Raw genomic sequence first — 48,065 nt, 5'->3', positions numbered from 1 at the left:
ATAGAAAATGGTAAACCAACCGTTACGGACAGCAGTCCCGAAATTAAAATTGTCTGAAGAATGATGCACAATGTGTGCTGCCCATAAAAACCGAATCATATGATTTTGTCGATGAAACCAGTAATAAGAGAAATCATCCAAAAGCATACAAATCACCCAAATGTACCAAATATATCCAAAAGATTCCCAACCCATAATATTGGTGCGAACTCCATCTACAATTGGATTGAAAAGGTCGTAAGCAAAATTAAAAACCAATATTACGGCTACTGTTTTTACGAGTGCAGCAACCACAGCAGATCCTAGACCAAGTGATAAACTTGATAATAAATCTTTCCATTTATATAGTTGTTTGTTATCAAAAGCTTTGCTGTAGGTAAGCTCTATCGCGATAAAGCCTAAAAAACAGGGAACCCCATAAACTAAAGGGTTTGTAAAATCCATATAGTAATAGTTTTAAAAAAGAATTTGTGTAACAGTAATTACGTTAATTACTTTGAAAATTATGTTATTTGCAAGATACTTTATTTATCCTGATTTAAGCACCGTGCTATAACTTTTCCTCTTTGTAATATGTTAAAATTTATAATAAAGAAACTTCACAGTACTGATAATATTGGGCTATTTTATTGCGGCTCAGAATACAGCGTTGCATGATTTGTTAAAATCGGTAGCTTTGTTAGCTCAGCAAAAATTACAAACTGTAAGCTATGCTATATAAGATTCACCCATAAAAGACTCAATGGCAAAATGGGATTTTGAGTGTATTATCTTAGTAACGAAATACGTTGAGCAATCTTTGACAATTACTATAAAATTATATTTAAAGTAGGGAAGAGAATATCCAGACCTGAAATAATTATTAAACCAATTTTAATAAGCAAATGTGTAGTTGTAAGGAAAGCATGCCAATAGCTACCGCTTTAAGTGCTAGCTATAGTTCTATTATTGAAGAACTTTACCCCTATAAAGTTGAGGCAGTGATAAATTTTTCTACCATTGAAATAGCGAAGCTAAACAATGAATTTTAAAATAATAATTGCATAGTAATGATTAATTAGACCGGTTTAATTAGTTATCGAATAGGCAAGGAGCGTCAAAAATAAAGTTTTATAATAGTATACATTCGACTTTCAGGTAGTAATTCACTAACATGATGTACATTATTAGTCAAGTCTTCTATTGGTATTATAAATTATAATTAAATATATGAATATGAGGTAATTACTATTAAATATAATAGTGTGATTATTATTATTATAATCAATTAAATCAAAATTTAACTCAGTATTTGTAGGATTTATGGGATTATTTTTGTATCTTGAAAAAGACAAATTAAATATTACTAGTTTATCATACTTTTTATTAAAAAAACCAATCCTCTTTTTAATTCAAACTAAAACTTTATTTGCAGCCAAACCAGTGAGTAAAAGATGCTTTAAAAAAAGGAATAAATTCACTATTTTCATGTTAAAATTAAATTTATTAGAATACGATACCAAAGGGTATTATGACGAAATGTTTGATGAAAATAATAACGTTAGACCTAACTACAAATTATTTTTAGAACGGCTCCAAAAAGTGAGTCATAAAAAACTAAATAGCCTTCAACATGCCACAGATAGAGCACAGCTATCATTGGGAATGACCTTTAATGTCTATGACGACAATCAAGGCGTGGAGCGAATTCTCCATTTAGATATTATCCCTAGGATCATCGATAATACGGAATGGACGTACTTAGAAAAAGGACTACAGCAACGAATTAAAGCACTAAATTTATTTATTCAGGATATTTATAATGACCAAAAAGTCATAAAAGATAAAATTATTCCAAAAGAACTAATTTTTTCTAGTGCTTCTTACCTGAAGCAATTAGAAGGATTCACACCCCCAAAAGATATTTGGTGTCACATTACAGGGTCTGACTTAATCAAAGGTGGAGATGGACAATACTGCGTTCTTGAAGATAATTTAAGGTGTCCTTCAGGTGTTTCTTACATGCTTGAAAATAGAGAAATTCTTAAAAGAACATTTCCTGAACTATTCAAAAAGCTAGGAGTAAAACCAGTTTACAATTACACACATATATTAAGAGATACATTAGAATCGCTTACAGAAGTAGAAAAGCCTACTATTGTTGTGTTAACTCCAGGTATTTTTAATTCAGCCTATTTTGAACATTCTTATTTAGCACAGCAAATGGGCGCAGAATTAGTAGAAGGCAGAGATTTGATTGTAAAAGATGATATTGTTTTTATGATTACTACCACTGGGCTTCAGCGCGTCGATGTTATTTACCGTCGTGTAGATGATGAATTTATTGACCCATTAGTCTTTAATAAACATTCTTTATTAGGAACTCCTGGATTATTTAAAGCTTATCTTAAAGGCAATGTTGTATTAGTTAATGCGCCAGGAACTGGTGTTGTAGATGATAAAGCAGTGTATGCTTATATACCAAGAATCATAAAATACTACTTAGGAGAAGATATGATTTTGCCTAATGTAAAAACCTATATTTGTAATGAAGAGAAAGATCGTAAATATGTTATTGAAAATATTCATAATTTAGTAGTTAAGCAAACCGATGCTTCCGGGGGTTATGGGATGCTTATTGGCCCAAAATCTACAAAAAAAGAGCAACAAGAATTCATTGCAAAAATAAAACACAATCCTAGAAATTACATTGCACAACCGATGATTAATCTTTCAAGGGTACCCACTTTGACAGAAGACACAATTGAGGGACGGCATGTTGACCTGAGACCCTATGCGCTATACGGGGATAGCATAAAAATTATTCCAGGAGCTCTAACCCGAGTGGCTTTGAAAAAAGGATCAATCGTTGTCAATTCTTCTCAAGGTGGAGGAAGTAAAGATACTTGGATATTAAACAATTAAAATAAAAATTATGCTTGGAAGAGTAGCAAACACAATATATTGGATGAATAGACATTTAGAACGTGCAGAGAATTATGCTCGTTTTATGGATGTAAACTTTAACCTCTCATTGGAATTACCTCCTAATGAAATACAGCAATGGAAACCACTTGTAATTATTACAGGAGATTGGGACTTATATCAGTCGCTTAATTCGAAGGTAGAAAAAAATAAAGTCATCTATTTTTTAGCTTTCGAAGAACACAATCCAAACTCAATTTACAATTGTATTTTAAATGCAAGAGAAAATGCACGTGCCGTAAGAACTGAAATCACAAAAGAAGTTTGGGAGCAAATTAATGCACTTTATTTTTTAGTAAAAGAAGGGCAAGAAAAGAAACAATATGACGATAAAAACATAAGAGACTTTTTTACAGAAATAAAAAATGGATGCCAATTGGTTTATGGTATGTATGATTCTACAATATCAAGAAACGAAGGTTGGAACTTTGGTAAACTAGGCCAAGCTTTAGAACGTGCTGATAAAACGTCTAGAGTGTTAGACGCTAAATACCATCATTTGCTTGAGTCGCCTAAGCAAGTAGGCTCCTCTTTAGATTTAATACAATGGGCAGCACTTTTAAAGTCGGTCAGTGCATACGATATGTATAGAAAGAAATACGGAAAGTTATCACCTTCGTGCATTGCAGAATTCTTGATACTAGATAGAGAATTCCCAAGGTCTATATTAGCTTGTCTAATAAGCGCTGAGCAATCTCTAATTACCTTGTCTGGTAGTTCAGTTGGTTTTACTAATGCCGCACAGAAACAATTAGGCGCTTTAAAGTCGCAACTGGAATATATTGAGATAGATGAAATAATAAGTAAAGGAATGCATGAATATCTGGACGAGATTCAGCGTAAATTAAATGATATATCTTCAGCTATCTACAACTCTTTCTTTGTTGTTCAAGATAATTATTCAGAAGTCAAATAGAACCAAACAATGAAATTCAATATTATTCATAATACAGTCTATGTATTTAATTCCGAAGTATTTCTAGAGCCACATTATTTGAGATTCCGTCCAAGGCAAACGCCCTATATGGATGTAGTCGATTTTTCAATAGCAATTCTATCAGAACCAGCAGGACATAAAGTAATACAAGATGAAGAAAATAATGTACTAGACTTTTGCTGGTTTGAAGGGATGACTACTAAGTTAACAATGACGGCCACAAGTACTCTAGAAACAAAAAACTATAATCCCTTTGATTTTCTCATATATCCAATACACTATAATCGGCTCCCATTACAATACGACGGGTTACAGAAAAAATTACTTTTCGCTGCATTAGAAGGACAACTTCTCTCACAATCGTTACTTGATTATGGAACATCAATTTTAAAAGCTTCTAATTTTAGTACGATTCCATTTTTAACAAACCTGACGAAACAATTACATGATGATTTTAATGTTGAATACAGAGAAGAAGGAGCACCACTAAATCCAGACGATACATTTACTCTTAAAAAAGGGTCTTGTCGTGATCTATCGTGGATGCAAATTAACTTATTAAGACAATTTGGGATTGCAGCTCGTTTCGTCAGTGGATACTATTATTTTGATATGGATATTCCCGCTTATGAATTGCATGCGTGGGTAGACGTTTTTTTACCTGGAATTGGCTGGTTAGGTTTAGATCCCAGTCATGGTATTTTTACGGGTAATACTCATTTTCCGCTTGCTTCAAGTGCGCACTACACAAACACAATGCCCGTTTCGGGCGGTATTCGAGGTAATGCAACCTCCAAATTATTAACCCAACTTTCAATAGAAAAACAGAAGTAAGTAGCAATTCCTTGCTTATTTATACAATACGATTAAATTTATGAAAATATTTCAATGTGGGCATTGTGCTCAATCCTTATTTTTTGAAAGCTATACTTGTGAAAATTGTGGCCATTTATCGGGTTTTAGAGATGAAGATCGTAAAATGCTTACTTTCGATCCGGGTGGTGCGACCTTGATTTCTGATCGGGAGCAAATCGAGTATCGGTATTGTAAAAACAAAGAATATAACGTCTGTAATTGGCTGGTGGAGAAAGACTCCCCAGAGGAATTTTGTCAAGCTTGCCAACTAAATCGAACGATACCCAATCTTTCTGACGAAGAAAACTTTGAAAAATGGCAAAATCTTGAAATTGCAAAGCATCGATTGATTTACCAACTTCAAAAGATCGGTTTGGATTTGCCAAGTAAGATGAGTAATAATAAAGAAGGGTTATGTTTTGACTTTGTTGTACAAAAAAATAATCCTAAACTCATGACGGGCCATGCAAATGGCGTAATAACTATCCTTTTAAGAGAGGCTGATTCTGCACTTAGAGAACAAATGCGAAAGCAATTTTTAGAGCCTTATCGTACATTGATTGGGCACCTTAGACATGAGGTAGGACACTATTTTTGGGATCGATTAATCTATAGCAACAAAAAGGCATTAAAAGAGTATCGATCCATTTTTGGAAATGAACGAGCGAACTATGGCGATTCTTTACAGAGCTACTACAAAAAAGGAGCTCCCGCGGATTGGCAAAAGTCATTTATTAGTAAATATGCGACATCACATCCCTGGGAAGACTGGGCCGAGACTTGGGCACATTATCTGCATATTATGGATATGTTAGAAACAGCCTATTTTTTTGGTTTGAATGTTAAGCCCATCGATACCACTAATACGATGAAGGCTAACGTTTCTTTCGATCCTTATACTGAAATAGATTTTGATGTGATCATTGAAACCTGTATTCCTTTGTCATTTGCTGTCAATAGCATTAACAGAGCGATGGGCGTTCCTGATGTTTATCCATTTATCGTTACAAAAGAGATGATTAAAAAAATGAAATTCATTCATCAATTACTATTGACAAAACGAGCATAGAAAGAGCTAAAATAAGGTCCTTTTGGAGATTTATTATTTTTTCAAAAATAAAGCAAGTAGTAAATCTTATAGCAAACGAATGTATGGCTAGTACAAATCGTTATTGTATAATGGCGATTTAATATGAAAATTGTAAAATATAATTGGAATATATGGAAGATACAATTGGTATTAATGAGAGCGGTAGAAAATATATATAAAATCAATTATCAAAGCAAGATGGTTGTATGCAACAAGTAGTGTTTGCTAATGACAATGTATAATATACTAAATTATAGCTCTTTAATAAACCAATAACTCTATTTTAAGCGTAATATTATCTGCACTATAATTTATATTATGTAAAATAGAAATTGTAATTAATTGTAGGCTCTCTTTGAATTACCTTATTAAAAAGGTATTTTATGATGCTCTACCAATACTACAAAAAATAATCCTCACTATTTAGTTAAAACTATGATTTAAGCTTCGATCTGCACGCATATAAAAAATTAATTTTATTATTTTTACTACCAAGACATTATCACGAAACTATGAACACAATTGTAGAACACATTGCTGATTTTTTAAAGGAATACGCGCCATTTGAACAATTAACTTTTCAAGAGTTATCTGAAATTGCTGCGAGTATTCGCGTAGTAAATTTGGAAAAAAATAAAACACTTTTCCAATTTAATGATGTTTTGCACGATAGCTTTTATGTTGTTGCCTCAGGAGTGATACACTTATCTGTTGTAGCGGATGCGGAAGAAACGATTTTAAATAAATGTCATGAAGGGGCTATTTTTGGTTTGCGTCCTTTTTTTGCTAAAAACAATTATCGGATGACGGCAAAAGCGCGCGAAGAAAGCATTGTTTATGCTATTCCTATCGCTATTTTTAGACCGTTTGTAGCAAATAATAATGCTGTTTTAAATTACTTACTGGAGAATTTTGCCACCAATAAACCCAGTTCAAAAGACAATGAAAACTCACGAGGAAGTCTCATTTCCGATACCGTATTTTATACAGACCAACAATCTGAAATGCAATATTTTCAAACGTTATCATACAATAATACGCCACTAATAACAACTGCCAACAGCATTGTCAGGGACATAGCGCAACTTATGGCTGAAATGCGAATTAATAGCGCTGTCGTTTGCGATGCTACTATTCCTATCGGAATTGTTACCGATACCGATATGAGTTCTAAAATTGCAACGGGCCGATTTCCAATCAGCGTTTCAGTAGACAAAATCATGTCGTCCCCGGTGGTAACAGTGCTCGAAAATGTTTCGCTCGCAGAAGCTCAATTACTGATGCTAAAAAACAATGTCACTCATTTATGCGTAACCGCAGATGGGACGAATAAATCAATTGTAAAAGGAGTTATTTCTCAACACGATTTGATTGTTGCACAAGCGAGTAATCCCGGTGTTTTGATTAAAGAAATTAAACGCGCTCAAACTTCGAAAGAACTAAAACAAATTAGGATCCGACTCACAGATCTTATCCAGACGTCCATTTACAAAAATATTCCCCTTACTCATATTTTCAACATAACAAGCGAAATCAATTTTGCCCTTTTAAAGCGTGCAATTGAACTCTCTATTTTGGAATTAGGCTCCCCTCCCGCTCGCTTTGCCTGGTTAAGTATTGGTAGCCAAGGAAGGAAAGAACAAATACTGCTTACAGATCAAGACAGCTTTTTAGTTTTTGAAGATGTAGCTACGGAAAAATACAGAGAGGTAAAAGATTATTTTCTTAAATTAGGTAAAAAAACTAGTTTGACACTTGAAAAAGTAGGCTATGAATTATGTCCTAACGGACATATGGCAAGTAATATGTTATGGTGTAAGTCATTGACAGATTGGATAAAACAGTATGATAGCTGGATGAACACTCCAGGTGAAAATAGTAATAATTTAAGTAGCATATTCTTTGATTATGAACTTGTTTTTGGCGAATCAAAAATTGAAGATGCAATAAGTAATGTAGTGTTCAAAAATGCAAATAATAATACTTTATTCTTTGACTTTTTAGGAAACGACGCTTTAAGAAAGAATTCTCCTTTAAGTTTTTTCAAAAAGTTTATTGTTGAAGAAACCGGTCCTAATAAAGATAAATTCGACATTAAGACGCGTGCTTTGATGCCACTTATTGATGGCGCCCGATTATTTACCCTAAGTCTTGGTATCAAGGGGATTAACAACACGTATACCCGTTTTAAACAATTGGCCATTAACGATCCAAAATATTCGGAAATATACCTTAATTGTGCTGAAGCTTTCTTAACTTTATCAAAACTAAGAACAGTGGAAGGCCTTAAAAATGAGAGTTCTGGTCAATTTATAAATTTGGAGGAGTTGTCAAAAATTGATAAAGAAAAGCTAAAAAATGCGCTGGCCCCAATGAGAGAATTGGAAGAATTAATTAAAAATAAGTTTCAACTGACTCAATTTTCATAATTATGTTAGAATGGATTAAAAATATCAATAAAGAACTTCCTGAATTCTGGAAAACATACCTTTCTAAATTCGATAAAAAATCGAACCGTTATGTTGTAATTTCTACTGATACTACAGGGCTAAACTCACATAAGGACGTTATATTGTCTATCGGTGCGTTTGCCGTTGTGGATGACAGTATATTTGTCGGCGACAGCTTTGAAACCATTTTATTGCAATACAAATTCCTGCATGACAATAAACTTTCCAACGAATTTATTATTGAAAGTAAGATGAATAAATTAACGGAAATGGATGCCATAAAGTCCTTAATCGAATTTATTGGAAATTCCGTTTTAGTAGGACATCACGTCGATTTTGATGTTGAAATGATCAATGCGGCTTTAGAAAAATTAGAGTGTGGCCGATTGAAAAATGAAGCCTTGGATATTGACATGATGCATAGGAAATTAAACGATATTAATGATAAGCAGTTTTCCCTGAACCAACTATCCGAAATTTATAAAATCCCAAACAGCGAGAGAAATTCGTCAACTGAAGACGCGTACAAAACGGCTTTATTATTTCTAAAATTAAAGTCTAGATTAGGTATTAAGTAAGCTATTATATACCGAAGTGGCTAATTTAGATTAGTCCACTGGTTACAATACACAACACGATCCTTGACACAGATTACACAAATCAGCACCGATTAATTACTAGTACTTTTATTAATCTCAAACCAGGTAAATATTTAGAAGTTTGACCCACTAATCTAGTAACGAATCCTTGTTTTTGTGATTGATAAGGAGTTTGCTTTATTTTTGTAATGTTACCAAAGACTTATAGCGCCCATGGTGGCTCAACGAAACAGGTTGTATTTTATCACTTTTATCCTCAATTAGAAATGGAATTCCCTCCTTTTTTATTATTTTTGTTTCAGGTCCCAGCACCTTAACTAGTTCAAAATCAATTTTGTAGGCAACTGCCACGGTATGTAATTTATCCTTTATTATTTCAGTTTTTGTATAAAATTTGTAGCCGTTACAGATTACGGAACCTTTATGCATGTCTTCGTAAATACATTCTAATTTTAGAGGAAAGTATCCACGTATTCCCGTTACCCTATTGTAGATTTTGTAGGCTGCTTCCTTTCTGCTCCAAAGGTTCCATACCATGATATCTGGATTTTCAACATTTGAAATCAGTAGTTGTTCCTGTAGCGTAAATATTTTATCTAAATAGCCCGGTCGTCTCCAATTGCTTTCCGTTCGGGCTAAAGCCAGATCTACAATGTCGTTCCCAATCACTTTTCAGATAACTTAGATTCTATTATTTCTAATGTTGATTTGACATCAACCATTTTTTCCATGGATTCATTATCGATATGGATTTTAAAATAGTCTTCAACATCTAAAATTATATCCACCAGATTAGCCGAATTGATATCCAAATCTGCTATAAAATCCGTTTTTTCTGTGAAATTTTCAAAACCTTTCTCATTATTGATATAGGGCTTTATGATATCTCTTAATTGTGCTAAAGTTTCTTCTTTGTTCATGTCTAATTTTTTAAACGGTATATTTCTTTAAAATTACGCAGCCGTTAACGTCGCCAAAACCAAAACTGGCTTTTGCTATTATATTTAATTCTGTTTCGATTAATTCTTGTGGAATTCTTGAGGTGTCGATTCTTTTTGCGATTTCAGGATTCATATCTTCACAATTAATATTGGGGAAAATAAACCCTTGGTGCAATTGCAATACAGCTGCGACACTTTCTATGCTTCCGGCTGCTGACAAACAATGACCAATCATTGATTTCAGTGAGTTAATATACGGGAAGTCGATGCCACTTCTACCTAAAGCTACACTCCAATTCTCTATTTCTAAACTGTCTTTTGACGTGGCAGTTAGATGTCCATTAATGGTGTCAATGTCATCCGCGTGAATTCTGGCATTGGCAATCGCATCTTTTATACACTTCTGAACCGCAATGGGATTTGGCGCTGTCATTGTTCCCAGACCACGTTGTCCACCCGAATTTACATTCCCGCCTAAGACTTCTGCATAAATACGTACTCCACGCGAAAGTGCCGTTTCTAGCTCTTCTAATACGAAGGCTCCCGCTCCACTTCCAGGTACAAATCCAGATGCACTCGCACTCATGGGTCTGCAGCCCTGCTTCGGAGTTTCATTGTGCTTAAAAGTACAAACGCGTAATGCATCAAAACCTCCCCAAATATAAGGTCCGCTATCACTAGTGCTTCCAGCTAGCATTCGATTAGCCAGTCCTGACTTGATGCGTTCATAAGCCATTAATATACTTTCGGCCCCTGTTGTACAGGCAGAAGAATTAGTATTCACCTGGTTTCCTAAGCCTAATTTACCACCTAAGTAAGCACTAATGCCACTACTCATTGTCTGCGCTACTGCTGTGCTACCTAATCTCCGGGTTTGCAGATCATCAATTTTATAGATGCTTTCACGAAATTTATCTATGCCCGAGGTTCCTGTTCCAAAAATAGTTCCACTATTCCAATCTGGCTCCTCACCATTCACAATGGGTAATTCAGCATCCTTCCATGCATCCATTCCCGCGATTACACCATATAAAATACCGGAGGAGTTAAAGTTACGTAGTTCTAATTCTGTGAAATATTGCAACGACAATTCTTCAGAAATTTCTGGTTTTCCAGAGATTTGACATGAAAATTGCAGACGTTCCAAGTCTGGGTCTTTCCTGATACCAGAAATTCCATTTTTAATCGAATGAGTAAAAGCGTCAAGCCCTACTCCATTTGGAGCTACTACGCCAAGTCCCGTTATCACCACTCTCCTACTCATTGAACTATTTTTTAAATCATTAAAATTGCATCAAAACTTCTAGTAACATTTTTGGCTTAACTCTTATTTTTTAATTCAAATTTCGACAAAGATACAAGCCTTCGAAGAGACGATTGAAGAATTAAAAGAAATATTATACTATCATCCCGGCAATTTCACCGGTACAAACGACAATGCCAACCTCATTTTTCATGCTCACTTTGCATTTTAATTTGCCAAATCTGAAGTATATTTTTTCAGAAAAAACCGTAACTTTCTCCTTAGGGAATACCGGTTTAATAAATTCTACATTTGTTGATGTTAAAGCTATTGAAGTTTCTTTGTTAAAGTTATCATCTAATATAAATACACCAAGACAAACCAATCCAATCTGAGCCATTGTCTCCGTTAAAATCACGCCGGGTGTCACGGGATGGTCTTTAAAATGCCCTTTATAAAAATCTAAGTTCTCATCAAATGTAAAGTGGCCTTCTACTGCGTTTTCATTGATTTGTGTGATTTCGTCAACAAATAAAAACGGCTTCGAATACGGTAATTTTGATATGATTTCTTGACTTTTCATTAATTTTCTATCTTTTTTGACTAAAACTGTAATAGTACTCTCTGTGCTGAAAATCCTGGGCCAAAACTCAACATTAATCCCTTATCGCCTTTAGGAGGTCTATTGTCCATGAATCGCTCTAAAACATACAATACGGTCGCACTCGACATATTGCCGTACAAACGTAAAACTTCTTTTGTATCATCTATATTTTTTCCTATATCTGAAAATAATTCTTCGACCGTTTGGACTATTTTTTTTCCGCCGGGATGAAATATGAGATGATCCATGTCATCAATTTTTAGATTATTTTTTTCTAAAAAAGGATAAATAATGGCTGGAAAATGGGACGCGATTGTATTGGGCACTTCTATGTCCAAAATCATCTGTAAACCATCATTGGTTAGCTTAAAACCCATCATGTGTTCATTTTCATAAAAATGATACATTTCTTCCGCCAGAATTTCAGGACCATCATCGTCTTCGTGAGACGAAAGTAAGACACAGGCAGCTCCATCACCAAAGATGGCAGCGCTAACAATATTAGACATAGAAAAATCATTCAGCTGAAATGTTGCAGTCGGACTTTCCACCGCGATTACTGCTGCACGCTTTCCAGGATTGGACTTTAGGAAGTTTTTAGCATAGATGATACCGGAAATTCCGGCAGCACATCCCATTTCAGTTACAGGGAGACGGACGATATCTTGACGTAATTTTAACTTATTTATTAAGTAAGCGTCTAATGAAGGAATCATTATTCCAGTACAACTCACGGTAATAATATAGTCTAGATCTTCTGGTTTCCATCCTGATTTTTTTAGTGCTTTGTCGAGTACTTTTTCGCCTAAATCAATAACTTCGCGACAGTAAATATCATTTCGTTCTTCAAATGATGTTTTTGTAAAAACTTCAATCGGATCCATTATAGAGTAGCGTTTATCGACTGCCGCCCCCTCAAATATTTTTTTTACTTTTCTGATGAAACGTTCGTCTTGACCCGTAAGCCACGCGTCCAGAAACGGAATAATTTCTTCGGTGGTTCTGCAATATTTCGGTAGTTGTTTTGTAACTGTATTTATTTTTACACTCATATCTTTGAAATTACCCATTGGTAGCGGAAAGCCCATTTCCATTGGATTTTATACTTTTTAAAATTTAATTTTTCTGAAAAACGAAGCAATTCCTCTTTTTTAAATCCTCTTAATATTGAAACTAAACCATCCTCTCTTGACATATTATTCAGTTGAAAAGCAAAACACAAGGATTGAAATAAACGATAAGCAACGGCACTTCGATGCAAATCATTGATAACAACTCCAATTCTGGAATTTGCATAAAACGAAGTCATTATTTTAATAATTTCCTCCTCTTTAAAATGATGTAGTGTCAGCGTGCACAGCACGATATCATATTTTAATTCTTCAAAAGGTTTGTCAAATATATCTTCACAACGGTAGCTTATATTTGGATATTTCTTTGATAGATTAGTGGCATGATTGACTGTAAAATTATTCGCATCAACCCCAATAAGATTGAATATTAAATTATGCTGCAAACCATAATCAGCAAGAGTTCTCAACATATCTCCGTTACCGCAACCCACATCAACAATCGTGATTTTAGTTGTTTTGGGTTTGTTGACAATTAATTCCTTCACACCAAGTAAAGTTAACTTGTTTCCACCCAATAGCTGATTTATTTTAGCGATTTTATCTAAGGCATCTCTTAATTCATCCCCTTCGAGCTGAAAGTCATCCATTATTTCGGATTCGTTGGTTCTATGGGTAGTATTTATAGCCATCTATATAGGTTTACCATGCGTTTTTTTTATTATTAAAGGTAATATAAAAGGAAAAAGAATTAAAATTTTCAAGACAACTTGTGCTGTTTTCTCCTGTTGCAATAGTTTTCCTAAAAGACGACCTACTTGCAATCTTTTTTTAAAATTTTTGTTCCAATCGTTTAAATAATTCTTTTCTAAAGTGGTTCTATCTGTTCTCTTTTCTAGAAAATGTATTGTGTTTTCTGCAGCCAATTTTGCACTATGAATGGCCATGGCCATTCCGTTACCGCACAAAGGATGAATTAATCCAGCAGTATCACCGATCATAATTATATGATTTTCTATACATTTTTTTTCTTCGAAAGAAACTTGACTAATCGTCAAAGGCTTTTCAAATTGAATTACAGCATTTTTAAAAATTTCTTTTAAATGTGGATTTTCACAAACCACATTTTTTTGATAATCCTCGATAGACTTGTATTGTTTAAATGTTTCGTAATTTGCTAAATAACATATGTTTACAAAATTGGTTTCTATTTTAGAAACACCACAATATCCTCCTTTAAAATGATGTAAACCAACACAATCTTCTGGGAAATCTATTTGGTAATGCGCCTTAACACCGAGCCAATGCGATTGCTTCTGAATAAAGTTGCGTTTTAATTTAATATCTAAATTCGATCTTTTACCAAAAGCTCCAAGTACAATTGAAGCATAATACGTATTCAAATTTGTCGCAATTGTGAATTTTCCATCTGAAAATTCCACATCTGAAACAGTCTCTTGAACAATTGTACAACCTCTGCTTTTTGCTTCATTATATAAATACTTGTCTAATTCATATCTACTTACTCCAAATCCGCCCAAAGGCAAAGGGGCGGTTATAGATTTTCCAGAAACTAATGAAAAGGAAAGTTTATCAATGTGCTTAGGGTGTAGCGAATTAATGTCAAGACCAAGTGACTTTAAATAAGGTAAAACTTCATTTGAAATATATTCACCACAAACCTTGTGTTTAGGAAATTCGTTTTTTTCGATTACTAAAACATTGTAATTATTATTTTTAAGATGTACAGCGGCAACAAGTCCTGCCAAACCGCCACCAACAACAACTATAGAATTTTGTATCATATGTTGTAAATTTAATAATTTAGTTCTACAAATTTTTTTTAAATGCTATAAAATTTCACAAAATTTTTGTAATAAAAATATTAAAGTGCTAGATTTGTTTTATCTATGGATGCAATCAATTTTAAGACATCATTATTATTTATACCTATTATTCTAATAGTCTATTTTATTTTTGTGCTGGGATTTTTTTTGATCCCGCTCTTGTTATTTATATAAAACCTTTTATTATTCCAACTTTTATAATTTATGTGGTGAATAATAATTACAAAAAACTTACTCTAAATTATCTTCTCTATGTTATTTTCTTTTATATCAATGAGTTTTTAATTTTGTTTTGGGAAGATTCAGTACAATTGTCAAGAATTGCACTAGTAGCATCTTTTTTTTGTTATTTAGCATTAGTGATTTTAGGATATAACTCAATGAAAGCAAAAAAAATTTACACTGTACCAAAAGGTTTTTCACTTTTTATATTGGCAATTAATTGCGTGTTTTTAATAGCAATATTATATATTATAATGTCTGTTATTAGTGATAGTTATCTTAATATTATTTTAATTTTTAATGCAATAGTTGCTGTATTTCTTGGTATTACAGCCGTTTTATATTTCGGAAAATTTGGTGATAAAAAAGCATATTATTACTTTTTTGGTGCTTTTGCTTTAATTTTCAACGATGTTTTTGGAGCTATTGGTACTTATTTTATTCAAGATGTAGTTTTGAATACCTTCGATAGAGTTTTGCATCTTACTTCTTTTTATCTCATTTATCTGTTCCTTGTAAATGATAGAAAAAAGGTTGAAAATCTTTCGATAGATTCTCAACCTTAAATTTATTAAACTTTATCATCTTTTATCTCGTCCACAATTTCAGGATTCAGTAAAGTAGAGGTATCTCCAAAATTAGAAAAATCACCTTCTGCAATTTTTCTGAGGATTCTACGCATAATTTTACCGGAACGTGTTTTTGGTAAACCAGAAACAAATTGTATTTTATCCAGTTTAGCTATCGGCCCTACGTGATCTGAAATGTATTGATTAATTTCTTTAAAAAGATTTTCTTTATTCCTGATTGCGCCACTTTCTTTTAATATGACATAACCATAGAGTGCATTCCCTTTTATATCATGAGGAAAACCAACAATAGCGCTTTCTGCAACTGCAGGATGTTCATTTATGGCATCCTCAATTGGAGCGGTACCTAGATTGTGTCCTGATACAATAACTACATCGTCAACGCGCCCCGTTATTCTATAATACCCCACTTCATCCCGTAAAGCACCGTCTCCAGTGAAATAAGTTCCTGGAAATGCCGAAAAATAAGTATCCTTATACCGTTGATGATCACCCCAAATTGTTCTTGCAATCCCAGGCCAAGGGAATTTAATACACAAACTTCCCACGACTTGATTTCCTTCTATTTCATTGCGGTTTTCGTCCATTAATACCGGCTGAATTCCCGGTAACGGTAAAGTCGCATAAGTAGGCTTGGTCGGAGTTACGAATGCAATTGGCGAAATCATAATTCCTCCGGTTTCAGTTTGCCACCACGTGTCAACCACGGGACATTTTTTTTGTCCCACATGGTCATTATACCAGTGCCATGCTTCTTCGTTAATAGGTTCACCTACGGAACCGATTACTTTTAAGGTTTTTAAATGATGTTTTTGAACATATTCCACATTCTCTTTGGCTAAAGCGCGAATGGCTGTTGGTGCAGTATAGAATTGCGTCACTTTATGCTTTTCAATAATTTCCCAAAAACGACTGAAGTCCGGATAAGATGGAACTCCCTCAAAAATTACTGTTGTCGCTCCATTCAATAAGGGGCCATACAAAATATAAGAATGACCTGTTATCCATCCAATATCAGCCGTGCACCAAAAGATGTCGTTTTCTTCATAATTGAATACGTTTTTAAAAGTATAAGCCGTATAAACCATATAGCCGGCGGTTGTATGAACCATTCCCTTCGGTTTTCCTGTCGAACCGGAGGTGTAGAGAATAAATAGAGGATCTTCAGAATCCATTATTTCGGCAACACTATTGTCTGATGCTTCATCTAATAAGGGTTGTAACCAAATGTCTCTACCTTCTATCATCGTTATCGCTGTATTGGTTCTTTTAACAACTAATACCTTTTCTATCGATGGGCATTTTTCTAACGCTTCATCTATTATTTCCTTTAGCGCTATTGTTTTATTGCCACGATAACCACCATCTGATGTAATGACCATTTTACATTCACTGTCTATTATTCTGGAAGCTACTGCAGAGGCGGAGAACCCAGCAAAAACAACAGAATGTATGGCTCCTATTCTGGCGCAAGCTAAAATGGAAACAGCTAATTCCGGGATCATCGGTAAATAAATACAAACTCGATCTCCTTTGGTAATACCTTTTTCCTTTAAAACATTCGCCATTTTGCAAACTCGTTGATGCAGTTCGTTATAAGAGATATGCAACGCTTCCTCAGAGGGGTTATTAGGTTCAAAAATAATCGCCGTTTTATCTCCTCTTTTGTTAAGATGTCTGTCGATACAGTTTTTTGCTATGTTCACTTTTGCTTCAGTAAACCATTTTATCTCTCCTTCAGCCATATCAAATTCCACAACTTTATCCCATTGTTGATACCACGTAAAATTCTCTTCTGCTATTTTACCCCAAAATTTCCGGGGTTCACGAACAGATTTGTTGTAATGTTTGAAGTATTGTTCGAAGTTTTGAATCTTATAGTAGCTCATCCTTATTTATTTTTTATAAAAGTATTAAAATTCATTTGATTCCAAAAACAAATAAATTTATTAATTGCATCGATAAATTAAATACTTCATAATAATGCATTGCATAAATAGTCATTCGGTAATAACAAAGTATTTTTGAACAAAATAATGAAAAATAAAAAAAGGCGAAATAGATTTTCTACGTCACCCTATTTTAAATTAACAATAATCATATTTAATATTTAGCCTTGAATACGTCTTGATTAACTAAAAGCCAAAGTACATGATATAAAAAATATTCAATAGCCTTCTTTTAGAATACGCCTTTCAATATTAAACCATCTTTGCAATCTATTAAAAGTTATAAGACATGTAAGGAACTACTTCACTTAACTTTTAGCTTTATAAAAGCTAAGTGAATGTAATGCGCTTCCATATCCATTATCACTGTTTTACTATCTTAGGTACTAATCCAAAACCGCAGAAAAACAAATGATATAGAGCAAATTCCGGCACACCCTCGTATGAAGCAATTCCCATATTTTTAATTATCCAATTTTTTTCATCGCAGTCATGGAGGCTCTCAACCACGTTCCTGTTTCTTCAATAGGGTGTTGACGGATACTTTTATTAACAGCAATAAGTACCGTATTTTCTGTACTATTTGAAGTAGAAAATGATTTTCCGATAACATTCGTTTCAATAGTTTTCATAAAATCAGTCAATAGCGGTTTACACGCATGATCAAATAAATAACAGCCATATTCTGCTGTATCAGAAATGATTCTATTCATTTCATATAATTTTTTTCTAGCTACTGTATTGGCAATTAAAGGCAATTCATGAAGAGACTCATAATAAGCTGATTCTTCAATAATACCGGTTTGTGTCATTGTCTCAAAAGCTAGTTCTACTCCTGCTTTTACCATGGCAATCATTAAAACCCCATTATCAAAGTATTCCTGTTCAGAAATACTGTCTGTAGTAGCAACCGTTTTCTCAAAGTTAGTTTCAGCAGTTGCCGCTCTCCAAGTCAATAAATTAACGTCATCATTATTCCAGTCAATCATCATGTTTTTTGAAAACTCGCCTGAAATGATATCATCCATATGTTTTTGAAATAATGGACGCATGATTTCTTTTAATTCATCCGCTAGTCGATAGGCTTCAATTTTAGAAGGATTATTCAAACGATCCATCATATTGGTAATTCCACCGTGCTTCAAGGCTTCAGTTACTGTTTCCCAACCGTATTGAATCAACTTTGAAGCATAACCAGGCTCAATTCCTTTTTCGACCATTTTATCGAAACATAAAATAGACCCTGTTTGTAACATTCCACAAAGAATAGTTTGTTCTCCCATCAAATCTGATTTTACTTCGGCAACAAAAGAAGAGTTCAATACTCCCGCTTTATGCCCTCCTGTAGCTACAGCATAGGCTTTAACCTGTTCAAAACCTTCTCCGTTTGGATCATTTTCAGGATGTACTGCGATTAAAGTCGGTACTCCAAATCCTCTTTTATATTCTTCACGCACTTCAGATCCCGGACATTTTGGAGCACACATAATAACAGTAATGTCTTTACGAATTTGCATTCCTTCTTCTACAATATTAAAACCATGTGAATAAGATAATGTAGATCCTTTCTTCATCAAGGGCATGATAGCAGTAACAACCGCGGTATGCTGTTTGTCTGGCGTCAGGTTACAAACCAAGTCAGCCGTTGGAATTAAGTCTTCATAAGTTCCAACGGTAAAACCATTATCAGCAGCGTTCATAAAAGAAGCTCTTTTTTGAGATATTGCTTCGGCTCTAAGTGCGTAAGAAATAGCTAAACCTGAATCTCTCATGTTCAATCCTTGATTCAAACCCTGGGCTCCACAACCTACAATAACTACTTTTTTTCCTTTTAAAGCTTTGATACCATCCGCAAATTCTGATTGGTCCATGAATTCGCAAACGCCTAATTGTTCTAATTGTAATCTAAGTGGTAATGAATTGAAATAATTTGCCATTGTGTAATTTTTATTTATTTTTTAATTCTTCTAATAATAATGATATTTGCATCTTTTCTTTTGAAACTGAGATTCTTCCTGAACGCACAAACTGCATGATTCCGAAAGGTTTTAACTTGTTATATAAGTCATTGATTTCTGAACGTTTTCCCGACTTTGAAATCACAAAAAAGTCCCTGGATACCGTAACTATTTCCGAGTTACTTTCTTTTATTATATTTTGAATTTGCTTTTCATCGAATAATAAGGCTGAGTCTATTTTGAATATTGCGTTTTCTAAAAAGATAGTTTCTTCATCAGTATGATAAAAAGTCTTAATAACTTCGATCTGTTTTTCGATTTGACCTACAATATTTTGAACCCATTTTTCTGTAGTGTGAACCACAATAATGAATTTAGAAACATTTTCAATCTCTGATTCTGAAACATTTAAACTAATTATATTAATGTGTCTTTTTAAGAATATACCTGATATTCTATTCAATAGACCAAGGTTGTTTTCTGAATAAACAGAAATAGTGAATGTTTTATTTTCCATAATATTAACTTAATCTGATTTCAGAAACAGAAGCCCCTGTAGGAATCATTGGGAATACATTATTTTCTTTCTCTACCATAACTTCGAGTAGATAAGAATCTTTTGAGGCCATCATTTCAGCGACAGCAGTGTCTAAATCTTCCCGTTTAATCACTTTTTTTGCTTTGATATAGTAACCCTCTGCGATGGCGACAAAATTAGGATTAGTCATCTCAGTAGATGCATATCGCTTATCAAAAAATAACTGCTGCCACTGACGCACCATTCCTAAAAACTCATTATTGAGGATAACAATTTTAACAGGTACTTTTGTTTGAAAAATAGTTCCTAGTTCCTGAATTGTCATTTGGAATCCACCATCTCCAATAACTGCAACCACTTCCCTGTTTGGCATACCCATCTTAGCACCAATAGCCGCCGGCAATGCAAATCCCATTGTTCCCAATCCTCCAGAAGTAACATTACTTTTAGTAGAATTGAATTTGGCATACCTGCAGGTAAACATTTGGTGCTGTCCCACATCAGAAACCATGATCGCATCTCCTTTAGAGTGCTTATTGATCATTTCAATGGTTTCACCCATAGAAATTCCTTCTTTCTTAGGTTTCAATTCCTCGTTAATTACGGCCTCTAATTCAATTTCATACAATTCTTTGAACTTGTTATGCCAAGATTCATGTGTCTTATCTTTAATAAAGGGAAGTAAAGCGGTTAATGATTCTTTTACATCAGCTAAAACAGCTACTTCTGTTTTTACATTTTTATCCACTTCAGACGGATCAATTTCAAAATGAATTACTTTAGCCTGCTTTGCATATCCATCTAAATTTCCCGTAACGCGATCATCAAAACGCATTCCAATTGCAATTAAAACATCGCATTCATTGGTCAATACGTTGGGTCCGTAGTTTCCGTGCATTCCTAACATACCTACATTCAAAGGATGCTCTGTTGGTAATGCGGAAAGCCCTAAAATAGTCCAAGCAGCTGGTATACCTGATTTTTCGACAAACGATTTAAATTCTTCTTCGGCTTGCCCTAAAATAACACCTTGACCAAAAAGAATAAAGGGTTTTTTAGCATTATTGATTAATTCTGCAGCCGCCTTTACTTTTTCAATATTTAAAGCTGGTTTTGGATTATAACTTCTAATGCTTGTACATTTTTTATAGCTGTATTCAAATTTATCAAATTGTGCATTTTTAGTAATATCCACTAAAACTGGTCCTGGACGTCCTGATCGAGCAATGTAAAAAGCTTTAGCCATGATTTCAGGTATCTCAGAAGCTTCCGTAATTTGATAATTCCATTTGGTAACCGGAGTGGAAATCCCAATGATATCCGTTTCCTGAAAAGCATCAGATCCTAATAAATGTTTACCAACTTGCCCGGTGATACAAACCATTGGTGTAGAGTCAATTTGTGCATCAGCAATTCCTGTAACCAAGTTTGTGGCTCCGGGACCTGAAGTTGCTATAGCTACACCTACCTTTCCAGTAGCTCTCGCATATCCTTGTGCTGCATGTGTTGCTCCTTGCTCATGGCGTACCAAAACGTGCTGCATTTGATCTTTAAATTTATATAACTCGTCATAAACTGGCATTATAGCTCCACCAGGGTAGCCATAAATTAAATCCACGCCTTCTTCCAACAAGCATCTAATAACAGCTTCTGCACCAGATATTTTATTTGTTTCCATTTTGTCTTTTATTTTTAGCAATTCTTTTTCAAAAAAGTAAAAATCAATAGCAATATCAAAAATTAATTCAAGCTCTTAACTATTGCTATTGATTTTTATAATTCTAATTGCCTTTACTTATCTGTTACGCATCCAGTTGATGCACTTGAAACTGATCTTATATATTTCAGTAAGACTCCTTTGTTCACTTTTAGATCGGGTTGTACCCAATTTGCTTTTCTCGCTGCAAACTCTTCATCAGAAATTTTCAGATTAATCGTGTTCTTTACCGCATCGATAGTAATAGTATCTCCATTCTTAACTAGTGCAATACCGCCACCGTCAAAAGCTTCTGGTGTGACATGCCCCACAACAAAGCCATGCGAACCTCCAGAAAAACGACCATCTGTAATCAGAGCTACACTTTTACCAAGTCCGGCACCCATAATCGCTGAAGTAGGTTTGAGCATTTCAGGCATTCCAGGACCGCCTTTAGGGCCGCAGTATCTTATTACAACTACGTTTCCAGGCTTTACTTCTCCACCACGAACTCCAGTGATTACATCATGCTCGTTTTCATAAACAATTGCGTCTCCTTCAAAATATTCTCCTTCATTTCCGCTAATTTTTGCAACACAACCTTCTTCTGCTAGATTTCCAAATAAAATTTGAATATTTCCTGTAGCTTTTAACGCTTTTTGAATTTCGTGGATCACTTCCTGACCGTCATTCAAATCTGGTACAACAGCTAAATTTTCAGCCATTGTTTTTCCAGTAACTGTTAAACAGTCTCCATGCAATAAGCCTTGTTTCAATAAATATTTCATTACTGCAGGAACGCCTCCCGCTTCATGTAGGTCTTCCATCAGGTATTTACCACTTGGTTTCAAATCTGCAAGTAATGGTGTTTTATCACTAATATCCTGGAAATCTTTTAGTGTAATTTCAATATCAACAGAGTGAGCCATGGCGATTAAATGCATTACGGCATTGGTAGAACCACCTAAAACCGATACCATAGTAATTGCGTTTTCAAAGGCTTCACGCGTCATGATATCCCTTGGTTTGATATCTTTTTCTAACAAGATCTTAATTGCTTTTCCTGCATCAAGACATTCTTGTTTTTTTTCATCGCTTAATGCTGGATTAGACGAACTGTAAGGCAAACTCATCCCTAATGCCTCTATAGCCGATGACATAGTGTTAGCTGTATACATACCTCCACACGCTCCTGCTCCAGGACATGCATTTTGAATCACTCCCTTAAAGTCCTCTGGAGTAATCGTATTGTTGAATTTTTTTCCTAGGGCTTCAAATGCCGAAACGATATTTAAGGACTCTCCTTTCCATTTGCCGGAATGAATACTGCCTCCGTAAACCATAATTGCTGGGCGATTTAACCTCCCCATAGCCATTACAGAGCCTGGCATATTTTTATCACAACCCGGAATCGCGATTAAACCATCATACCACTGCGCCCCTACTACTGTTTCTATAGAGTCTGCAATGACATCTCTAGAAACTAAAGAAAAACGCATTCCGTCAGTACCATTTGACATACCGTCGCTTACACCAATCGTGTTAAAAATCAGACCTACTAAATCTTCTTTCCACACCCCGGTTTTAATATCTTTTGCCAAGTCATTTAAATGCATGTTACAAGGATTGCCTTCGTAACCCATACTAACAATTCCTACTTGTGCCTTCTTTAAATCTTCTTCAGTTAGACCAATTCCGTACAACATCGCTTGCGCTGCAGGTTGCGTTTCGTCTTGAGTTATGGTCTTGCTATATTTATTTAATTCCATTTATAGTACTGTATCTCTATTTTTTTATTCAATTCGAAAAATTAAAAAGTATAATCTATTTCTGTTTTTTATTTAAAATATGGTTGATTGCCCGATAGTGACATTACTGCTATTAAAGTACATTAGGTCATCTTTACTCAAAATAAAATTAGAAATAAACTCCCCAATTTCATTTGTTCCATATTTAGAATCCGCTTTCAAATCCGTAGCTACCACACCATACCCGATAGCAATTTCAACTCCGTCATATATTTTTTTAGCTTCTTCATAAAGTCCAAAATGCTCTAATAACATAGCAGCAGACAAGATGCAAGCGACCGGATTTGCAATATTTTTTCCTTTAGCTTGTGGATAAGATCCATGTATTGGTTCAAATAAGGCATTGGTAGCCCCTAATGATGCTGAGGCCAATAATCCTATAGAACCAGTTATTACGCTGGCTTCATCCGACAAAATATCACCGAAAAGGTTCTCTGTCAAAAGAACATCGAATTGTCTTGGATTCAATATGATTTGCATGGCTGCATTATCAACAAACAAGAAGTCTAACATAACATCCGGGTAACTTTCGCTAACCTTTTTAACCACTCTTCTCCATAAACGGGAAGTTTCAAGGACGTTGGCTTTATCAACCATTGTCACTTTTTTTCTTCTATTTTGTGCCGACTTAAAAGCCAGATGTGTAATTCTTGCAATTTCATCTTCTGAATACTCACATAAATCAGAAGCTCTTGTTCCAGATTCGTCTACTTTTTTCTCCCCAAAATAAGAGCCGCCAGTCAATTCTCTAAAAATGATAAAATCAGCACCTTCAATTATTTCTTTTTTCAAAGGAGAAGCATCTAACAATGCCGCGTATGGTTTTATAGGTCGGATATTTGCAAAAAGACCTAATTCCTTTCTCAATCTCAACAATCCTTGTTCTGGACGTACTTTTGCATCTGGGTTATTGTCATACTTTGGGTCACCGATAGCACCAAATAATACCGCATCTGTATTAATACAAAGATTTAATGTTTGCTCCGGTAACGGGCTTCCGGTTTTATCTATTGCAACAGCGCCAATTAGTGCGTCTTCAAAAACAAATTCATGTTTATAAACGACCCCAATAGCATATAATGCTTTTTTTGCCTGTAAGATGACCTCAGGCCCAATTCCATCTCCTGATAATACTGCTATTTTTAAATTCATGGGGTACTATTATTAATTTCTTACTAAATCACTTTCTATTTTACAAGCCTCGATGATCTGGTGTATATCATCATCAACTACTTCTTTTTTTATATCTGCAAATTTCAAAAACTCAATGTAAACGGTGTCTAATTGTATTTTTGTAAGTTCATATCCTACTTTTTTTGCTCTGTACGCTAATGCCGCTCTTCCACTTCTGGCCGTAAGAACGATTAAGGATTCATTAACACCTACGTCTAAAGGATCCATAATTTCATAAGTAGCCCTGTTTTTTATTACGCCGTCCTGATGAATACCGGAACTGTGTGCAAAAGCATTTGCTCCTACGATTGCTTTATTTGGCTGTACGACCATTCCCATACTATCAGAAACTAAACGACTCATTTCATTCAATTGTTTGGTATCAATATTAGTATCTAAATTTAGATAAGGATGCTGTTTGAAAATCATTACTACTTCTTCAAGTGCAGTGTTTCCAGCTCTTTCTCCTATCCCATTGATTGTACATTCAATTTGTCTAGCGCCGTTTACCACTCCCGCAATAGAATTGGCTGTTGCCATTCCTAAATCATTATGACAATGACAAGAAAGAATAACATTTTCAATACCTTTCACATTTTCGCGTAAATATTTAATTTTAGCGCCATATTCTTCTGGCAGGCAATACCCAGTTGTATCTGGTATATTTAATACTGTTGCTCCTGATTTTATCGCTTCTTCACAGACTCGTGCTAAAAAATCATTATCTGTTCTTCCTGCATCTTCAGCATAAAACTCTACATCCTCCACATAGGATTTAGCATGAGCAACTGCAAACTTTGCTCTGACAATAATATCAGCTCTTGTCGTATTTAATTTATAAACAATATGTGATTCTGAAGTACCTATTCCCGTATGGATACGAGGTCTTTTTGCATGTTTTAAGGCCGCTGCTGCAACATCAATGTCATTTTTTAATGCTCTCGTTAATCCACAAACAGTTGCGTTTTTTACAATTTTACTAATTTCAGAAACGGATAAAAAATCTCCCGGACTAGAAACAGGAAATCCAGCTTCAATTATATCTACTCCCATTTCATCCAATCGATTTGCTATAACGAGTTTTTGTTTGGTATCTAATTTGCATCCAGGAACCTGTTCTCCATCTCTTAAAGTAGTATCAAATATTTGGACTTTCTCTCTATTCATTTTCATTTATTTAATGTAATTTCACCTTTCAATAACAAAGTTAGATTTCATTAGAGTAATCTAAAACTCACTTTACTGAAATATACTGTTTATAAAGCTGATAAATTCTTTGTAAACTATTGATTTATATACGTTTAAGATCCAATATTATACAATGGCTAACCATACAAAAAGATTTTTTATTCGTACTGATAAAATCCTTATCTAAGTCTGAAAAAAGACAGTTTAAGATTTTTGCAAGCCGACTTGAGGCAAGTTCGAATACAAAATTTATCGAATTATTCAACATTTTAGACAAATCTGAGTTCTATGATGAAAAACTTATATTAAAAAGTGGAATCATCAAAAAAGTACAGTTATCAAACCTGAAGTCCTATTTATACAAACAGATTTTAGTGAGTATTCGATTGAATATTCCGAGCCAAAATATTAGATATCAAATAAGAGAACAAATTGATTTTGCAGCCATCTTATACAATAAGGGCCTATACAAGCAGAGTTTAAAAATTTTAGACAAGACCAAGAGCATCGCTTTAGAAAACGACGAAAAATATATGGCTTTTGAAATTGTAGAGTTTGAAAAGTTGATAGAATCGCAATACATTACTCGAAGTATTAAAGGACGTGCAGATGAATTGACAATTCAGGCCAAAGAATTAAATTACCAAAACACGATTTCCAGTAAGTTATCAAACCTGTCTCTGCAACTCTATGGCATCATGCTGAAGACCGGTTATGTAAAAAGCGATGAAGAGCAACAATATATCGATGATTATTTTCACAAGCATATTACTAAATTCGATGAAAATAAGTTTGGTTTTCGTGAGAAATATTGGTTTTACAATGCTAACCTTTGGCATAGTTTTTTAGCTCAGAATTTTTTAGCAAGTTATAAATACGCCTACAAATGGGTTACTTTATTTTATGACAATCCCAACATGATTTATTTAAATCCGGTATTTTTCATCAAAGGAAATCACTATTTGCTGGAATCTTTATTTATGTTGAAATACAAATCTAAATTCAAAAAATACCTACTTAAATTAGAAGAAACCATAAACGATCCTCGTTTTCCAGTTAATGACAATACTGCTTCTCTGTGTTTCCTGTATCTCTATAACAACAAATTAAATTACCACATACTAGAAGGTACCTTTGAAGAAAGCGAATATTTGATTCCTGAAGTTCTGGACAAAATTAAGCTGCATAGTGAGCATCTTGATGAACATCACGAAATGATGTTTTACTATAAAATTGCCTGTATTTATTTTGGTACTGAAAAGTATACCGAATCCATTTTCTATTTGGAGAAGATTATAAATAATAAAAACCTGACGATGCGCGAGGATTTGATGTGCTTTGCCCGACTACTTTATCTAATAGAACATTATGAAATGGGTAAAGATTTTAATTTGGAATCTCAATTAAAAAGTACCTACAAATTCTTATTAAAAATGAATGATATGCAGGAAGTGCAGAAAGAAATCATTCGATTCATGAAAAACTTAAATTCGTTCTATCCAAGTGACATCAAAAAGGAGTTTATAAAAATGAGAGGACGATTTATTGAATTGGAAAAAAACACGTATGAAAAAAGGGCTTTTCTTTATTTGGACATCATTTCCTGGTTAGAAAGTAAAATTGAAAACAAAAAGATTGCTGATATAATAAGAGAGAAAGCGAGATTGAATAATCGCTGACGAATTTAGGATCAAATAATAATACATAAAGAGCCTTTCTAAAATCTAATTTTAGAAGGGCTCTTTATTTTTATCTGCGCTATGTGAATTCTATTCTGCCTCTATAGATGTCTTCAAAAGAACTGCACTTCACAAACTCTTCCTCTCCATCAATTGTGAAAGGTAAAAAGATAAAATCAACTTGTGATAAATCTTCTTTTAAATAAAACGCTATATCCTCCAATTTATAAAACCATTCTGTATCAAATTGCACTTTATTTATTGTGGCGTCTTTTAGTATTAATTTTTCATTTAAAGGCTTCATTTTTCAAATCAAATTTAAGTGTCTAATTTTTTTCCAAAACTACGCTATCAGAGTATAGTTTCCAAAATATAATATGACGAGAATTTAAAAATTTTATTTGTTTAAGAAATTATTCTTCGAAGGAGAATAAAACCGGGGTCCGAGATTCATTTCTAATAGATCCACTATTTTCTTTCAAAATTCACAGTTCCACTTTTAGCATTAATTAAATCATTAATTTTAACAAGATACTAAAATCAGAAATATAGGAACGGATTTTTTAAAACATTGATCGCGGGTTACGGCGCAAAAAAAATGGGTTGTGGTTGCGTAGGAACAGTTATTATGTTTGTAACCATCTACTACATATTGGGTTATTTTTAAAATTTCGAAAATAACCCAATGCGATATTTAATTTATTCCTTTAAGTCTTTTAACATCAATTCTTTGATATATTTTACCGGCGCACTACCATAGCTTAAGAATTTCTCATGGAATTGTTTTAGATTAAATTTGGCGTCCTCCGTCTTTTTAAGTCTTTCCCTAAAATCATAAATTTCAGTATAACCTGTAAAATAGGAAGACAGTTGAACCTGCGACAAATTAACACGGGTCCACTTTCCCTCTGCTTCCGCTTGCTGTTGAAAAGCTTCCATAACCAATAAATTCATGGCTTCTTCCTTAGTCATATTTTTAGTATGCACGCTATAATCTAAGATTGTATTACATGTCGTTCTTAGGTTCCACTTATAATACATCAACCACATTTCGTCTGAGTTTTTATATCCGCTTTCCAGCATCATTCTTTCGGCATATACTGCCCAACCTTCGATCATTGCTCCATTTCCAAAAATGGCTTTAATGAGACTCGGTGATTGATTGCTATAGACTAATTGTGTATAATGTCCCGGTATAGCCTCATGAATATTTAGGATTTGCAAAATATAATCGTTGTATTCCCTTAAGTAGCTTTCTGATTTTTCTGCACTCCAGCCTGACATACTGCCTACGTTATAATAGGTATTGGCATTTTTATCATAAGGACCGGGTGCCGAAATAGATGCTCCTGCTACTCCAGCCATGTAAGCTGGCTCCTTGCGCACAACCAACGGTTTTGACGGGTCGATATACAGTAAATCTTTGGCTTTTATATAGTCCACTAATTCAGGTATTTGTTTCTCGATCTCCGATTGAAATTTAGCGGGTTTAGTATGTTGCAGCGAAATCTTATCTACAACCATTTTGATCAACTGCAAGGTATCGGTCGGCTTGGCTGTCGATTTCATGTATTTTGGCCACAAGTTATCTGCCAATACTAACATTTTTCCGTGTAAATCCTTTTTATGATATACAGCCTTTTTAAAAATAGTATCAGCACTATAGCTAGACTGAATATCTAAATCAAATTTTTCAGTGTACAATTTTTTACCTAATCTAAACGAACGTGGCATTTTATTATCCAAATCCTTCAACCAATTGGTATAAACTACAATGGCATGCACTGCTGTTTTTGCTTTTTCTTTAATCTCTTTTTTCTCAATATTAGATAATTTACTTTTGCCTAAAGCGGAAATTAAATCTTTTTCAAAAACAGATATGCCCCCTAAATTCTGAGAAATAGCAAGTGCAGTATGCTCTAATGTTGGATTTTTTATATTTGCTTTTGCTGCTTCATAATAGGCTGGAATCGCATTCATTTTGATATTAAAACTATGCAGTCGGACTTCTAAAGTATCATATTTCCCATTTAATATTTCTGCGAAAGCACCGCAAACATTATATTCCGCTGGATTCCATTCGAATGATTTTAATTTATCAATAGTAAAAATGGAGCTTTTTAATTGATTTTGGATCATGTAAAAATCAATGATATTATGGTCTGCAAGATTTTCCAATGGGTAATTTTGCAAAGAGTCTAAGTGCGCATGAGCAAAGTCCAATTGCTTTTTTTTATAAATGGAATCTGGAACCACCAAAATGCTATCCAGCTTATGATATCCTTTACTTGCCGCCCAATCTGGATACAATTCCCAGAGCGAGATAACAAAGCCTTCTTTATATTTTTCGAAGTTTTTGTTTGAATTAATGAGAACTGTCTTTTCCTCTTTTTTCTGACATGAAAATAGTAAAATAAGGAACAGAATGGAGGCGCTATATTTTTTCATGATTGCAATTTAACAAAAATAAAGGTAAAAAAAACGCTATTTATTGAACAGGCTTTTAAAAGGTATAGCTAATAGGCTAAAAGCGCCAATAAATCAGTTTCAAATCGACCTTTAGGCAAATACTGGTCTTCTAATGCTTTTGCAAATGGAATTGGGGTGTCTAAACTAGCCACTCTTTTTACGGGAGCATCTAGATATTTAAAACACTCCTCCATAATCAACGCCGATATATCGCTGGCAATACCACCAAACATGCTGTCTTCCTGATAAATAATCGCTTTTCCAGTCTTCTTAACGGACGTAAAAATAGCTTCCTTATCCAGAGGTTGCAATGTTCTTAAATCCAACAAATCTGCTGAAATTTCAGAATTATTTGTCAATGTATCCAAAGCCCAATGCACCGTTGCTCCAAAAGCAATTATAGTGACTGCATTTCCTTCTTTTACTAAAGCAGCCTTTCCTAATGGTAAGGTATAATAGTCTTTCGGTACCTCTTGATATACGCTACGATACAATTGTTTGTGTTCAAAGAAAAGTACTGGATTTGGGTCGTTAATAGAGGCGTTTAATAATCCTTTTGCATCATAAGGAAATGCAGGATATACCACTTTTAGACCGGGTGTTTTTGTGAACCAAGCTTCATTCGTCTGAGAATGAAAAGGCCCCGCTTGCGTTCCGCCGCCGCAAGGCATTCGAATCACAACATCTGCATTTTCTAACCAACGGTAATAGGACTTAGCCAATAAGTTTACAATCGGGTTGAATCCCGTCGAAACAAAATCGGCAAACTGCATTTCTACAATCGTTTTGTACCCGTTTATGGACAATCCCATTCCCGCAGATACTACGGCACTTTCACAAATTGGTGTGTTGATTACACGTTCTTTTCCAAATTGAGTCACAAATCCATCGGTGATTTTAAAAGCACCACCGTATTCAGCAACATCCTGACCCATAATAACCAAGTTGTCATGACGTTCCATGGATTGCTTCAATCCAATAGAAATAGCATCTATGAATCTTATTTTTTCTATATCCTCTGAAGGATTAAACACCTCAGGATTAAATGGTTTAAAAACATCATTTAACTCTTCACTTAATGTTGGTTCAATTTCAGGTTCTGCATTGGCAATAGCCAGATTCTCATCGATTTCTTTTTTGATTTCGCTTATTAGCCTGTTGTCTAAGGCATCAGAAAGGATTCCGTTTTCTTTTAAAAAGCTGCGGTAATTCTCTACGGGATCTTTTGCAGCCCATAAATCCATTAACTCTTGCGGAACATATTTAGTACCGCTAGCCTCTTCATGTCCCCGCATTCTGAAAGTTTTAAACTCCAATAAAACAGGCCGCGGCTTTTCAATCATGGATGTTTTTAATTCTGAAAGTAAATTAAATACCTCTAGAATATTATTTCCGTTAATAATATGACTTTCCATGCCGTATCCCTTTCCTTTATCAGCTAAGTTTTTACAACGGTATTGTTCGTTTGTGGGTGTAGAAAGGCCATATCCATTATTCTCTATGACGAACATAACAGGCAATTCCCATACCGAAGCGATATTCAAAGCCTCATGAAAGTCTCCTTCACTAGTAGCGCCTTCACCAGTGAACACTGCGGTAACTTTTCCGTTTTTCTTTAATTTGTTAGCTAATGCGATTCCATCAGCAACGCCTAATTGTGGACCAAGATGCGAAATCATTCCGATAATCTTATAGTGTTGGGTACCAAAATGAAAGCTTCTATCCCTACCTTTCGTAAAACCATTGGCTTTGCCTTGCCATTGGGAGAACAAACGATACAATGGAATGTTACGACCAGTGAATACTCCTAAATTTCGATGCATCGGCAATATATACTCCTCATTATCCAATACTGCGGTCACTCCTACCGAGATGGCTTCTTGACCGATTCCTGAAAACCATTTCGATACCTTTCCTTGGCGAATAAGAATAAGCATTTTTTCTTCGATCAGCCGTGGCTTTAATATTCTTTTATATAAATCTAATAAGGTGTCGTCAGTAAGGTTTTTTCTATCAAAATTCATTCTGTTGGCTTTATTACGTGACTCAAAGATAGAAAAATATAACAGTTTAGTTTAAATTTGTTATATTTTTAACCCTTGTTTTTTCCATTTAAAATTCTATTCAAAAATTATTTAATATATTTGTGGATGAATGGTTTTTAACACCATCTAAGTTATTAAAAAATAAGTAGTATATGCAAAACATTCCTAGTGTGGACTTGCGTGATTTCCTTTCGGACGACCCGGAACGTAAACAAAAATTTGTAAATGAAATCGGAAGTGCATTTGAAGATATTGGCTTCGTAGCACTAAAAGGTCACTTTTTAAATGATCAATTAGTAGAAGAACTGTATGGTGAAATAAGAAATTTTTTCGCTTTGCCATTAGAAACTAAGCACAGTTATGAAATTGCTGGAATCGGCGGACAAAGAGGCTATGTTTCTTTTGGAACAGAACATGCCAAAGGGAGAAAAGAGGGAGATTTGAAAGAGTTTTGGCATTTTGGTCAGTATGTTGGAGAAAATTCAAAATACGCTTCAGAATACCCAGAAAATGTCGAAGTTGAAGAATTACCCCGTTTCAATGCTGTAGGTAAAGAAGCGTACCAAATGTTAGAAAAAACCGGTGTTTACGTGTTAAGAGCATTAGCATTGCGCTTGGGTTTAGACGAATTTTACTTTGATAATTATGCCAAAGACGGAAATTCAATTTTAAGACCGATTCACTACCCACCGATTACCTCAGAACCAGCAAATGCAATTCGTGCAGCTGCTCATGGTGATATCAACTTGATAACTCTGTTAATGGGAGCTCAAGGAAAAGGATTACAGGTTCAAAACCGCAAAGGCGAATGGATAGATGCCATTGCTATGCCGGATGAATTAGTAATTAATGTGGGTGATATGTTGTCTCGCCACACTAATAATAAATTGAAGTCTACCATTCACCAAGTGGTCAACCCACCAAGGGAATTATGGGGAACTTCAAGATATTCTGTCCCGTTTTTCATGCATCCTGTTAGTGATATGCCATTAAATTGTTTAGAAAACTGCATTGATGAAAATAACCCTAAACAGTTTGAAGACATTACCGCCGGTGATTATTTATATGAACGATTGGTAGATTTAGGATTGATAAAAAAGTAAAATCCCCAATCCCACCAAGGCGGGAATGAGAAAAATAAAATTCCAAATTCCAAAAAATGAAATTGTGTTTTAAATTCACAATTATTGGAAATTGGAATTTATTTTTTGGAATCTAAATTAAAAATTATGGACTTACAAGACCAATTAAAAAATCTTTTTCCAGATCACAAACCGTTGCCCGCGGAGGCAAAGGAAGAGGAGCCTCATGAGTTATACGTTCAGAAAGAACCTATGATTTGCAAATTCGAAAAAAGAAAAGGAAAAGTTACTACCGTAATCGAGGGCTATGAAGGTTCAGACGCAGATTTTAAAATTCTTGCTAAAGAGATTAAAACAAAGTTAAGCGTTGGCGGGACTTTTAAAGATGATTCCATTATCATTCAAGGAGACTACCGCGATAAAATCATGGAAATATTAAAAGTGAAAGGCTTCAAAATAAAACGTGTGGGAGGTTAATTTAGTAATCAGTGTTCAGTTATGTGGAGTTTACAAGACCGATAACCTTAAACTTTTAAACCTCAAACTTTAAACAAAAAATCAAATGATACAATCATCAGAATTAATATTAAATCCGGATGGAAGTGTGTACCACTTGAATCTAAAACCGGAACATATTGCTCACGACATCATCTTTGTGGGAGATCAAAATCGTGTCGAAAAAATCACACAATTTTTTGACAGCATCGAATTTTCGACTCAAAAAAGAGAATTCAAAACCCAAACGGGACTATTCAAAGGCAAGAGAATTACTGTAATGTCAACAGGAATAGGTCCTGACAATATTGATATCGTAATAAATGAATTAGATGCCTTAGTAAATATTGATTTAGAAACTCGCAAACCAAAAGAAAAACTGACTTCGCTAAATATCATTCGCATAGGAACCTCAGGATCTTTACAGGCTGACATTCCCGTGGATAGTTTTGTGATGGCTAAGTTCGGCTTAGGTCTGGATAACATGCTTCGCTCCTATCTTATAGAAGAGGTGTCAAACTTAGAGATGGAAGATGCTTTTGTTAAACACACCAATTGGGATGTGCGCAAAGGAAAGCCCTGCGTAATTGCCTGTGCAGAAAAATTGGAAAAAATAATTGAAAGTGACAAGATACACAAAGGAATCACAGCAACTGCAGGCGGTTTTTACGGACCTCAAGGCCGTGTATTGCGCTTAAATATCCAAGATGAGAGTTTGAATTCTAAAATGGATAATTTTAAGTTTGAAGATAACATAATTACCAATTTAGAAATGGAAACTGCAGCAATATATGGTCTTTCAGCGCTTTTAGGCCACAATGCCTTATCACTGAATGCCATTATCGCCAATCGTGCCTCAGGAACTTTTAGCGCTGATCCGTACAAGGCGGTAGACGAGCTGATTGCTTATACCTTGGGTAAATTAGCTGAAAATTAGCTGAATTTGCTTTTCAAAATGGTCCTATTTGTAGTTTTAAAAGGTTCTTTTTTAATTTTTTAAAACTACATTTATTTTTAGAATATAACAATTATGAAAATAATACTTACAGGTGCTACAGGAGTTTTAGGTTCTCATGTGATGTATGAAATTTTAGAATTTTTCATCAATAGTAAAATAGAGGGAAAACTCTTTCTAATTGCCAGAAGTAAAGGAAAAAGCTCTGCTTTAGATAGAATAAACGAACTCTTATCCAGTAGTTACACTCCTAAAATATTGCGAGACAAAGGAATAACAAAACTGCACGAATATTTAGAGGTTATTGATACGGATTTGGCTTCCATTAATGCGGATTTTTCAAATAAAATTAAAGGAGCGTATTTCATTCATTCTGCAGGTTATGTTAATTTATCTACTGATGAAGCGCAAAGTGAGAAAATATTTGATGAAAATACCACCATCACAAAAAATATTTTCACTCTATTCTACCCCTTCATAAAAAAATTTATTTACATCGGCACCGCTTTTTCTTCAGGTGAAAGAAAAGGGCTTATTGATAATGATTTTCATAATCTTGATTTTGTTCCGGAGCATCGAAATGCGTATGAAAACGCCAAATTTCACTCAGAAAATTTTATTGCCCGTCAATCGAAAGCTATAGGACTCCCATATCAAATCTTGCGTCCAAGCGTTATTGGCGGAAAAATGCTTGGAAAAGAAAACAACTATTTCATTTCTAAGTACATGGTTTTTTATCTTTTGGCAAAATTCTTTCATTTTACCGCACAAAGAAGAAATAAGCAGGATAATGTGCGTTTTATAATCAATGAACAAACGGGGTTAAACATCATTCCTGTGGATTATGTTGCTAAAGTTATTGTGAGTGTTTTTCAACAAGATGCTATTCAACAACTTAATATTGTAAACAATAAAAGTCTTAATCTCGTTAAAGGATTGGAATTAATCATGAAAGAAGTGGGATACACTAACTATACTTTAATTAAAAACACCCCTGATTTTGAATATAAAAATACAATCGAAAAATTATATTATGAAAGTATTGGGAAACATTTGCAACCTTATTTCATAACGCATCCAAATGAATATAACACAACTTTATTAAACTCGATTCTACAAATACCAAAAGTTGATACTGAAGCCTTTACTAATATGATTCTTTATGCTAGGTCAAATAATTTTAAAGATATTAATGTGTAATTTTAGGTGTTAATTCTCGCCTCTTGTAATAAAACCAGATGGCGGTTTATTGTGCCGAACCTAATACAAATAATTTCTCCTTAAGCAATAGAATATCGGGATAAAAGCAGCAATCCTTGTACTATGAATAGAACAATAGAAACCGAACGTTTACTCCTGAGAGAGATTCTACCTTCCGATGCCGAAGGAATGTTTCTCTTGGATTCAAATCCAAATGTGCATGAGTTTCTGGGTAAACAACCTGTTATTTCAATAGAAGAAAGCAGAAAATATATCACCAATATCAGAAAGCAATACCTTGAAAACGGAATAGGCAGATATGCGGTTATTCTGAAAGAAACAAATGCTTTTATAGGTTGGTGCGGAATAAAATTCATTACTGAACCTGAAAATGGTCATGTTAACTTCTATGAAATAGGTTATCGATTTATTGAAAATTATTGGGGAAAAGGTTATGGTTACGAAGCGGCAAAAGCTTGGCTAAACTATGGATTCAATACCATGAATATTACCACAATGTATGCTTCGGCAAATATTGAAAATGTTGGTTCCAGAAGAATTTTGGAAAAAATAGGATTACGATTGGTTTCCGAGTATTATCATGATGGTATTCCATACGTTTGGTATGAATTAAACAAAATAGACTATTTAAAATGAGAACATTAAAAATTGCCGGAGTACCGGAACATTTCAATTTGCCTTGGCACTTAGCCATAGAAAACAAAGAATTTGAATCTCATGATATTAATTTAGAATGGACGAATATTCCTGAAGGAACAGGAAAAATGTGTCAGATGCTACGGGACGGAGATACTGATATTGCGGTAATATTAACGGAAGGTATTGTGAAAGATATCGTTGCCGGCAATCCGAGTAAAATTGTGCAGATTTATGTAGAATCTCCATTAATATGGGGAATTCACGTGGCAGCCAAGTCTAAATATAAAACACTTTCTGATTTAGAAAACACCAAAGTGGCTATTTCTCGTCAAGGATCGGGTTCTCAATTAATGGCTTATGTAAATGCAAATAATCAAGGTTGGAAAACAGACAGCCTCCAATTTGAAATTGTAAATACCATAGACGGGGCTGTTGAAGCCTTAACAAATGGACGTGCCGATTATTTCATGTGGGAACGTTTCATGACTAAACCATTGGTAGACAAGGGAATATTTAGAAGAATTGACGACTGCCCTACCCCTTGGCCTTGCTTTGTAATTGCTGTACGTGACGAGATATTGGAAAAATATCCTGAAGCGATAAAAAAAATAGTAGACACTATAAATAAAACTACTACAAGCTTTAAAGAGATTCCAAATATAGATAAAATGCTGGCAGCAAATTATAACCAAAAAAAAGAAGATATTCAAGAATGGTTAACATTAACAGAATGGTCAGAAAAACCATTAACAATCGAAATGTTAAACAATGTTCAAAATCAGTTATTTCGACTGAAAATCATTGATAAAATGGGTACTTTTGAGGAAGTTGTAAAACTAATTTAGTTTTTGATTTTGGGGGCACTATGGTAAACATAAAAAATATTTCTTTTAATAAAAGCATACAAAAACTTCGGGTTCAGAAACCTTGGGATGACGTTATTATTTTTGTACTGAATATTTTAATTGCTATTCCTCTTTTCATAATAGCCCATCAGAATCTAATCGAACTGAATTGGTTTTTTAATATTGACCGAATCTTTCTGTTCTTATTTATAATTGTAGCGATACAAGTGATATTAAGACTTTTAAGGACCATAATCATTATTTGTATCTTCTTATATGTTTTAGTTTTATTTTTTGGAACAGCATCTGGAAATTATGGTTTCAACAGTGTTTATGAGGATTACGACTCTATGTTATACACCATGTCCGATAGTCCAAATCCACAAGATATCATCATAGCTAAACTGCTGCCGTTTCCCAATAAATCTAAAATTATTAATGCCATTGAATATCAAAATCCCAGAGTCAGGAATTTTGCTGTTATGGCTACTTCAAAACATTTCAAAAATATAAAAGGCTATTCTGACTATCGAACCATAATTCAATGTTTTGCCGTATTTAAAGAAATAAACAGTCGTTGGAATTATGTCAGCGACCCAAAAGACGGGGATTATATTGCAACTGCAAGTGAGTCATTGGATTATTTTTCGGGAGATTGTGACGACCATTCTATTTTGATGGCGGCAAGTGTGCGAGCCATAGGGGGAACTCCCCGACTGATTCATACTAAAGGACATATTTATCCTGAAATTCTGGTAGGCAACTTAAATGATCTCGAGACCGTAAATTACTTAATTAAAAATGTGCTTTTTGAAAAGGAGAGCTATCAAAAGCAGCTTCACTATCATATCGATGAGCGTGGTCAAGTTTGGCTTAACCTAGATTATACTGCTAAATACCCTGGAGGGCCTTTCTTGTCAGAAGAAATCCTGGGTGCCTTAACACTTTATTAAATACAATTAGATTTTCAATTGTCCTAAAATTTCATAAGAATGAACTCTGGCTGTATGCTCATAAATAGCAGTGGCCACCATCAATTCATCGACTTTCGTTTTTTCAAGAAAATACTCCAATTCTTTTTTTACTTTTTCGGGACCTCCTATAAAGGTATAAACAATCATCTGTTGCAAGGCGGCTTCTTCCATTGGGTCCATAAAACCTTCCCCAGGATCAACCGCTTCTTTAAGTTGTTGTCTATTTCCAGTTATAATTCCCAGAAACAATCTCTTAAAAGAAGTCGATAATCGCTCCGCCTCTTGATCAGAATCGGCTACAATTGCATTGATGCAAGCAATCACATAAGGTTTTTTTAATTGTTCGGAAGGCCTGAAATTAGTACGGTATATCGATATGGCGGTCAGCAATTGTGCAGGTGCAAAATGACTTGCAAAAGCATAAGGCAACCCTTTTGAAGCTGCTAAGTAGGCACTATCTGTACTAGAACCTAAAATCCAGATTGGGACGTTTACCCCTTCTCCGGGAATTGCGCGAACACGTCCTTTTTTATTCCCCTCTGAAAAATACAATTGTAATTCTTCTACATTGGCTGGAAATTCCATCGCTGCATGTTGATCTCTTTTTAAGGCCGCTGCCGTAAATTGATCCGTTCCCGGCGCACGACCCAATCCTAAATCAATTCGGTTAGGAAAAAGAGTAGCGAGTGTTCCAAATTGTTCTGCTACGATTAACGGTGCGTGATTAGGCAGCATAATCCCACCGGAACCCACTTTTAATGTACTCGTTCCAGATGCAATATGTCCAATTAAAATAGAAGTTGCACTACTTGCAAGTCCTGGCATATTGTGATGCTCTGCTAACCAAAATCGACTATAGCCCCATTTTTCAACTTGCTGTGCAAGATCAAGACTGTTTTTGAAAGTTTCAGCTACATGATCCCCATCTCTAACTATTGCTAGGTCGAGAACTGATATTTTTGTTTGAGATAACCTATTTATATTCATTGATTGCGTTTCTTTTCTATCTTAACAAAAGTAAGGATTGTAATATTTCTTTTGGCACAAGCATATACTAATATCTAGTTAAAAAGGGTATATCGAACTTTTTGATTTTATAGATCTTAGCTTACACTTTTTGAAGAGTTTGCATTTTCCTTTTAGTTTTCTATTTCTACAGTTAAATTTCGCTATCTTGAAGAAGTTTAAAACGTTATCGAAATTCATTATGGAAAATTCTAAACTAAAAGCCTTTATTCCTCTTTTTTATCTTGTTTGGTCTGATGATCTTTTGAGTCAAAAAGAATTCTTGACATTACAACAATTTATCGTTTCCCAGAACTGGATTTCTAAAGAAGAACAGGAATATCTTGTTTCTAAAATTGCAGTGTCATCCCCACCATCGAGGGAAGTGGTAGCAGATTGGAAGTCGGAAATTGAACGTGTTCTTCAAAAAAGCCCTGAAATCAAATCCCTTTTTGATATCTCGGTCTTACTGTCTGAAAATGATGAAATCATCAACGATCTTAGAACTGCTTTCACAGTACTCGAAAACGATTTAGGGATTTCAGGAAAAGAAGCAATCTTAGAGTTTAAAACAACTGCAATTTCCTTTACTTCAAATCATCAAACGAACAAAAGATTTGAAATAGAAAAACTAACTCAAATTCTGGATGGGAAACAAGCTGAAATCATTAAGAAAGTAAAATCTGTCATCAGCCGACCTGAATTTGCCTACGAAACTTCGACAGACACTGCTGTTTATCGTGAAAAAGTCTATGATTGGTGTAAAATCCTTGCAAAAGAAAACTTAGGTAATATGGGGTTTCCAAAACGATATGGCGGTGGTGCAAACATAGCAGCTTATTTTGCAATAATGGAAACATTGAGCTACCACGATTTAAGCTTGGTAATCAAGTTTGGTGTACAATTTGGACTTTGGGGAATGAGTATTCAATCCCTTGGTACAGAAAAACATTATAGCAAGTACTTAAAAGATATTGGCTCACTTCAACTCCCAGGCTGCTTTGCTATGACAGAAACGAATCACGGTTCGAATGTGAAAGGAATAGAAACAACGGCGACCTATAATCATGAAAAACAAATATTTACCATTCACACACCACATGAAAAAGCGCAAAAAGAATACATTGGTAATGCAGCTGTACACGGACAAATGGCTACAGTTTTTGCTAAATTAATCATTGGTGAAACTGATTACGGTGTTAATGCGTTTGTTGTTCCACTTCGCGACACCAACAGCAAAATTCTAAACGGAATTACTATCGGTGATTGTGGCCTTAAAATGGGACTTAATGGCGTTGATAATGGAACAATCCGGTTTGAAAATGTGATTATTCCAAAAGAAAATATGTTAGATCGTTTTTCTTCGGTAAATGAGAAAGGGAAATTTGAAAGCCCAATACCAAGTGATAATCGACGATTTTTTACGATGTTGGGAACCTTAATAGGGGGCAGAATCGGGATTCCGAGATCAGCATTGGCTGCAGCTAAATCTGGCTTAACAATTGCAATTAAATATAGTGACCAGCGCAGACAATTTGGCCCAGCAGGAGGCGCAGAAGTGCCAATATTAAATTACCGTATCCATCAACGCCGACTTCTTCCCTTATTGGCAAAAACATATGCAATCCATTTTGCATTGCAATACGTTACAAGTCGTTTCCTTAATAAAAAGGAATCTGAAATGCAGGAAATTGAAGCTCTAGCTGCGGGTATGAAGGCCTACTCTACGTGGAGCACCACTGCTGTTTTACAGGAATGTCGCGAGGCCTGTGGTGGCAAAGGTTATTTATCCGAAAATCGTATTGATGCTTTAAAAAATGATACCGAAATCTATACCACTTTTGAAGGTGACAATACTGTATTAATGCAATTGGTTGCCAAAAACCGTTTATCAGAATTCCGAAAATCATTTGGCAAAATGGATGCAATGGGAATGATTAATTATGTTTATGAAAATGCCAAAACGGCTATTTCTGAAAAGAATCCAATAGTAACCAGAAAAACGGATGATTCCCACTTAATTGATGAGGAGTTTCATTTAGATGCTTTTCAGTACAGAGAAAAAACGACTTTGGCGTCTGCAGCGAAGCGAATAAAAAAACTAATTGATAGCGGACTTGATCCTTATGATGCGTTTAATATTGTGCAGCATCAAATGATTGATGTCGCTCAGGCCTACCTGGAACGAGTTGTATTGGAGCAGTTTCAAGAGGCCGTACAAAATATTGAAGACAAAAATAGCAAGGAAGTTATGTTGAAATTATATCAATTGTATGCACTTTCGCAGATTGAAAAAAATAAAGGATGGTATCTTGAGGATGGTTATATGGAAGCTGTAAAAACAAAAGCCATACGCAAGATGGTCAATCAGTTGTGCTGGGAAATTAGACCGGACGCTGTTTCTTTGGTAAAAGCATTTGATATTCCTGACAGTTGCCTTGCTGCGCCTATTGCGTTCTAAAAGATATGACGTTAAATTATTGTCATTTATAAATTGATCTACTACTTCTATTTTTATGCTATGAAACCTAAGTGATATAGTAGTATTTAGATTTTTCAATAGGTTCAATATGTTTGTTATCAATCTCTGACAAGGTATTTTCAATCATAGCAGACATAGCATCTAACGCTCAATCATTAGGCTGAATACCAAATGGATCTTCTAACTCATCACCAATTACTTCAAGCGCTACAAAGGTATAGGCGATAAAGACAATCACAAAAGGCAAAGTCCACAACATGTTTTCCCCAAAACCAAAAGAAAGTAAAAAGCAATAAATATAAACGGTACGATGCAACAAAATACTGTAGGTATAAGGTACAGGAGTACTAGTAATCCTTTCGCAACCTGCTATACTATCTGCTAATTTATTGAGGTTGTCATCAAACGCAATCTATGTATTACTATCTAATTTCCCATCTCTTTTTAATTTATTTACCCATAATCCCAACTCTTTCAAAATAATAATAATAATAATAATAATAATAGGCTTAAAAACAGTAGTTTGTGTTTTTTGATTATCAGACTTTGATAATAGGCGATTCATATCAGTATCAGGATTCGTTTCTCTTAATTGATGTTTTAAAGCATATACCAAAGCCGTAAGCATTTGTATAAAATGAGTACGCTGTTTATGATAGTCTTCCCCGTCTACCTGTTTATGTGCTTGACGAGCAAGTGAGCGAGTGTCGTTTAAGAGTGCTCCCCAAAGTTTTCTACCTTCCCAAAATCGATCGTAACTGACCGTGTTTCTAAATCCTAAAAAAATAGCTAAGGCAATGCCAAAAAGAGTGAAAATTGCAGAGTTGATAAAAAGATGGTATTTGAGTAAAGAATCTCTAAAATAGACGATGACAATAGTATATAGGAAAAGTATAAATAACCGCGGTAATAATTGCGGAAGAACACAACCTTTCAATTCAAACAGCATACCACACCAGGTTGTTTTTTTCTTTGTAATCATGGTGTAAATTTAATCATATAAACTAATCTACTCGTTAAGTTTAGTCTTGATTTAATTTAAATTAGCATCCGTCATCTTTAAAAGAAGAAACAATTATTATTGCATCATTTGGAATTCTCTTTTCATTGCTGCTTTTTTTGTGTAAAATTATTTTTTACAAACGATATCCCAATCAGTCAAACTTACCCTAAATCATTTGCTTTTTTCGCTTTTTCGAATAAGCCTCTTTTGCGTACCTGCAACATACCACAGATAGTAATGATATTAGGTTTTTATGTATAGTATGCAAACAAAATATTCCAGAGAATTAAAAGCAAAAAAAACTTCTCAATAGATTGAGAAGTTTTGTGGGCTGTCAGGGATTGCAATCGAACACCTTATACCTGTTTTGACCTTTTTTGAAAGTTTAAAGTAATGTAAATTTTAGATTTATTTTTAACTTCGGGTGTTTGCTACGTTAGTATATCCAAAGTCGACTGCAGAGAAATTGCATAATTTAGAATCTGATTGGAATTGATCTTACAGTAAATTTGTTTAAATCAATCTTTCTTCAATCAAATCTTTCCAAATTACAAACCCTTTTCTGTCATTTGAATAATCGTGAAGTATTCTACTGAAATTATTAGGTGGATTCTCAATAAAAGATTGTCTTCCGTTATTTCTAATGCTATTTAAGTAGTTGTCAACTTGTTTTAAGTTATAAAGAAGTGATTTTTTATCATTGTCAAAATGCCAAATGTAGGTTGCTTCTTCTGTGTTTAAGGTTTCTAAAACAATATGAAATTCTGTCTTTCCTGCTAAAAGAAAAACAAATGAAAAAGGATTCAGTACAAATCGAATTTTAAGAATAGTCCTTTCGTGATGATTGGCTAAATATTGTAAATGTTTTTGATGTTTGTAATTTTGATTCTGTAAAAAGTCATTTAATAATTCATCTCCTGAATCATATAATTTGATATTATTTTCATTCTGTAATTGATTTATATCGAGTAGGTTTTCTTCGCTAATTGTATTTAATTTTCCCAAGAAATTTTTGGTTATAAATTTAAATTTCACACTTTCAATCAGTTCTTTAGTTATCTTTTTGAGATCATTGGATAATGCTAATTGTGAAATTAGTTTTCCTTTTTCAAATTCTGCATAAATAGCAACTTCAATATTTTTTATTTGGAGTGATTTAGAAAAGTATTCTTTTAAGACTTCAAACTCTGGTCTTATTTCGAAATTTTCAATATCAAATTCTAGTTCTGTATTCATTTCTGGAACACTGAGTTTAAAAGAAATACTTCCATAACGAAATTCTAATTTTTCAAAAGAAACCTTTATTTTTTGGTCAAGAATAAATGTGTTTGCTGGGATAGTAATTTCTTCGGGTTCATCAAATAAGGTTGCTTGCTTGTCAATTTTTCGATAATAAACATTCCTTTTTAGAAACATTTTATTCAAATAATCAATCTTAATATCCCGATAATCGTAAATAGTAGGTGTTACTTTCGAACGTTGAACTCGCCCAATGTATTGAATCAATTTACCTTCAAAAGAAAAAGGATAAACAAGAAACAAACAATTGGGATTTTGCAAATCTGTTCCTTCTCCAAAGAATTGTCCGGTGGTAATTAAAACTTGATAATTCCCCTCCTTTAATAATTTCCATTTTGAGTTTTTAGCACTTTCAGAATCTTCTCCGCTTAATGTAATAGTCTCATATGATTGTTTCAAATATTGATTAAGCGAATCAATATGTTCCTTGCGCTCCGTAATAATAATGACTTTTTTATCTGATTTTAATTCATTGATTACATCCTGAAGTATCCTTTTATTTCTTGTAGAATCGTGGATTAGGATTTTCGATAACGTCTCAAATTTGTCTGTCTTTGAATTAAAAGGAACATCAAGTTCTGTGTTTCTAATGATTATTTTTGGAGTTTTTGAAGTACTTATTTCATTCGATTTTATCTCTGCTATTATTTCTCCTAAATGGATAAAAATAAGTTTGTCGTCATTGTATTTTCTAAAAGGAGTTGCTGTTAACCCATACAAATAGAATGTTTGTAATTTTGCAATTGTATTTCTGAATGTTTCCGCAGGTATATGATGGCATTCGTCAATAATGATAGTGCCAAAAGTATTTAAAAAATCTTTTGAATCAGGTTTCTCAATTTCTTTCGATAGACTCTGAATCATTGCAATAGTTATGTGTTTTCCACTCTTGTTTCTACCTTGACCAATTTTTCCAATATCATTTTTTGATATTCCCAAAAATGCTTCGATTCTTTCTATCCATTGTTCCGCAATTTGTTTGCGATGGGTAATGATTAATGCAGGTTGCTTTTTATCGGCAATAATTTTTAGTCCAACAACCGTTTTTCCTGATCCTGGTGGAGCAACAATTACTCCCAAATCTTTCTTTGAGATGCTATTCATCACTAATTGTTGATGTTCTTTTAGTTGCGCATTAAATGAGAATGAAACGGAGTTTAGTTTTTTTCTTTCATCAATAAAATCATAATCGATTTTATTTTCTCTACAAAATCGAATTGTTTTACCAACAAAACCTTTTGGGATTATTATTGAATTTTCAGTTTCTTCTATAAATCTGAAGTAACGTTCAGTTCCAAAAGTATTTTTATTCGATTTCTTTTTTATTATGAATTCCGTATTGAGAAAATTCAATTCTTCTTTTAGAAAATTAATTAAAGAGGTTGGTATTGCGTTACGATTGATTTCTAATACATTGCTTAATGTAATAGTCAACTTTGCAGGGCTAATTTGTGGTAAATATGGAACGTTGCTATTTTCTATAGGAATGTAAGATTCGTAAAGATTATCAAGTTTGGCTATTGTTGTTTTTTGAATATTTTGAAAGAAATCCCATTGATTTTCGAATGGTTTCAAAGTATCAATTTCCACAAAGCAACTATTTCCTTGATCTAAGGTTTTTTTGTACAGAGGAAGTGCAATTAAATTACCGAATCCTTTTCCTGAAAGGAAATCTTGATTAGGAAATAATCGGTCAAAACTTGAGCTTTTATCAAACAAAGAAAAAATCTCCGAGTTTTCTAAAATAGAAATAAAAATCTTTCGGCTTTTGATAGCTGGATAAGGCTGTTCGAAAAAAATCCAAACGTGTCCGCCTTTACCTGAACGTGAACGCTCTAAATATGCAGGAATTTCTTTTTCTTTGCAAGTATTTATAAACTTTTTGCAGTCCTCAACCCAATCAACTTTATCAAAATCTGCGACAATAAACCATTAAGTATTGTCTTTTAGTAGTGGATAAATACCAATTAAATGGTCGCCATTTAGATGCTTTTCAATTTCTTTATCGGTAAAAGGCAAATATTCTTTATCTGCATAATTTTGAAATGTACCTCCTTTCATTTTATGTGCTCGATATCGATATGGGTCATAGAAGTAGGCTGGCATATAGCCACTTTTATTTCCCTTTTCCCACCGAACAGCAAACACATCTTCTCGACCTATAAAAATAGATTTGAATAGTTGAATAGTATCTAATGGTTTTGATGAAGACATTATTTAATCTCTATAATTTAAAAATATCTATTAATATTATTTTGTTCCGATCTTGAAATTCCAACTTCCGTAGCTGTCAATTTCTAATTATTTAGACTGTTGTTAATTGATTTAAGATTTTAAGCTGTCTCTCTTTTGAAATACCTGCTTATAAGCCTGTTCCATTTGCTCTATTTCATCATCACTTAGCTCTTTGTAAAAATCCCTTTTGCGACTAGCCAGCTTTCCTTTGTTTTGATGAAGAAACAAAATCATGCGATCAACTTTATTATCGGGCATATCTACTATGTTTTGTATATCTCCTTTAAGTTCATCATAGCATTGAAGAAAATACAATTCTTCTGGAATATCGTTATTAACTGTGGCTTGTAGTGCTCTTGCCAAAAACACGGTATGATTAGTTAAGTCTGGAAATCGGTATATAGCTTCTATTTCTGATGGGTTATTAATAATCATCTTTCCACCTTCATCAAGAGTATATTTTACCTTTCGTTCAATCAATTTAGAAAGTAACTCCAAAGTATTGTCGTATTCATCCATATTGGCAAGTATTTGAGCAGAAACAGGTAGTATTGTTCCATTAGGTACAATGCCGTCACGTACTAGAATATCATGAATAAGGAAACGATGAATTCTTCCATTACCATCTTCAAATGGATGGATATACACATATCCAAAAGATACCGTTGAAGCTTTTATAATAGTTTTAAATGAACTGCTTTTTTTATTTAAGTCAAGTATTCCTTGCATCAAAGATTTTACAAATTGTGGTGGTGGACATACATAATGTATTTTCTGTGTATAGTCTCTCATTGATTGACCAATATAGTTTTGAAAGTCCCTAAAACCATCATCTGCATATCTAGGGTCAACTATTACGTTTTGTAAACGTACCAATTCAGTTTCTGATAATGATTCTTCAAAGGTTTTTTGTCCTGCTTCTTCTAGTAGTGCTATGAACTTTTCCATTCTGTCTTGCGATGGTTCTTCTTTCTCTATTTCACTGGAAGATTTTGATTCTTTTTTATAAAGATAATAACTTGCTCGTTTAAAAATTTCTGAAGAGTATTCGTGTTTCAGATTTTCAATAGCTTCTTTAATATTCCAATCAAGTAACTCGCTAAGTTCAGCAGTTCTTCTTATTATAGGGCAAAATTTGTTTTGCCCTATAAGATTATCATTTACTTTCCATTTAGTTATTTTTGTAATATCTCCAGTTATATATCGAGAGGAGTTTAATATATTCTCGTAATTAGTTGCAGTAACTTCAATTTTAATAGATTTACCTCCAGTAAACTCATACAAGTAACCAATGATTCTTGGATATTTTCTATTTGGATTTTCTTTGATGTAGTCAACTATAATTTGGCGGTCAACAGAGGTGAAAATTTCCTTGATGAATGCGAGGTTAAAATCATCATATTTCAAAGCGAATTCTAAGTGAGACATTGGATGGTCAATATTTACATCATATTTCGATTTGAATGTTCGAACAACCGAATTAGTTGAACTTAATTCGGTCTTATCCGTTGTTCCGATATATGATTCATGCGTCAGTTGAAAACCTTGAATATTTAGTTTTTCCTTAAGCCATGTAAACCCTACTTTTTTCATTTACTTTCTGTTTTTGAGGTAAAACTAATTTCGCAAAGGTAAATTTAGTTTTTATTATCAAACAAAGGGTAAAATTAATTTATTTTAACATAGAACTATTTTATTATTCATTGTTGGGGTAAAATTAATTTCGCAAGGATAAAATTAATTTTATACACTAATTAAAGGGTAATTTTTATTTATCTGAATCTTGAATATAAATAATCTGGAGAAGGTTGTAATTTCTGTGTGCTGTCAGGGTTTACAATAAAACACCTAATATATGTTTTGACTTTTTTTTAAAGTCTAAAATAATTTAAATTAAAAGATTAAGTACATGACA

At 34.0% G+C, this 48,065-nt stretch carries 37 protein-coding genes and 2 pseudogenes; 16 read left to right on the top strand and 23 right to left on the bottom strand.

What is annotated here, in order from left to right; genetic code table 11:
* The coding region (locus A3SG_RS0104570; RefSeq protein WP_016988842.1) for a sterol desaturase family protein at positions 1-444 on the bottom strand (444 nt) is incomplete at its 3' end.
* A gap of 1,023 nt (positions 445-1,467) precedes the next feature.
* On the opposite strand from A3SG_RS0104570, the gene A3SG_RS0104560 reads away from it, so the two are divergent.
* From A3SG_RS0104560 to A3SG_RS0104535, 6 genes are all read left to right on the top strand, one after another.
* Positions 1,468-2,904 carry a circularly permuted type 2 ATP-grasp protein gene (locus tag A3SG_RS0104560; protein ID WP_029596609.1) on the top strand — a complete coding sequence of 479 codons (1,437 nt, stop codon included), beginning with the start codon at positions 1,468-1,470 and terminating at the stop codon, positions 2,902-2,904.
* A gap of 10 nt (positions 2,905-2,914) precedes the next feature.
* Positions 2,915-3,880, top strand: a complete 966-nt coding sequence (locus A3SG_RS0104555; RefSeq protein ID WP_016988839.1) for an alpha-E domain-containing protein — start codon at positions 2,915-2,917, stop codon at positions 3,878-3,880.
* Positions 3,881-3,889: 9 nt separating this feature from the next.
* Positions 3,890-4,735, top strand: a complete 846-nt coding sequence (locus A3SG_RS0104550) for a transglutaminase domain-containing protein (protein WP_029596608.1) — start codon at positions 3,890-3,892, stop codon at positions 4,733-4,735.
* A gap of 40 nt (positions 4,736-4,775) precedes the next feature.
* On the top strand, positions 4,776-5,825 hold the full coding sequence (locus A3SG_RS0104545; RefSeq protein ID WP_016988836.1) for a putative zinc-binding metallopeptidase: 1,050 nt from the start codon (positions 4,776-4,778) through the stop codon (positions 5,823-5,825).
* Between the two features lie 533 nt (positions 5,826-6,358).
* Positions 6,359-8,275, top strand: coding sequence for a DUF294 nucleotidyltransferase-like domain-containing protein (locus A3SG_RS0104540; protein ID WP_016988835.1), 1,917 nt, complete (start codon positions 6,359-6,361; stop codon positions 8,273-8,275).
* Positions 8,276-8,277: 2 nt separating this feature from the next.
* Entirely contained in the window at positions 8,278-8,874 is a 597-nt protein-coding gene (locus A3SG_RS0104535) for a PolC-type DNA polymerase III (RefSeq protein WP_016988834.1), read from the top strand.
* A gap of 198 nt (positions 8,875-9,072) precedes the next feature.
* On the opposite strand, the gene A3SG_RS0104530 is transcribed toward A3SG_RS0104535, so the two are convergent.
* From A3SG_RS0104530 to A3SG_RS0104500, 7 genes are all read right to left on the bottom strand, one after another.
* On the bottom strand, positions 9,073-9,564 hold the full coding sequence (locus tag A3SG_RS0104530) for a 4'-phosphopantetheinyl transferase superfamily protein (protein ID WP_016988833.1): 492 nt from the start codon (positions 9,562-9,564) through the stop codon (positions 9,073-9,075).
* The gene (locus A3SG_RS0104525; RefSeq protein ID WP_016988832.1) at positions 9,561-9,815 is read right to left on the bottom strand and encodes an acyl carrier protein; all 255 of its coding nucleotides are present in this window, start codon (positions 9,813-9,815) and stop codon (positions 9,561-9,563) included. The genes A3SG_RS0104530 and A3SG_RS0104525 overlap by 4 nt, the downstream gene beginning before the upstream one ends.
* A 10-nt stretch (positions 9,816-9,825) precedes the next feature.
* Positions 9,826-11,100, bottom strand: coding sequence for a beta-ketoacyl-[acyl-carrier-protein] synthase family protein (locus tag A3SG_RS0104520; RefSeq protein WP_016988831.1), 1,275 nt, complete (start codon positions 11,098-11,100; stop codon positions 9,826-9,828).
* Positions 11,101-11,233: 133 nt separating this feature from the next.
* Complete coding sequence (locus tag A3SG_RS0104515) at positions 11,234-11,662, bottom strand: 3-hydroxyacyl-ACP dehydratase FabZ family protein (RefSeq protein WP_016988830.1); 429 nt, start codon at positions 11,660-11,662, stop codon at positions 11,234-11,236.
* Positions 11,663-11,682: 20 nt separating this feature from the next.
* Positions 11,683-12,735 (bottom strand): type III polyketide synthase, encoded by a 1,053-nt coding sequence (locus tag A3SG_RS0104510; RefSeq protein WP_029596607.1) that lies wholly within the window; start codon positions 12,733-12,735, stop codon positions 11,683-11,685.
* Positions 12,732-13,445 (bottom strand): methyltransferase domain-containing protein, encoded by a 714-nt coding sequence (locus A3SG_RS0104505; protein ID WP_016988828.1) that lies wholly within the window; start codon positions 13,443-13,445, stop codon positions 12,732-12,734. Before A3SG_RS0104505 ends, A3SG_RS0104510 begins: the two co-directional genes overlap by 4 nt.
* Positions 13,446-14,558: an NAD(P)/FAD-dependent oxidoreductase gene (locus tag A3SG_RS0104500; protein WP_016988827.1), complete on the bottom strand. Its 1,113-nt coding sequence runs from the start codon at positions 14,556-14,558 to the stop codon at positions 13,446-13,448.
* Positions 14,559-14,809: 251 nt separating this feature from the next.
* Here A3SG_RS0104500 and A3SG_RS0104495 point away from each other — a divergent pair, with 251 nt between their 5' ends.
* Entirely contained in the window at positions 14,810-15,388 is a 579-nt protein-coding gene (locus A3SG_RS0104495) for a hypothetical protein (RefSeq protein ID WP_157485299.1), read from the top strand.
* A gap of 5 nt (positions 15,389-15,393) precedes the next feature.
* On the opposite strand, the gene acs is transcribed toward A3SG_RS0104495, so the two are convergent.
* The 7 genes from acs to A3SG_RS19125 all read right to left on the bottom strand — a co-directional run bounded on the left by acs (position 15,394) and on the right by A3SG_RS19125 (position 25,701).
* A complete protein-coding gene (gene acs, locus A3SG_RS0104490) occupies positions 15,394-17,301 on the bottom strand; it encodes an acetate--CoA ligase (RefSeq protein WP_016988825.1) in 1,908 nt (635 codons plus the stop codon).
* A gap of 527 nt (positions 17,302-17,828) precedes the next feature.
* Entirely contained in the window at positions 17,829-19,298 is a 1,470-nt protein-coding gene (gene ilvC, locus A3SG_RS0104485) for a ketol-acid reductoisomerase (protein ID WP_016988824.1), read from the bottom strand.
* Positions 19,299-19,308: 10 nt separating this feature from the next.
* Positions 19,309-19,836 carry an acetolactate synthase small subunit gene (gene ilvN, locus A3SG_RS0104480; protein ID WP_016988823.1) on the bottom strand — a complete coding sequence of 176 codons (528 nt, stop codon included), beginning with the start codon at positions 19,834-19,836 and terminating at the stop codon, positions 19,309-19,311.
* Positions 19,837-19,840: 4 nt separating this feature from the next.
* On the bottom strand, positions 19,841-21,535 hold the full coding sequence (ilvB, locus tag A3SG_RS0104475) for a biosynthetic-type acetolactate synthase large subunit (protein WP_016988822.1): 1,695 nt from the start codon (positions 21,533-21,535) through the stop codon (positions 19,841-19,843).
* A gap of 113 nt (positions 21,536-21,648) precedes the next feature.
* A complete protein-coding gene (gene ilvD / locus A3SG_RS0104470; RefSeq protein ID WP_016988821.1) occupies positions 21,649-23,322 on the bottom strand; it encodes a dihydroxy-acid dehydratase in 1,674 nt (557 codons plus the stop codon).
* 72 nt (positions 23,323-23,394) lie between these two features.
* On the bottom strand, positions 23,395-24,513 hold the full coding sequence (gene leuB / locus A3SG_RS0104465) for a 3-isopropylmalate dehydrogenase (RefSeq protein ID WP_016988820.1): 1,119 nt from the start codon (positions 24,511-24,513) through the stop codon (positions 23,395-23,397).
* A 12-nt stretch (positions 24,514-24,525) separates the two neighbouring features.
* Positions 24,526-25,701 (bottom strand): 2-isopropylmalate synthase, encoded by a 1,176-nt coding sequence (locus A3SG_RS19125; RefSeq protein WP_083832402.1) that lies wholly within the window; start codon positions 25,699-25,701, stop codon positions 24,526-24,528.
* Between the two features lie 119 nt (positions 25,702-25,820).
* Between A3SG_RS19125 and A3SG_RS0104455 the strand changes: the two genes are divergently transcribed.
* On the top strand, positions 25,821-27,401 hold the full coding sequence (locus tag A3SG_RS0104455; protein WP_016988818.1) for a hypothetical protein: 1,581 nt from the start codon (positions 25,821-25,823) through the stop codon (positions 27,399-27,401).
* Positions 27,402-27,480: 79 nt separating this feature from the next.
* Here the strand turns inward: A3SG_RS0104455 and A3SG_RS0104450 are convergent, their stop codons facing one another.
* The 3 genes from A3SG_RS0104450 to A3SG_RS0104440 form a co-directional block, all read right to left on the bottom strand.
* Positions 27,481-27,705, bottom strand: a complete 225-nt coding sequence (locus tag A3SG_RS0104450; protein ID WP_016988817.1) for a hypothetical protein — start codon at positions 27,703-27,705, stop codon at positions 27,481-27,483.
* A 395-nt stretch (positions 27,706-28,100) separates the two neighbouring features.
* Complete coding sequence (locus tag A3SG_RS0104445; RefSeq protein ID WP_016988816.1) at positions 28,101-29,849, bottom strand: DUF885 domain-containing protein; 1,749 nt, start codon at positions 29,847-29,849, stop codon at positions 28,101-28,103.
* A 68-nt stretch (positions 29,850-29,917) separates the two neighbouring features.
* On the bottom strand, positions 29,918-31,894 hold the full coding sequence (locus tag A3SG_RS0104440) for a thiamine pyrophosphate-dependent enzyme (RefSeq protein WP_016988815.1): 1,977 nt from the start codon (positions 31,892-31,894) through the stop codon (positions 29,918-29,920).
* Positions 31,895-32,067: 173 nt separating this feature from the next.
* On the opposite strand from A3SG_RS0104440, the gene A3SG_RS0104435 reads away from it, so the two are divergent.
* The 7 genes from A3SG_RS0104435 (at position 32,068) to A3SG_RS0104405 (ending at position 38,105) form a co-directional block, all read left to right on the top strand.
* Entirely contained in the window at positions 32,068-33,018 is a 951-nt protein-coding gene (locus A3SG_RS0104435) for an isopenicillin N synthase family dioxygenase (protein WP_016988814.1), read from the top strand.
* A 126-nt stretch (positions 33,019-33,144) separates the two neighbouring features.
* Positions 33,145-33,474 (top strand): translation initiation factor, encoded by a 330-nt coding sequence (locus tag A3SG_RS0104430; protein ID WP_029596605.1) that lies wholly within the window; start codon positions 33,145-33,147, stop codon positions 33,472-33,474.
* An 85-nt stretch (positions 33,475-33,559) separates the two neighbouring features.
* Complete coding sequence (locus A3SG_RS0104425; RefSeq protein WP_016988812.1) at positions 33,560-34,429, top strand: nucleoside phosphorylase; 870 nt, start codon at positions 33,560-33,562, stop codon at positions 34,427-34,429.
* A 93-nt stretch (positions 34,430-34,522) separates the two neighbouring features.
* Positions 34,523-35,647 (top strand): SDR family oxidoreductase, encoded by a 1,125-nt coding sequence (locus A3SG_RS0104420; RefSeq protein ID WP_016988811.1) that lies wholly within the window; start codon positions 34,523-34,525, stop codon positions 35,645-35,647.
* A 123-nt stretch (positions 35,648-35,770) separates the two neighbouring features.
* Entirely contained in the window at positions 35,771-36,304 is a 534-nt protein-coding gene (locus A3SG_RS0104415) for a GNAT family N-acetyltransferase (RefSeq protein WP_016988810.1), read from the top strand.
* Entirely contained in the window at positions 36,301-37,152 is an 852-nt protein-coding gene (locus tag A3SG_RS0104410) for a substrate-binding domain-containing protein (RefSeq protein ID WP_016988809.1), read from the top strand. The genes A3SG_RS0104415 and A3SG_RS0104410 overlap by 4 nt, the downstream gene beginning before the upstream one ends.
* A gap of 20 nt (positions 37,153-37,172) precedes the next feature.
* The gene (locus A3SG_RS0104405; protein ID WP_016988808.1) at positions 37,173-38,105 is read left to right on the top strand and encodes a hypothetical protein; all 933 of its coding nucleotides are present in this window, start codon (positions 37,173-37,175) and stop codon (positions 38,103-38,105) included.
* 6 nt (positions 38,106-38,111) lie between these two features.
* Here A3SG_RS0104405 and A3SG_RS0104400 read toward each other — a convergent pair whose 3' ends face one another.
* Positions 38,112-39,113, bottom strand: coding sequence for an LLM class flavin-dependent oxidoreductase (locus A3SG_RS0104400; protein WP_016988807.1), 1,002 nt, complete (start codon positions 39,111-39,113; stop codon positions 38,112-38,114).
* Positions 39,114-39,333: 220 nt separating this feature from the next.
* On the opposite strand from A3SG_RS0104400, the gene A3SG_RS0104395 reads away from it, so the two are divergent.
* The gene (locus A3SG_RS0104395) at positions 39,334-41,592 is read left to right on the top strand and encodes an acyl-CoA dehydrogenase (RefSeq protein WP_016988806.1); all 2,259 of its coding nucleotides are present in this window, start codon (positions 39,334-39,336) and stop codon (positions 41,590-41,592) included.
* Between the two features lie 169 nt (positions 41,593-41,761).
* On the opposite strand, the pseudogene A3SG_RS19120 reads toward A3SG_RS0104395, so the two are convergent.
* The 4 genes and pseudogenes from A3SG_RS19120 to A3SG_RS19115 form a co-directional block, all read right to left on the bottom strand.
* A pseudogene (locus tag A3SG_RS19120) lies at positions 41,762-42,562 on the bottom strand (bestrophin family protein).
* 567 nt (positions 42,563-43,129) lie between these two features.
* Positions 43,130-45,268 carry a DEAD/DEAH box helicase gene (locus A3SG_RS0104385; RefSeq protein ID WP_410500986.1) on the bottom strand — a complete coding sequence of 713 codons (2,139 nt, stop codon included), beginning with the start codon at positions 45,266-45,268 and terminating at the stop codon, positions 43,130-43,132.
* 162 nt (positions 45,269-45,430) lie between these two features.
* Positions 45,431-46,129 (bottom strand): annotated as a pseudogene (locus A3SG_RS23060) (TOTE conflict system archaeo-eukaryotic primase domain-containing protein); the annotation flags it as partial.
* A 111-nt stretch (positions 46,130-46,240) separates the two neighbouring features.
* Positions 46,241-47,743, bottom strand: a complete 1,503-nt coding sequence (locus tag A3SG_RS19115; RefSeq protein ID WP_016988801.1) for a Fic family protein — start codon at positions 47,741-47,743, stop codon at positions 46,241-46,243.
* Positions 47,744-48,065: the final 322 nt, after the last annotated feature.

It is taken from the genome of Flavobacterium sp. ACAM 123, from assembly GCF_000264055.1.
In the GTDB taxonomy this organism is placed as follows: Bacteria; Bacteroidota; Bacteroidia; order Flavobacteriales; family Flavobacteriaceae; genus Flavobacterium.
Note: the sequence above shows the minus strand (reverse complement) of the source record. Positions and strands in the feature narration are given on the sequence as shown.

Coding starts and splice junctions, on each gene's coding strand:
- A3SG_RS0104560 (WP_029596609.1), top strand. CDS start 1,468: ATGTTAAAATTAAATTTATTAGAATACGATACCAAAGGGTATTATGAC.
- A3SG_RS0104555 (WP_016988839.1), top strand. CDS start 2,915: ATGCTTGGAAGAGTAGCAAACACAATATATTGGATGAATAGACATTTA.
- A3SG_RS0104550 (WP_029596608.1), top strand. CDS start 3,890: ATGAAATTCAATATTATTCATAATACAGTCTATGTATTTAATTCCGAA.
- A3SG_RS0104545 (WP_016988836.1), top strand. CDS start 4,776: ATGAAAATATTTCAATGTGGGCATTGTGCTCAATCCTTATTTTTTGAA.
- A3SG_RS0104540 (WP_016988835.1), top strand. CDS start 6,359: ATGAACACAATTGTAGAACACATTGCTGATTTTTTAAAGGAATACGCG.
- A3SG_RS0104535 (WP_016988834.1), top strand. CDS start 8,278: ATGTTAGAATGGATTAAAAATATCAATAAAGAACTTCCTGAATTCTGG.
- A3SG_RS0104525 (WP_016988832.1), bottom strand. CDS start 9,815: ATGAACAAAGAAGAAACTTTAGCACAATTAAGAGATATCATAAAGCCC.
- A3SG_RS0104520 (WP_016988831.1), bottom strand. CDS start 11,100: ATGAGTAGGAGAGTGGTGATAACGGGACTTGGCGTAGTAGCTCCAAAT.
- A3SG_RS0104515 (WP_016988830.1), bottom strand. CDS start 11,662: ATGAAAAGTCAAGAAATCATATCAAAATTACCGTATTCGAAGCCGTTT.
- A3SG_RS0104510 (WP_029596607.1), bottom strand. CDS start 12,735: ATGAGTGTAAAAATAAATACAGTTACAAAACAACTACCGAAATATTGC.
- A3SG_RS0104505 (WP_016988828.1), bottom strand. CDS start 13,445: ATGGCTATAAATACTACCCATAGAACCAACGAATCCGAAATAATGGAT.
- A3SG_RS0104500 (WP_016988827.1), bottom strand. CDS start 14,558: ATGATACAAAATTCTATAGTTGTTGTTGGTGGCGGTTTGGCAGGACTT.
- acs (WP_016988825.1), bottom strand. CDS start 17,301: ATGAGCTACTATAAGATTCAAAACTTCGAACAATACTTCAAACATTAC.
- ilvC (WP_016988824.1), bottom strand. CDS start 19,298: ATGGCAAATTATTTCAATTCATTACCACTTAGATTACAATTAGAACAA.
- ilvN (WP_016988823.1), bottom strand. CDS start 19,836: ATGGAAAATAAAACATTCACTATTTCTGTTTATTCAGAAAACAACCTT.
- ilvB (WP_016988822.1), bottom strand. CDS start 21,535: ATGGAAACAAATAAAATATCTGGTGCAGAAGCTGTTATTAGATGCTTG.
- ilvD (WP_016988821.1), bottom strand. CDS start 23,322: ATGGAATTAAATAAATATAGCAAGACCATAACTCAAGACGAAACGCAA.
- leuB (WP_016988820.1), bottom strand. CDS start 24,513: ATGAATTTAAAAATAGCAGTATTATCAGGAGATGGAATTGGGCCTGAG.
- A3SG_RS19125 (WP_083832402.1), bottom strand. CDS start 25,701: ATGAATAGAGAGAAAGTCCAAATATTTGATACTACTTTAAGAGATGGA.
- A3SG_RS0104450 (WP_016988817.1), bottom strand. CDS start 27,705: ATGAAGCCTTTAAATGAAAAATTAATACTAAAAGACGCCACAATAAAT.
- A3SG_RS0104445 (WP_016988816.1), bottom strand. CDS start 29,849: ATGAAAAAATATAGCGCCTCCATTCTGTTCCTTATTTTACTATTTTCA.
- A3SG_RS0104440 (WP_016988815.1), bottom strand. CDS start 31,894: ATGAATTTTGATAGAAAAAACCTTACTGACGACACCTTATTAGATTTA.
- A3SG_RS0104435 (WP_016988814.1), top strand. CDS start 32,068: ATGCAAAACATTCCTAGTGTGGACTTGCGTGATTTCCTTTCGGACGAC.
- A3SG_RS0104430 (WP_029596605.1), top strand. CDS start 33,145: ATGGACTTACAAGACCAATTAAAAAATCTTTTTCCAGATCACAAACCG.
- A3SG_RS0104425 (WP_016988812.1), top strand. CDS start 33,560: ATGATACAATCATCAGAATTAATATTAAATCCGGATGGAAGTGTGTAC.
- A3SG_RS0104420 (WP_016988811.1), top strand. CDS start 34,523: ATGAAAATAATACTTACAGGTGCTACAGGAGTTTTAGGTTCTCATGTG.
- A3SG_RS0104415 (WP_016988810.1), top strand. CDS start 35,771: ATGAATAGAACAATAGAAACCGAACGTTTACTCCTGAGAGAGATTCTA.
- A3SG_RS0104410 (WP_016988809.1), top strand. CDS start 36,301: ATGAGAACATTAAAAATTGCCGGAGTACCGGAACATTTCAATTTGCCT.
- A3SG_RS0104405 (WP_016988808.1), top strand. CDS start 37,173: ATGGTAAACATAAAAAATATTTCTTTTAATAAAAGCATACAAAAACTT.
- A3SG_RS0104400 (WP_016988807.1), bottom strand. CDS start 39,113: ATGAATATAAATAGGTTATCTCAAACAAAAATATCAGTTCTCGACCTA.
- A3SG_RS0104395 (WP_016988806.1), top strand. CDS start 39,334: ATGGAAAATTCTAAACTAAAAGCCTTTATTCCTCTTTTTTATCTTGTT.
- A3SG_RS19115 (WP_016988801.1), bottom strand. CDS start 47,743: ATGAAAAAAGTAGGGTTTACATGGCTTAAGGAAAAACTAAATATTCAA.